This window comes from Bifidobacterium phasiani, assembly GCF_019331775.1.
GTDB classification, from domain to species: Bacteria; Actinomycetota; Actinomycetes; order Actinomycetales; family Bifidobacteriaceae; genus Bifidobacterium; species Bifidobacterium phasiani.
This window is the reverse complement of the sequence record NZ_JAHBBD010000008.1, coordinates 1-57,671: the sequence shown is the minus strand read 5'-3', so window position 1 is coordinate 57,671 and position 57,671 is coordinate 1. Positions and strand designations below refer to the sequence as shown.

Here is a 57,671-nt window from a genome sequence, read left to right as displayed (position 1 = left end):
GCCGAACGCCAGCAGGATCGGCTCCTTGAATATCTGCAGCAGCGTCGGCAGCACGACGGCGATCGCGATCAGCGCGGCGACGCTGGAGCCGAGGATGCGCTCGGCCTTGCGCACGTTGCCGCGCCCCAGCTCGATCGACGCCAGAGGCGCGCCGCCGGAGCCTACCAGCGAGGCGAACGACGAGACGGCCAGCAGGATCGGGAAGCACACGCCGACGCCGGTCATGGCCAGGTCGCCGACCTCGGGGATGTGCGCCAGGAACAGGCGGTCGACGATGGTGTACAGGGCGTTGCACGCCTGGGCGATGACCGCGGGGACGGCCAGGGACACGGCCAGCCGCCCCACCGGCCTCGTGGCCAGCGGATTGCCGGATCCGCCCGGAACGCCGTCTTCGCTCATGCCGCACCGCCTTTCTCCGCCACGCCCCGCCCGCCGCACGGCCACGACGCCGTGAGCGAAACACGGGCCGGGACTCGGATATCCTATACCGAAGCATGCGCCCGCACAACGCGGCTTATCTGAGGTGTGGCGGGCCACGCCGTCGCGACACGCTCGAACAACTGTTCGAATCCTCGTCGCAAATGCGGTATCCTTGGCATGGCACCGGTCATGCGATCATGATGGAGGAAGCAGTGGCTGCGAAACGAACGACGGCAAAGAACGGCTCGGTAACCGTGGAGCGCGTGCTCACCAGCGACGCGTTCCTCTCCAGGGCGCTCGCCAAGGCCCCGATGCGGCTGAGCGACCGGTCGCTGATCGCCGACATCGGCCACCTGCCCAACGACCTGAAGATCGTCATCCAGGGCGCGAGGGAGCACAACCTGAAGAACGTCGACCTCGAGGTGCCGCGCAACCGCATGGTGGTGTTCACCGGACTGTCCGGCTCCGGCAAGTCCTCGCTCGCGTTCGACACCCTGTTCGCCGAGGGCCAGCGCCGGTACGTCGAGTCGCTGTCCGCCTACGCCCGGCAGTTCCTCGGGCAGATGGACAAGCCGGACGTCGACTTCATCGAGGGCCTGAGCCCGGCGGTCTCGATCGACCAGAAGACCACCAACCGCAACCCGCGTTCGACGGTCGGCACGATCACCGAGATCTACGACTACCTGCGCCTGCTGTTCGCGCGCACCGGCGAGCCGCACTGCCCCGAGTGCGGGGCCCCGGTCAGCGCGCAGACGCCGCAGCAGATGGTGGACGCGCTGCTGCGGTATCCGGAGCGCACCAGGTTCCAGATCCTGGCCCCGGTGGTCCGCGGGCGCAAGGGCGAGTTCGAGGACCTGCTGGACATGCTGCGCGGCGACGGCTACGCCCGCGCGCTCATCGACGGCGAGATGCACCAGCTGTCCGACGAGATCAAGCTGGCCAAGCAGAAGAAGCACACCATCGAGGTGGTCATCGACCGTCTGGTGGTGCGCGACGGCATCCGCCAGCGCCTGACCGACTCCGTCGAGACGGCGCTGCGGCTCGCCAAGGGCATCATGGTCGCCGACTTCGTCGACCTGGACGAGAACGACCCGGACCGCCGCAAGCCGTTCTCGGAGAAGCGCGCCTGCCCGAACGGCCATCAGCTGGAGCTCGACGAGATCGAGCCGCGCACGTTCTCGTTCAACGCGCCGTACGGCGCCTGCCCGGCGTGCACCGGCATCGGCTACAGCCTGGAGATCGACCCCGAGCTGGTCATCCCCGATCCGGGCAAGACGCTGAACGAGGGCGCCATCGAGCCCTGGGGGCTGACCAAGGGCACCGGCGAATACTACCGCCACGTCCTGGAGGGGCTCGGCGACGAGATGGGCTTCGATCTGGACACCCCGTGGAGGGATCTTCCCGAAGACGTGCGCCATGCGATCATGTACGGCCACAACTTCGAGGTCAAGGTCTCGTACCGGAACCGGTGGGGGCGCATGCGCGAGTACACGACCGGATTCGAGGGCGTAGTGCGCACGCTGATGCGCCGCCACGACGAGACCGACTCCGACCAGATGAAGCAGTACTACGAGTCGTACATGCGCGAGATCCCGTGCAAGGCGTGCCAGGGCCGCCGCCTTCGCCCGGAGGTGCTGGCGGTCACCGTCGACGGCAAGTCCATCGCCGACGTGTGCGACATGGCCGCGGAGAAGAGCCTCACCTGGGTGAACGGGCTCAGGCTCGAGGGCGCCGCCGCGCAGATCGCCGGCGAGGTGCTCAAGGAGATCCGCGCCAGGCTCGGCTTCCTCAACGACGTCGGCCTGAACTACCTGACGCTGTCGCGCGCCGCGAAGACGCTGTCGGGCGGCGAGGCGCAGCGCATCCGCCTGGCCACGCAGATCGGCTCCGGCCTGGTCGGGGTCATGTACGTGCTCGACGAGCCGTCGATCGGCCTGCACCAGCGCGACAACGAACGGCTCATCGCCACGCTGCACCACCTGCGCGACCTGGGCAACACGCTGATCGTCGTCGAACACGACCAGGAGACCATCGAGAAGGCCGACTGGGTGGTCGACATCGGCCCGGGCGCCGGCGAGCACGGCGGCGACGTCGTCTACTCCGGCCCCGCGGCCAAGCTGGTCGAGGCCCCGCGCTCGATCACCGGCGACTACATCGCCGGCCGCCGCGCCATCGCGGTCCCGCAGACCCGCCGCAAGACCGACCGGACCAGGCAGCTCAAGGTGGTCGGCGCCAGGGAGAACAACCTGAAGAACCTGACGGTGTCGTTCCCGCTCGGCGTGATGACCTGCGTCACCGGGGTCTCCGGTTCGGGCAAGTCCACGCTGGTGAACTCCATCCTGTACCCGGTGCTGGCGGACAAGCTCAACGGCGCACGCATCGTGCCGGGCAAGCACACCCGCGTCGAGGGCGTCGACCAGTGCGACAAGGTCATCCACGTGGACCAGAACCCCATCGGGCGCACGCCGCGGTCCAACCCCGCGACGTACACCGGCGTGTGGGACAAGATCCGCACCCTGTTCGCCAAGACCCCCGAGGCGCAGGTGCGCGGCTACGGCCCGGGCCGGTTCTCGTTCAACGTCAAGGGCGGCCGCTGCGAGGCCTGCCACGGAGACGGCACGCTGAAGATCGAGATGAACTTCCTGCCGGACGTGTACGTGGAGTGCGAGGAGTGCCACGGCAAGCGCTACAACCGCGAGACGCTGGAGGTCAAGTACAACGGCAAGTCCGTGGCCGACGTGCTGGACATGCCGATCGAGGAGGCCGCGCGCTTCTTCAAGGCCTATCCGTCGATCTCCCGGTACCTGGACACGCTCGTCCAGGTCGGCCTGGGCTACATCCGTCTGGGCCAGCCGGCGCCGACGCTGTCGGGCGGCGAGTCCCAGCGCGTCAAGCTGGCCACCGAGCTGCAGCGGCGGTCCACCGGCAAGACCGTCTACATCCTCGACGAGCCGACCACCGGCCTGCACTTCGAGGATGTGCGCAAGCTGCTGCTGGTGCTGCAGGGGCTGGTCGACAAGGGCAACACCGTCATCGTCATCGAGCACAACCTCGACGTGGTCAAGTCGGCGGACTGGATCATCGACCTCGGCCCCGAGGGCGGCGACGGCGGCGGCACCATCGTCGCCGAAGGCACGCCGGAGCGGGTGGCGGAGAACCCGGACTCGTGGACCGGCCGCTTCCTCAAGCCGATGCTCGCGCCGAGGGCCTGAACGTCGCGGCCGGCAACGGAGACGAAAGGACCCCATGGCATCGGGAATGGTTGAAAGACACAGTCCGGACGAGTGGCGCAGAACCGCCCGGTCGCTGATGGACGCCGAACGCACCGCGGGCCTGATGGGTGGCGGGTTCGGCGCATCCGGCACGACCGGCTCCGCCGACGCCCGCCATGCGCCCGACGCGATCGACGCACCCGCCCGGATCGGCACCGCAGGCGCGCACCATGCGCCCGACGCGCCCGGCATCGCCGATCCGGCCGGTTTCGCCGGCCTTGCCGACACGTCCGCCCCGGCCGCCCCCGTCCGGGCGGCGACCGCCGCCGACGCGATCGGCGGCGCGTCCGACGCATCCGCCGACACCGCCGGTGCACCGCCGGCCTCCGACGGCGGCGGACCGACCGATCCCGCGGGCACCGTCGGCGCATCCGCCGACATCGGACCGTCCTCCGTCGATGCACTCGGCGGCACGACCTCCGCGTCCGTCGGCACCGGCCCGTCCGTCGCCGATGCGCTTGACGGCACGTCCAACGCATCCGGAGACGTCGACACGAGCGCCCCCGCATCGGGCGATGCCGCCAAGGCGCCGGTGAACGCCAACGGCGCGCCGCTGCTGGGCGACAGCCGCGACCTGTTCCGCCCGAAGACCGGGGACATCCCCGCCAAGCCGGGCGTGTACAAATGGCGCGACGGCGAGGGCCGGGTCATCTACGTCGGCAAGGCGAAGAACCTGCGCAACCGGCTGTCCAACTACTTCCAGCCGCTGTACCAGCTGCATCCGCGGACGCAGACGATGGTGCTGACCGCCCGCAGCCTGGAATGGACGGTCGTCGGCACCGAGCTCGAGGCCCTGACGCTGGAGTACACCTGGATCAAGGAGTTCGAGCCGCGGTTCAACATCAAGCTGCGCGACGACAAGACCTACCCGTATCTGGCCGTATCCGTCGGCGAACGGATCCCGCGCATCTGGGTGACGCGCAGCCGCAAGCGCCGCGACACCCGGTACTTCGGCCCCTACGCCAAGGTCTGGGACATGCGCAAAAGCCTGGACCGGCTGCTCAAGACGTTCCCGGTGCGCACCTGCTCCGACTCGGTGTTCCACAAGGCCCAGCTGACCAATCGTCCGTGCCTGCTGGCCTCGATCGGCAAGTGCTCGGCCCCGTGCGTGGGGCGGATCAGCACCAAGGAGCACCGGCGGATGTGCGAGCGGCTCGCCGGCGTCATGACCGGGCGCCTGGGACGTTCGTACATCGCGCGGCTGACGCGCGAGATGAAGCAGGCCAGCGCCGACCTCGAGTTCGAGAAGGCGGCGCGGCTGCGCGACGAGATCCAGATGCTCGCCTCCGTGGTGGAGCAGAACGCGGTGGCGTTCGACCAGGACGTCGACGCCGACTTCTTCGGCTTCGCCTCCGACGAGCTGGAGGCGTCGGTGCACGCGTTCTTCGTGCGGTCCGGCTCCATCCGCGGCGAACGCAACTGGAGCGTCGAGCGCGTCGAGGACATCGCCGACGCCGACCTGATGGCGGAGCTGCTCACCCAGGTGTACTCCGACCTCGTCCAGGAGGCCGACGCCGAGGCCGGCCGCCACATCGTCGTCGAGTCCCGGCGCGACGCCGTCGGTTCGACGCAGACCGTCACCGCCACCGACGCGCAGGCCCGCGCGCAGGCCACGCGGCAGCGCAACCAGCGCCAGGAGCAGACCGGCCGCGCCGACCTGCTCGCCCCGATCGCGCCCGTGCCCCGCGAGGTCATCGTGCCCATCGAGCCGTCGCGGCGCGAGGAGCTGGAACGCTGGCTGACCGGGCTGCGCGGGGGAGCGGTGTCGATCCGCGTGGCGAGCCGCGGCGAGAAGCGCGCCCTGCTGGACCGAGCCAACGACAACGCGTCGCAGGCGCTGCAGCGCAGCAAGATGAGCCGCATCAGCGACATGGCCACGCGCAGCCGCGCGATGAACGACGTCGCCGACGCGCTGGGGCTCGACCAGGCCCCGCTGCGCATCGAATGCTACGACATATCCAACACCGTCGGCGGCGCCTACCAGGTCGCCTCGATGGTCGTGTTCGAGGACGCGATCGCCAAGAAGTCCGAATACCGCCGCTTCGCCATCCGCGGCGCGGACGGCAGCGGCGCGCTCGACGACCTCAGCGCGCTCTACGAGACCCTGACCCGCCGCTTCCGGCACGGCAACATCGCCGGGGACTCCGGCGAGAGCCTCGACAACGAGCGACGCATCGCCCATGCCGGGGCCGCACGCGGCGGAGCCGACCAGGGCGTGGTCGCGCACGGCGGCGACGCGGACGGACACGCGGCCGACGGACGATCCGGGAGCACCGCGGAGGGCGAGGCCATCGTCCAGCAGAACACCGACCGGCGCCGGTTCGCCTACAAGCCGAACCTCGTCGTCGTCGACGGCGGCAAGCCGCAGGTCATGGCCGCCGCCAAGGCCCTGGAGGACTGCGGCGTCGACGACGTGGCCGTGTGCGGGCTGGCCAAGCGGCTCGAGGAGGTCTGGGTGCCGGACGACGACTACCCGATCATCATGAGCCGGCAGTCCGAGGGCATGTACCTGCTGCAGCGCGTGCGCGACGAGTCCCACCGGTTCGCGATCACCTACCACCGCCAGGCCCGCCGCAAGGGGGCGCTGCGTTCGGCGCTGGACGACATCCCCGGCATCGGGCCGGCTTACCAGAAACGCCTGCTCAACCACTTCGGCTCGGTGCGCGCGATGCGCGAGGCCAGTGTCGAACAGCTCGAGCAGGTCAAGGGCATCGGCCGCGCCAAGGCCGAGGCGATCCACGCCGCGCTGCACCAGGAGCAGCCCGCACGGCCCGCACCTCAGTCGTAGGGCCAACCGGTTCATACCGTTATCCGTCCCGCCGCACCGATCGGCCCGAAGCCCGGAGCCCGGAGCCCGGACCGATCAGGTTCGCGGGCGCAGGTCTCGAGGACGGCGGCGCGCATGGACCTGCGCGCCGCCACAGCCATGCGTGCCTCCGCGACCGCATGCCCGCATCCCGGGCGCAGGCCCTCCAAACCCCGCGCGACCGCCGCCACACGCAGCCGCCGCGACCACGCGGAATCCCGCAACCATATGCCCGCCCTTGCAGCCATGCGCGTCGCCATGACCACGTGAATCCCGCAGCTAGGCACACCTCACACCTCCACGACCGCGCCTGCCGCCGCAGCCGCGCATGCCCCGCATCCGAAATGTAAAGTTACTTGACGTATCAGCGCGTCCATCGGCTAGCATGGTACCGAAACGGCAAAGGAGGGGCCATGACGGTCGTGAACCATCGGTGCGCGGTGCTGGGAAGGCCGATCGCGCATTCGCTGTCGCCGGTGCTGCACAACGCGGCGTACCGCGCGCTCGGACTGGAGGACTGGTCGTACGGCCGGCATGAGGTCGGGGAGGGCGACCTGCACGGCTTCCTCGCCGGACTCGACCCGTCGTGGTCGGGCCTGAGCCTGACGATGCCGCTGAAACGAACGATCCAGTCGTACGGCACGCCCGACGATTCCTGGGCGCGTCGGCTCTCCGTGGCCAACACCGTGGTCTTCGACTGGGACGCCGTCTGCCCGGCGGACGCGGGCCTGCCCGCGATGCGGCTGTACAACACGGACGTCCCCGGCATCGTGCTGGCGTTCGAGCACGCCATAGGGGCCGACGCCAACCTTGATGCGATCGCCGGCGGGACCGCCCGAGCCGCAGACCCCGAGGGCGCGGCGCCGCGCGGCGCCCGGGGCGCGGACGCCGCCGATGCCGCCCCGGATCGGGACGGCGGCGTCGCGGTCGTGCTGGGCAACGGCAACACCGCCATGTCCGCGGTGGCGGCCTGCACGATGATGACGGCGCCGCGCGTCGGCCGCATCGTCGTCGCCGCCCGCCACCCCGAACGCAACGCCGACGCGTTCCACGCCCTCGCCGAAGCGGCCGGCAGGTCGCTTCGGATCGTCGCGCTCGACCGGGCGCCGGCCGAGCTGGCTCACGCCGACGTCGCCGTGAGCACGATGCCCGCGCATGCGGCCGACCCCATCGCGGCCGCCATCGCCGGCGGGGAGACGCCGGCGCCCCGCGGCACGCTGCTGGACGTCGTCTACGACCCGCGGCCCACCGCGCTGATGTCCGCGTGGGCGGAGCGGGGCGCGCGCGCCGTCGGCGGCCAGGAGATGCTGCTGTACCAGGCGGTCCTGCAGGTGTGGCGGATGACCGGAGGCGACGCGGCCGTCCTTGGTATCGTGGAGAAGCCGATGAGACAAGCGCTTGAGGAGGCGTTGTGATGTTCCGACAACCGATCGTGCAAGTCAACGCGGACCAGCCGGCCTCGGCGGGGGAGCCCTCGCCGGCCGACGGGTTCGAGGTCCTGCTCATCACCGGCATGTCCGGGGCGGGGCGCTCCTGCGCGGCGAACAGCATCGAGGACATGGGCTGGTACGTGGTCGACAACATGCCGCCGAAGCTGCTGGTGCCGCTGGTCGACATGATGACCAACTCGTCCTCGAAGATCCACCAGCTGGCGTGCGTCATCGACGTGCGATCCCGCAGCTACTTCGACGACCTGTCCCAGGTGCTCGGCCATCTGGACGACCTGGGCGTCAGGACGCGCATCCTGTTCCTGGACGCCAGCGACGAGGTGCTGATCAAGCGCTACGAGTCGGTCCGCCGCCCGCACCCGCTGCAGCAGGGCTCGCGTCTGATCGACGGCATCGACGAGGAGCGCACGCTGCTGGAGGGGCTCAAGGAGCGGGCCGACATCGTCATCGACACCTCCGCGCTCAACCTCCACCAGCTGAGCACCAAGCTGTACGAGGGGCTGCTGGGCGCGGGCCCCTCGACGGTGTCCGTGCACATCTTCAGCTTCGGGTTCAAGTACGGTATCCCGATCGACGCCGACTTCGTGGCGGACGTGCGCTTCCTGCCCAACCCCTTCTGGGTGCCCGAGCTGCGCGAGCTCAACGGCACCGACAAGCCCGTCAGCGACTACGTGCTCTCGAGCCCCGGGGCCGAGGACTTCCTGGACGCGTACGAGAAGGCCATCGCCGTGGCCATCGAGGGATACGCCCAGGAGGACAAGCACTTCGTGACGATCGCGGTCGGCTGCACCGGCGGCCAGCACCGCTCGGTCGCGATGAGCGAGGCGCTGGCGAGGCGTCTGCGCTCGCGCGGGCTGTCGGTCACGGTGTCGGCCCGCGAGCTGCCGAAGCGGCATAACTGAACGGACGACGGGACGCCTTCCGCCCAGCGACCATATAGCGAACGGATTTCATCCGCATGGCGGTAGGATGGTCGGAGGTTGTCCAAGTCGTTGGGTATCACTGAACCCCGGTACAATCGTGGGTTGGACGTCCGAAACATGTTGGAACACTGGAGAAGAACGGGATAGTAGGAGGTTGGCTCTTGGCGCTTCTGGATGATGTCAAAAGCGAGCTGGCTGCAATCGACAACGAGCTTCCTGCCGCCAAGAAGGCGCAGGCCACCGCGATGATCCGCTTCGGAGGCGGTCTGCGTCTGGTGCAGCGGCAGATCATCGTGCAGGCTCAGTTCGATTCGCTCGAGGCCGCGAAATGGCTTCAATCCACCATCAGAAACCTGTACGGCCACGAGGCCGGCCTGACCCAGGTGGCCCGCCAGACCCCGAACGGCGTGGTCCAGCGCTATCTGGTGCAGGTGGAGCGCGGAGGCGCGGCCCTCGCCCTGCAGACCGGCCTGCTCGACCGGCGCAAGCACCTCGTCCTCGGCCTGCCCGCCGACATCATCAGCGGCAACATCGCGCAGGTCAAGGCCGCGTGGCGCGGCGCGTTCCTGGCGCACGGCGGCCTGTCCGACCCGGGCAAGGCCAGCTACCTGGAGATCGTCTGCCCGACCAACGAGGCCGCGCTGGCCCTGGTCGGCGCCGCCCGCCGCCTCGGCGTGACCGCCAAGCCGCGCCAGCTGCGCAGCTCCGAGCGCGTGACGCTGAAGGACCCGGACGCCATCGAGCGCATGCTCATGCTGATGGGCGCGCCCCATTCGGCCCGCGAGTGGACCGGCAAGCGCTCCGACGGCGAGGCCCGCGGCAAGGCCAACCGCCTGGCGAACTTCGACGACGCGAACATGCGCCGCAGCGCCAAGGCCGCGGCCGAGGCCAGCGACAAGGTGCGCAAGGCCTTCGAGATCCTGGGCGACGATATCCCCGAGAACCTGCGCGCGGCGGGCCAGCTGCGCCTGGACCACGGCGACGCCAGCCTCGAGGAGCTCGGCCGCCTGGCGAATCCGCCGATCACCAAGGACGCGATCGCCGGCCGCATCCGCCGCCTGCTGCAGCTCGCCGACAAGACCGAGAAGGCCCGCGCCCAGAACCAGTGAGCGCCGCAGGCCGACCGGCATCGGGACCCGTGACGCCCCGGATGGCTCCGCGCCGTCCGGGGCGTCGTTCATTCCCAGCGTGTCACCGGACCGTGATGTATCATTCGTAAGTGGCATACCAACGCCATTCCACGCATTCTGCGGCTAGGAAAGGATCTGATACATGAAGACACTCAAGGATCTTGGAGATCTCAAGGGCAAGCGCGTCCTGGTTCGCGCCGATTTCAACGTCCCGCTGGACGGCACCACGATCACCGACGACGGTCGCATCAAGGCTGCCCTCCCGACGATCACGACGCTGCGCGACGAAGGCGCCAAGGTCATCCTGATGGCCCACCTGGGCCGCCCGAAGGGCAAGGTCGTCCCCGAGCTGAGCCTGGCCCCGGTCGCCGCCCGCCTCGGCGAGCTGCTCGGCATCGAGGTCCCGCTGGCCGAGGACACCTACGGCGAGGACGCCCAGGCCAAGGTCGCCGCGATGAACGACGGCGACGTCGTCCTGCTGCAGAACGTGCGCTTCAACCCGGAGGAGACCAGCAAGGATCCCGAGGAGCGCGCCGCCTACGCGAAGAAGATCGCCGCCCTCGGCGACGTCTTCGTCTCCGACGGCTTCGGCGTCGTGCACCGCGCCCAGGGCTCGAACTACGACGTGGCCACCGACTTGCCGGCCGCCGCGGGCCTGCTGGTCGAGAAGGAGGTCACCGCGCTGTCCAAGGCCACCGAGAACCCGGAGCGCCCGCTGACCGTCGTGCTCGGCGGCTCGAAGGTCTCCGACAAGCTCGGCGTCATCGAGAACCTGCTGGGCAAGGCCGACCGTCTGGTCATCGGCGGCGGCATGGTGTTCACCTTCCTCAAGGCCAAGGGCTATGAGGTCGGCACCTCGCTGCTCGAGGAGGACCAGCTCGACAAGGTCAAGGGCTACATCGAGACCGCCGAGAAGAACGGCGTCGAGCTCGTGCTGCCGACCGACATCGTCGTGAACCCGGGCTTCCCGGCCGGCGACACCCCGGTCGCCCCGGAGGTCGTGCCCGCCGACGCCATCCCGGCCGACAAGATGGGCCTGGACATCGGCCCGGATTCCCAGAAGCTGTTCCACGACAAGATCGTCGACTCGAAGACCGTCGTGTGGAACGGCCCGATGGGCGTGTTCGAGATCAAGGAGTTCGCGGCCGGCACCGCCGCCGTGGCCCAGGCGCTCGTCGACGCGACCGCGGCCGGCGCGTTCACCATCGTCGGCGGCGGCGACTCCGCCTCCGCGGTGCGCAACCTCGGCTTCCCGGAGGACGGCTTCTCGCACATCTCCACTGGCGGCGGCGCCTCCCTCGAGTTCCTCGAGGGCAAGGAGCTGCCGGGCCTGAAGGTGCTCGCCTGATATCCGCCCGGCTCCCGTCCGCGGCCGTTCGCCCCATGGGCGCGCGCCGCAGGCGGGAGCCTGCCATGTCATAAGGGAGGAACGCCATGCCATCGACCCGCACGCCGCTTGTGGCCGGCAACTGGAAGATGAACTTCGACCACCGCGAGGCCACGTATTTCGTCCAGAAGTTCGCCTGGCTGCTGCGCGACGCGAAATTCGACTTCAGGCGCTGCGAGGTCGCGCTGTTCCCCCCGTTCACCTCGATCCGCAGCGTGCAGGTGCTGGTCGAGGCCGACCGGCTGAGGATCCGCTACGGAGCGCAGGCGGTGTCCGTCACCTCGCAGGGCGCGTTCACCGGCGACGTCTCCGCCGACATGCTCGCCCACCTGGGCTGCTCGTACGTGATCGTCGGGCATTCGGAGCGCCGCAAGTACCACCCGGAGGACGACGCGAACATCGTCGACCAGGTGCGCGCGGTGCTCGCCGCGGGCATGCAGCCGATCCTGTGCGTCGGCGAGAGCTTCGAGGAGCGCCGTCAGGGCATCGAGCTCGACTTCGCCGTCAGCCAGGTGCACGACGTGACCCGCGACCTGTCCGTCGACGAGGCGGCCAAGCTGATCGTCGCCTACGAGCCGGTCTGGGCCATCGGCACCGGCATGGTCGCCACCCCGCAGTCCGCGCAGGACGCGGCCCGCGCCATCCGCGAGCACATGCGCACGCAGTTCGACGCGAAGACCGCCGACGCGGTGCGCATCCTGTACGGCGGGTCGGTCACCTCGCGCAACGCCGTCCAGCTCATCCAGGAGCCGGACGTCGACGGCTTCCTGATCGGCGGGGCGTCCCTGGACCCGGACGAGCTCGCTCTGATCGCGCGGCTGGCGCTCAAGACGGCCCGCTGAGCCGCGAACGCGCCCGGCGGCGTGGGGACATCGCATCGTCTTTTCTTCTTTTGCGCGACAATGCCGCCGTTGTTCACCGGGTTGCGCTATTCTAGATGGCAGTGTCTAACGAACTGGAGGTACACCCGTGGGTGTTTGGGATATCGTCGAGCTGGTCATGCAGATCTTCCTGGTGCTGTTCAGCGTGCTGCTCACGCTGCTCATCCTGATGCATAAGGGCAAGGGCGGCGGCCTGTCCGACATGTTCGGCGGCGGCCTGACGCAGAACGCCGGCACGTCCGGCGTGGCCGAGAAGAACCTGAACCGATGGACCGTCATCATCGCCCTGCTGTGGGTGGCGCTGATCATCGCGCTCGGTCTGATGACGAAGTTCGGCGTGATCTGATCCGTGATTCGGGCCGGCGCCCGTGTATGACGTTCGCGACCCACGGTGCCCGGCACCGCGGGTCGCTTTGCTATGGCATGATTGCCGGAGGCGGTGCGGCGCGCCGCCGCGGATCCGGCGCGGGGCACCGCATGAGGAAGGGAGCGTGGGGCGTATGGTCACCATGAACAGGAACAAGGTCGTCGTCATCGGGGCCGGCACCGTGGGCTCGACGGTGGCGTTCGGCCTGGTCAGCCACGGCCTGTGCAACGAGGTCGCGCTGATCGACCCGGACGCCGGCCGCGTGCTGGGGGAGAGCCACGACCTCGACGACGGCAGCGAGTTCTTCGAACGCCACGTCTACGTGCACGTCGGCGACTACGCCGACTGCGCGAACGCCGACATCGTCGTGGTCACCGCGGGCCGCCGCCCGCCGCAGGGCGCCACGCGCCTGGGCGAGCTGGGCTTCACGGTCGGCATCGTCGGCGGCATCGTCGACAGCGTGATGGCCAGCGGCTTCGACGGCGTGCTCATCATGGTCTCGAATCCGGTCGACGTCATGTCGTGGTACGCGTGGAAGCGCAGCGGGCTGCCGCGTTCGCAGGTGCTGGGCACCGGCACCGCGCTCGACACCTCGCGACTCAAGACGATCATCGGCGAGGAGACGGGGCTCGACCCGCGCAACGTCGGCGGGTTCGTGATGGGCGAGCACGGCGACTCGCAGTTCGTGCCCTGGTCGACCGTCTCGCTCGGCGGCAAGCCGTTCGCCCGGTTCCTGGCCGACAACCGCGACCGCTTCGCCTCGGTGTCCACCGAGGAGCTGGAACGCAAGACCCGCGACCGCGGCAACGAGATCAAGGACGCCAAGGGCGGCACGAACTACGGCATCGCCTCGACGGTGGCGGGCATCGTGCAGACGATCCTGTGGGACGAGCGGCGCATCGTGCCGGTCTCCACGCTGCTCGACGGCGAGTACGGCGAGCACGACGTGTTCCTCGGCGTGCCGACCGAGCTGCGCGCCAACGGCGCGAACGAGATCGTCGAGCTCGAGCTGCTGCCCGAGGAGCGCGAGCGGCTGCACCGGTCGGCCGAGATCGTCCGCTCGTACTGCGAGGGGCTGCTCTAGCGCCGCGCCGGGACGCGACCGCCCGCCGGCCGTATCCGTATCCGCCCCCCATGCCACGCATCGACCGCACCCGCCGACGGAAGGACCGCCCATGCACCACGAACCGCGACTGATCGTCGCCGACCTCGACGGCACGCTGCTGCACGACGCCGACGTGTTCGAGGACCGCTACATCACCCGGCGATCGATCGACGCCATCGACCGGATGCACGACCTGGGGTACCGCTTCGCCATCGCGACGGCCCGGCCGGTGAGCACCGGCTACGAGTTCGTGCGGCGGCTGCCGGTCGACGCCTGCGTCTACCTCAACGGCGCGCTCATCGACTTCGACCCGGCCGCCTCGGACTACGACATGCTGACCGCCGGCGCGCTCCCGGAGGACGGGCACCTGTGCAAGGTCGGATTCTCCTCGCAACGCGCCGCCGACGTCTGCCGCTTCCTGCTCGACGAGATCCCCGGACTGAAGGTCGGCATCGTGATGGACGACGTGCGGTACGTCAACTGGGACATCTCCGACATGTGGAAGACGCAGGCGTTCGTGCTCACCGACTTCTCCGACGTCCCGCCGGGGGTGGCGGACAAGATCATCGCCGTCCCCGAGCCGGGGCAGTGGGACGCGCTGCGCCGGCTGGTGCCGCCGGACTTCAGCCTGCACGTCAGCGAGAACACGCTGGCGATGCTGATGAACCCGCTGGCCAACAAGGAGCACGCGCTCGGCGAGCTGTGCGCGCGGATGGACGTGCCGCTGGAGGACACCGTCTCGTTCGGCGACGACGTCATCGACATCGCGATGCTCAGGCGCTCCGGCAGGGGCGTGGCGGTGGCCAACGCGAACCCGCGGGTGCTCGCCGTCGCCGACGACGTCTGCCCGTCCAACAACGAGGACGGCGTCGCGCAGTGGATCGAACGGATGCTGCTGCGCTGAGCGGGGGAGCGATGTGACCCGGGCATGGGCCCGGATCCCGTGGCGCCGCGGCGGGCGCCCCATCCGCCGCTTGGAGCGGTGGACACGCACGACGACAGGGGAAGGGAACCGACATCATGACCGCATTCGACAACGCCGCCGTCATGGCCGTCGCCAAGCGGCAGTCCGCCATCGACCTGGGCTGCGACCCCGGCGACTTCGACCGCGACGGGCCGGTGGTCGTCGAGTCGAGGGCCGACCCGCGCGCACGGCGCTATCTGCGGCTGCCGTTCGCCTGCGACCTGGTGTCGTACGGCTCCAACGTCGTCGCCTCCGTGGACGCGCGGCACCGCGGACTCGTCGCCGGCTATCTCGACGGCCGCGAGCCGTTCCGCTGCTTCGAGACGCCCGCCATCCACCGGCTGGACGACGCGCTGCGCCCGCACGGGCTGCGCGTGTGCTTCCAGGCCGAGTACTTCCTGCCCGATCCGGACCGGATGACGGCCGCGCCCTGCCGGTACGGCACCGCCGTGCTCGGGCCCGACGACTTCGCCGGGCTGTACGTGGACGCGTGGTCGAACGCGCTGTGCGCGGAGCGCCCCGAACTCGACGTGCTCGGCGTCGGCGCCTACGACCGCGGCGAGCTGATTGGTCTCGCGGCGTGCTCGGCGGACTGCGAGGACATGTGGCAGATCGGCGTCGACGTGCTGCCAGCGTACCGCCGGCAGGGCGTCGCCTCGGCGCTGACCGGCATGTTGGCCGCGGCGATCCTGGAGCGCGGCAAGGTGCCGTTCTACTGCTGCGCGTGGTCGAACATCCCCTCGGCGCGCAACGCGATCGCGTGCGGGTTCCGCCCGGCGTGGGCCGAGCTGACGCTGCGGCCCGAGGCCGAGTGCCGTTTCTAGCGCCGCATGGCGCGCCGGCCGGCGGGCCGGATCGCCGGAGCGGTCACGGGCGGGGCCCTGGGCGACGTCACGGGATACCGGCGTATTCCCACAGAAATACCGGCGTATTCCCGCACAGCCGCCACGAATTGAACTTTTTCGCACCCGCCGCAGTCCGCATATTGAACTCGACACACAAAGCGTTGAACTCATGTCACCGTCCGTCGCTACACTGTTGAACCAGCATCATGGAAATTGAACCAACTACGGCATCGGAGAGACGGATGGACCAATCGACGTTCGCGGCGCGACTCAGGGCGGCGATGCAGACCGCCGGCCTCAAGCAGGTCGACCTGGTCAACCGGGCGCAGGGCAGCGGCGTCAAGCTCGGCAAGAGCCACGTCAGCCAGTACGTCGGCGGCAAGACCGTCCCCCGTGCCGACGTCATGCGCTTTCTTGCGCGGACGCTGGGGGTCGACGAGGCCTGGCTGCGCGACGGCGCCCCGAACGCGTCCGCGCCGTCCACGGAGCCCACGACGCGCGGCAAGGCTGACGGCGCAACGGACACGACGCCGTCCGCCGCCTCCATGGCTCCCACCTCCGCGACCACCGCACCGACCACCACCCATCAGCCGAAAGGAACTCCCATGCGCCGGTTCTCGAAATCATCCAAGCTCGACAACGTGCTCTACGACGTGCGCGGTCCCGTCGTCGACGAGGCGATGCGCATGGAGGCCGACGGCACGAACGTGCTCAAGCTCAACATCGGCAACCCCGCGCCGTTCGGCTTCCGCACCCCCGACGAGGTGGTCTACGACATGCGCCAGCAGCTGACCGACTGCGAGGGGTACTCGCCGGCCAAGGGCCTGTTCTCCGCCCGCAAGGCGATCATGCAGTACGCGCAGCTCAAGGGCCTGCCGAACGTGTCGATCGAGGACATCTACACCGGCAACGGCGTCAGCGAGCTGATCAACCTGTCGATGTCGGCGCTGCTCGACACCGGCGACGAGGTGCTGGTCCCGTCGCCCGACTACCCGCTGTGGACCGCCTGTGTGAACCTCGCCGGCGGCACGGCCGTGCACTATGTGTGCGACGAGCAGTCCGAATGGTATCCGGACATGGACGACATCCGCGCCAAGATCACCGACCGCACCAAGGCGATCGTGATCATCAACCCGAACAACCCCACGGGCGCGCTCTACCCGCGCGAGGTGCTGCAGCAGATCGTCGACATCGCGCGCGAGCACCAGCTCATCATCTTCTCCGACGAGATCTACGACCGCCTGGTCATGGACGGCCTGGAGCACATCTCGATCGCCTCGATGGCGCCCGACCTGTTCTGCGTCACGTTCTCCGGCCTGTCCAAGTCGCATATGATCGCCGGCTACCGCATCGGCTGGATGGTGCTCAGCGGCAACAAGCGCGTCGCGACGGACTACATCGAGGGCCTGAACATGCTGTCGAACATGCGCCTGTGCTCGAACGTGCCGGCGCAGTCGATCGTGCAGACCGCGCTCGGCGGGCACCAGAGCGTCAACGACTACATCGTGCCCGGCGGCCGCATCTACGAGCAACGCGAGTACATCTACGAGGCGTTGAACTCGATCCCCGGCATCACCGCGGTCAAGCCGAAGGCGGCGTTCTACATCTTCCCGAAGATCGACGTGAAGAAGTTCAACATCTCCAACGACGAGCAGTTCGCCCTCGACCTGCTGCGCGACGAGAAGCTGCTCATCGTGCAGGGCAGCGGCTTCAACTGGCGGCAGCCCGACCACTTCCGCATCGTCTACCTGCCGCGCGTCGAGGTCCTCAAGGACGCCACCAACCGCCTCACCGACTTCCTCTCCTACTACCGCCAGTAGCAGTTCCCACCTTTCCTGAAAAAACGTACATCTCAGCGTGCTGAGATGTACGTTTTTCAGGGAAATGGAATCAGGAGCGAGGGGAGGACGCGCGGGCGGTGAGCACGGCGTCGAGGTGGAACAGCCCGTCCTCGGCGCCGACGGTGAGCACCCCGCCGTGCCCCTCGACGATCGAACGGATCGAACGCATGCCGAAGCCGTGGTATCCGGGGGAGTCCGTCTTCGTCGTCACCGGCAGCCCGTCGCGGAACCGCGGGGCCTGCGCGCAGCGGTTCTCCTCGTGGATCGAGACCATCGACCCCTGCCGGCGCACGACCAGCGTGATGTCCCTGCCGGCCTGGGCGGGCATCCGGTCCACGGCCTCGATGGCGTTATCGAGGATGTTGCCGAACAGCGCGTAGATCTCCGAGGAATCCAGGAACGACAGCGCCCCGCCGTCCGCCATGCAGGTCAGCTCGATGCCGCGCTGGTCGCACAGCAGCCGCTTCTCGGTCAGGATGACGTCCAGCGCCCGGTTGCCGCTGTCCACGCTCGAATCGTAGATGTCGACGGCGTCCGCCAGCTCGTCCAGCGCCTTGCGGTCCGCGCGCGCCCCGCCGTCGCCCAGCCGCCGGATCTGGTACTTCAGGTCGTGGCACTTGCGGTTGATCAGGTCGATCGTGCGCGACGACATCTCGAACTGGCGCCGCTGCTCGGCCAGCATGCGCTCCATCACGCGCATCTCCAGCTCGAAGCCGCGGTTCGTCACCAGCGTGAACAGCACGTACAGCAGGAACAGGCACACCAGCACGTTGTACATCGACAGCAGCAGCAGATAGCCGGCGTTGTGGTCCGTCCGGTCCAGCTCCATGATGAACAGCCCGATGACGATGTCCACCAGTATCGCGATCGTCGACACCGCCAGCATCGCCCGGCTGTCGATCGCGATGCGCCCCTGCCGGCGGATGCGCGGCGAGAGCACCAGGTAGCAGCACGCGTACAGCGCCGCCGCCATGGCCAGGTGCAGCATCGTCGCCAGCGGCGGCCACGGCATCGCGTCGTAGACGCCGGTGCACTGCAGCATGTCGTTGAACCCGGAGACGCCGTGCTGCAGCGTGTAGCCGACCACGGCGTTGAACAGCGTCACCCACCCGGACTCCCGGTAGCAGCACGCCAGCCCCGTCCAGGCCAGGATGAAGAACGACCCGTACACCAGGCTGCCGTACAGCACGAACCGGTCGGGCAGGTACTCCATCGGCACGATGACGGCCCACAGCAGGCAGCAGCACACCGACAGCGCCACCCTCCAGCCGAAGTGGCCGCGGCGCTCGTTCCACCCGGCGAACAGGTGGCCGCCCGCCACGACCTCGACCATCGTCAGCAGGTTGATCAGGTGGACGTTGTCCGTCATCAGCGCATGCCTCCCATGTATCTGGCGATCGCCTCCATCGTGGCGCGGCGGCGGGCGCGGCTCACGGCGAGCGCGGTGCCGTCGTCCAGGACGAGCCCCTCGTCGCCGAAGCCCGCGACATGCCGCATGTTCACCAGATAGCACACGTTGCAGCGCACGAAACCGGCGTCCTTGAGCTCGCGCTCGCGTTCGGCCACCGACCCGCGGGAGCGCAGCTCGCCGTCGGTCAGATGGTAGGTGAGCTCGTGGTTGCGCACCTCGATGTAGCGGATGTCGCGGGTCTCGACCACGTGCAGGCCGTCGTCGGCGCGCACGGAGATCCCGGCGCCGCGCTCGCGTCGGACGGCGCGCAGCGCCCGGGTCATCTTGAACTCGAAGTTGGAGTACGACACCGGCTTGACGACGAAGTCGAGCGCGTGCACCCGGTACCCCTCGATGGCGTACTGCGCCAGGCTCGTGATGAACACCACCGGCACGTCCGCGCGCCGCCGCCGGATGCGCCGCACGGCCTCCATGCCGTCGATGCCGGGCAGCTGGATGTCCATGAACACCAGGTCGGCCGCCTTCGCCCGGCCGTCCAACAGGTCCTCGGCGGTGCGGTGCACGCTCACGTCGAAGCCCACCCCGTGGTCGGCGGCGTACCGATCCACGTATCGGCGCAGCAGCCACGCCTGCGCCTCGTCATCCTCGACTATGGCAAGTTCGATCATATTCCACCAGCTTTCGACGCGAACAATCTACCACGCGCCGCGCGGGGGCGGGAAATCGCGGCGCCGGCGCCGACCGACCACGACGGGAAAACGACAGGTGGTGCCCGGGGCCCGGCGCGTCGCCGCGCGCACGCCTACGATGCCAGGTACGCATGCATGCGATCTCGTGCATGAGAGAAACAAAGGAGTTGTCATATGATCGACATCAACATGAGCGATGTCGTCAGCGTCATCCAGTCATGCCGCTGGTACCTCGTCGCTCTGGCAGTGATCCTCGTCGTCGCGATCGTCACCGCCGTGGCGTGCCGCAAGGCGAACGTCGCGCTGCGCGGGCTGATCCGCAAGGAGTCGGCGATCGTCGCCATCGCGGCGATCGTGGCCGTCGCCAACCTCATCTGCCTCGGGCCGATGTCCACGCTGCTGACGCTGGCCCTCGGCGGCAGCGGCACCATCAGCGCCGAGGCCACCGACCGCAGCAACCAGGACACGCGCACCATCGCCGGCGAGGGCACGGTGCTGCTGAAGAACGACGGCGGTCTGCCGCTGGAGCCCGGCTCGGCCATCAACACCTTCGGATGGACCGTCGCGAACCCGGTGTACGGCGGCAGCGGCGCCGGCGCGCTGAACGACCTGTACGACCGCGTCACGCTGGTCGAGGGGCTCGAGGACGCCGGGTTCTCCGTCAACCAGGACCTGATCGATTTCTATAACAGCTACGGCCTGACCCGCAGCGACTACGGCACCGACTGGACGCTGCCCGAGCCGCCCGTCGCCGAGTACGGCGACGACCTGCTGGAGTCGGCGCGCGAGTTCTCCGACACCGCGCTGTTCGTGATCGGCCGCGTCGGCGGCGAGGGCAACGACCTGCCCACCGACATGGCTTCCGCGACGCACCAGGACAATTCGACCGAGTACGCCGACTTCGAGCAGGGTGAGCACTACCTGCAGCTGAGCCGGACGGAGCGCGACCTGCTCGACATGGTCTGCGACGACTACGAGAACGTCATCGTGGTGTACGACGGCCTGTCGCCGATGGAGCTGGGCTTCGTCGACGAGTACCCGCAGATCAAGGCCGCGCTGTGGTGCGCCGGCCCCGGCCAGACCGGCTTCGACGCGCTCGGCGACATCCTCAGCGGCGAGACGAACCCCTCCGGCAAGACCCCGGACACCTTCGTGTACGACCTGACCGCGACGCCGACGTTCAACAACATCGGCAACTTCCCGTACGACAACATGGACGAGTTCATGGTCGATGACAGCGACCCGTACATGAGCGGCTCCGTGCCGACGTTCGTGAACTACGTCGAGGGCATCTACGCCGGATACCGCTTCTATGAGACCGCGGCCGCCGAGGGCGCGATCGACTACGACAGCGTGGTGCAGTACCCGTTCGGCTACGGCCTGAGCTACACGACCTTCGAGCAGACGCTGGGAGAGCCGGTCGACAACGGCGACGGCACCATCGGCTTCGACGTCACGGTGACGAACACCGGCGACGTGGCCGGCAAGGGCGTGGCTGAGATCTACTACAACCCGCCCTACACCGACGGCGGCATCGAGAAGGCCAGCGCGAACCTCATCGACTTCGCCAAGACCAACCTGCTCGAGCCGGGCGACTCGCAGACGCTGTCCTTCACCATCAATGAGGAGGACATGGCGTCGTACGACCAGAGCGGCGACGGCCACTACGTCCTCGAGGCCGGCGACTACGTCATCTCGCTGAACTCCGACTCGCACACCGTCATCGACTCCTTCACCCACCACGTGGACGAGGACATCGTGTACGGCGAGGACAACCCGCGCTCCACCGACCAGGTCGCGGCGGTCAACCGCTTCGGCTTCGCCGCGGGCGACGTGACCTACCTGTCGCGTGCGGACGGCTTCGCCAACATGGACGAGGCGCTCGCCGCGCCGGAGAGCATGACGATGTCCGACGAGCTCAAGGCCGGCTTCATCAACACCTCCACCTACCAGGAGGAGACCGACGCCGACGCCGAGATGCCGACGACGGGCGCCGACAACGGCCTGACGCTGGCCGACCTGCGCGGCGCCGACTACGACGACCCGCAGTGGGACGACCTGCTCGACCAGCTGACCATCGACGACATGCAGGACATGATCGCCCACGGCGGCTTCCAGACCGCGGCCGCGGCGAGCGTGGACAAGGCCAGCACCGTGGACGTCGACGGCCCGTCGGCGCTGAGCAACAACTTCACCGGCGCCGGTTCGGTGGGCTTCCCCTCCGCGGTGATGATCGCGGCGACCTGGAACCCGGAGATGGCCTCCGCCTACGGCTCCGACATGGGCGAGATGGCCGACCAGCTCGGCGCCTCCGGCTGGTATGCCCCGTCGATGAACCTGCACCGCTCGGCTTTCGAGGGCCGCAGCTACGAGTACTTCTCGGAGGACAGCCTGCTGTCCGGCGTCATGGCCTCGAAGGCGGTGGCCGGCGCGGCCGAGCACGGCGTGTACGCCTACCTCAAGCACTTCGTGCTCAACGAGCAGGAGACGAACCGCTGGTCGATGCTGTGCTCGTGGATCCAGGAGCAGCCGCTGCGCGAGCTGTACCTGAAGCCGTTCGAGATGTGCGTGAAGGAGGGCGGCGCCACCGCGGTGATGTCCTCGTTCAACTACATCGGCAACGTGTGGGCCGGCGGCTGCCCGGAGCTGCTCACCGGCGTGCTGCGCGACGAGTGGGGCTTCCGCGGCTTCGTGGACACCGACTACTTCGCGGGCGCCTACTACATGAACGCCGACCAGATGATCGCCGCCGGCGGCGACACCTGCCTGTCCACGTTCGATATCGGCACGAACTTCGTGTCCTACACGGATAACCCGGTGTACGTGAACTACATGCGCGACGCCTGCCACGACATCATGTACACCGTGGTCAACAGCCGCGCCTACGCCCCGGAGAACCTGAAGACCGGACTGGAGACCTGGATGAAGGTGGCCATCGCCATCGACGTCGTCGTCGCCGTCCTGCTGATCGGCTGGGAGGTCCTCGCCATCCGCGCCTACCTGCGCAAGCGCAGCGAGCCCACCATCACCGTCGGCTGATAGCCCGCTCCGGTACTGAATACTGAAAAACGTACATCTCAGCACGCTGAGATGTACGTTTTTCAGGATCGATTGCTTATTGCTTCAGTTCAGCCGTTGACGCGGTCGATGCCGGCCTGCACGTCGGCGATGACCGAATCCCAGGAGTTGATGAACTGGGAGACGCCATCGGCCTCGAGCTTGTCGGTCACGGCCTTGAAGTCGATGCCGAGCTCGGCGAGCTTGTCCATGACGGCGTGGCTCTCCTCGTAGGTGCCCTGGATGGTCGGGGCGCCGTTGCCGTGGTCGGCGAGGGCGTTCAGGGTCTTCTCCGGCATGGTGTTGACCACGAACGGGGCGACCAGCTCGTCGACGTAGACGCAGTCGGAGTAGTTCGGGTTCTTGGTGCCGGTGGAGGCCCACAACGGGCGCTGCTTCTTGGCGCCCTTGGCCTCGAGGGCGGCCCAGCGCGGATCCTCCGCGAACTTCTTCTCGAACAGCTCGTACGCGATGCGGGCGTTGGCGATGGCGGCCTTGCCCTCGAGGGCCTTGGCCTCGTCGGTGCCGATCTCCTCGAGCTGCTTGTCGACCGCGGTGTCCACGCGGGAGACGAAGAAGGAGGCGACGGAGCCGATGTGCTTGAGGTCGTGGCCGTTGGCGTCGGCCTGGGCGATGCCCTCGATGAAGGCGTCAATGACCTGCTCGTAGCGCTCGAGCGAGAAGATCAGGGTGACGTTCACGGAGATGCCCTTGGCCAGGGTGGCGGTGATCGCCGGCAGGCCCTCGAGGGTCGCCGGGATCTTGATCATCGCGTTCGGGCGGTTGACCTTCTCCCACAGCTCGACGGCCTGCTTCTCGGTGCCCTCGGTGTCGTGGGCCAGACGCGGGTCGACCTCGATGGAGACGCGGCCGTCGACGAAGTCGGTCTTCTCGGCGATCTCGCGGAAGATGTCGGTGGCGTTGCGCACGTCGGTCGTGGTCAGCTCGCGGATGGCGGTGTCCACGTCGACCTTGCCGAGCTCCTTGAGCTGGGCGTCGTACGGGCCGACCTGGCTCAGGGCCTTCTGGAAGATGGACGGGTTGGTGGTGACGCCGACCACGTTCTTCTCGGCGATGAGCTCCTGCAGGTTGCCGGACTCGATGCGGGTGCGGGACAGGTCGTCCAGCCAGATCGAGACGCCGGAGTCGGACGTGCGCTGCGTTGCTTCAGTCATTTGTTTTTCTCCTTTGTTTCCGTTAGGGAACACATCTGGTGTTCCGGTCCGGGCGGCGGGGGAGCGTCGTGGCTCCCGCCGCCCGGACCGGTCGATTCCGCCGTGCGGAATCATGCGATCGTCGCCTTGCGGCGGCCGGTCACTTGGCCTCGTCGATGGAGGCCTTGGCGGCCTCGACCACATGCTCGGCGGTGATGCCGAGGTCGATCATGTTCTGGCCGCCGTCGCCCTGCAGGCCGAACTGCTCGATCGACACCGGCTTGCCGTAGGCGCCGAGGTACTTGTACCACGGCATGGCCAGGCCGGCCTCGACGGAGACGCGGGCCTTGACGGAGGCCGGAAGCACGGCCTCCTTGTACTCGGCGTCCTGCTCCTCGAACCACTCCATCGAGACCATGGACACGACGCGGGCCTTGATGCCCTCCTCGGCCAGGGTCTTGGCGGCGGCCACGGCCCACTGGACCTCGGAGCCGGAGGCCATGATGATGACGTCCGGGGTGCCCTCGGTGTCGACGAGCACGTAGGCGCCCTTCTTCACGCCGTCCTTGGCCTTCTCGGCGGTCTCGGCGAGCGTCGGCACGCCCTGGCGGGTCAGGATCATCGCGGTCGGGTAGGTGTTCTCCTTCTCGAAGAACGCGCGGTAGGCCTCGGCGGTCTCCCACTGGTCGGCCGGGCGGACGACCTCGAACTGCGGGATCGCGCGGAAGGAGGCCAGGTGCTCGATCGGCTGGTGGGTCGGGCCGTCCTCGCCGAGGGCCACGGAGTCGTGGGTCCACACGTAGAGGTTCGGGATCTCCATCAGCGCGGCCAGACGGCAGGCGGCGCGTTCGTAGTCGGCGAACTGGAAGAAGGTGCCGTTGAACGGGCGGGTGTCGGAGCCGAGCAGGATGCCGTTGGTGATGGCGCCCATCGCGAACTCGCGCACGCCGAAGTGCAGCTGGCGGCCGTAGATCGAGGCGTTCGGCCACTGGGTGGTCGCGTACTCCTCGGGCACGAACGACGCGGCGCCCTTGATGTTGGTGTTGTTGGAGCCGCCGAGGTCGGCGGAGCCGCCCCACAGCTCGGGCATGACGGCGGCGATCGCGTTGATCACGGCGCCGGAGGCCTTGCGGGTGGCGACCTTGGCACCGGTCTCGAAGCCGGCCTCGAGCTCGTCGATGGCCTTGTCGAAGTCCTCGGGCAGCTTGCCAGCGTGGATGCGCTCGTACAGGGCGGCCTTGTCCGGGTTGGCCTCGGCCCACTTGGCGAAGGCCTCGTCCCACTCGGCGTGGGCCTTCAGGCCGCGCTCGGCGACCTTGCGGGCGTGGGCCAGGGCCTCCTCGTCGACCGGGAAGTCGACGTCCGGGTCGAAGCCCAGGGTCTCCTTGAGGCCGCGGACGGCGTCGACGCCCAGGGCGGAGCCGTGCGAGGACGGATCGTTGGTCTTGCCCGGGGTCGGCCAGGCGATCAGGGTGTCAACCTTGATGAACTTCGGGCGGTCGGTGACCTGCTCGGCCTTCTCGAGCACCTTGGTCAGGCCCTCGATGTCCTCCTTGTAGGAGCCGTCGGGCTGGATGAAGCTGATCTCGTCGGTGTACCAGCCGTAGGCCTCGTAGCGCTTGAGGATGTCCTCGGCGAAGGCGATCTTGGTCTCGCCCTCGATCTGGATGTGGTTCGCGTCGAAGATCACGGTCAGGTTGCCGAGCTTCTGGTTGCCCGCGAGCGAGCAGGCCTCGGAGGAGACGCCCTCCTCGACGTCGCCCTCGCCGCAGATGACCCACACCTTGTGGTCGAACGGCGAGGTGCCGGCCGGGGCGTCCGGGTCGAGCAGGCCGCGCTCGTAGCGCTGGCCGTAGGCGAAGCCGACGGCGGAGGCCAGGCCCTGGCCCAGCGGGCCGGTGGTCATCTCGATGCCGGGGGTCAGGCCGACCTCGGGATGGCCCGGGGTGCGGGTGTCCTTGCCGCCGCGGAAGTACTTGAGGTCGTCGAGGGTCACGCCGTAGCCGGAGAAGTAGAGCTGCACGTACTGGGTCAGCGAGGCGTGGCCGCCGGAGAGGATGAAGCGATCGCGGCCGGCCCAGTTCGGGTCGTTCGGATCGTGCTTGATGAAGCGCTGGTACAGGGTGTAGGCGATCGGGGCCAGCGACACCGGGGAGCCGGGGTGGCCGTGGCCAGCCTTCTGAACGGCGTCCGCAGAGAGCACCTTCGCCATCTTGATGGCGCGCTCGTCCAATTCAGACCAGGTGTTATCGGTCATAGGTTCTACTTTCCTTCCAATACTTCGGACGCCACGCTTCACGGCTTGTGCCGGGCCATGAACGTCCTCACATTGCTCTTACATCCTAGCTTCGGCAGCCGACCTGAACCCGTATTTTCCGCGATTTTTCGCCGTGTCCGTTCCGTTAGCGCTCACATTTCACTCCGCGTTCACCGGGGACGAACGAATTAGCACTCAAATATGCGGAGTGCTAATACAATGGGCACGGAACAAGACACGCATCGCGACACGCAGGACACGCCGAACCCGTTCGACACACCATATCGCGACAGGAGCCAAGGAGGCACGCATGACGCAGTCACGACGCATGCTGGTGCTGCGCGCCGTGGTGGAGGACTACATCCGCTCGCAGGAGCCCGTCGGTTCGACGACCCTCGCCCGCGACCACGACCTCGGCGTCAGCTCCGCCACGATCCGCAACGACATGGCGGCGCTCGAGGACGAGGGCTATCTCATCCAGCCGCACACCTCCGCGGGGCGCGTCCCCACGGAGAAGGGCTACCGGTACTTCGTGGACCGGCTGGCCACCGTCGTGCCGCTGTCCGAGGCGCAGCGCCGCGGCATCAACAGCTTCCTGTCCGGCTCGGCCAGCCTCGAGGACACGCTGCAGCGCGCGGCCCGGCTGCTGGCGCAGATCACCGGCCAGGTCGCCGTCGTGGCCTCGCCCTCGCTGGCCAAGTCCACGCTGCGGCACGTCGAGATCGTCCCGGTCTCGATGACGACGCTGCTGGCCGTCGTCATCACCGACACCGGCCGCGTGGCCCAGCACCTGCTCGTCATCGGCTCGCTGCCGGAGACGGCGACGCTGTCGGCGTTCTCGTCCGCCGTGAACGCCCAGTGCGGCGCGCTGCCGCTGTCCAAGGCGGCGGACGCCGTGCGCGCCATGGCCGCGGATCCGCGGTGGCGGGCCATCGCGCCGCTGGTCGACGCCCTGGCCCGGGCCTTCGACGCGATGGCGGACGACGAGAGGACCAGCGAGCTGTACATGGCCGGCACCTCGCGGCTCGCCCACCAGCGCACCGTAGCCGACCTGGCGCCGCTGTTCGACGCGCTCGAGGAGCAGGTGGTCCTGATGAAGCTGATGAGCTCGCTGAGCGAGGAGGCGCAGGCCGACGGGGTCAGCGTCGCCATCGGTTCGGAGACGCACACGCCCGGGCTGATGCACGCCTCGGTGGTCACCAGCGGCTACGGGCACACCGGCGCCGCGCGCCCGTCCGGGGAGAGCGGGGCCGATGCGGGGCCGGCCGCGCAGGCCGGGGGAGACCCGGTGGCCTTCGTCGGCTCGATCGGCCCGACCCATATGGACTACGCCAACACGATGGCCGCGGTGCGCGCGGTGGCGCGGTACCTGACGTCATTCCTCGCCCACGACGAGGACGGTCCGCGGTCCTGACCCAGCCTTGTGGCACAATGGCTCGCGGACATCCGAACATGAAGGAACGAAACCAGTGGCAGATTACTACGAAGTGCTGGGCGTCGACCGCTCGGCAAGCGACGAGGAGATCAAGAAGGCCTATCGCAAGATGAGCCGCAAGTACCATCCCGACATCGCCGGACCCGAGTACGAGGACAAGTATAAAGAGGTCAACAACGCCTACGAGGTGCTGTCGAACCCGGACAAGCGCCGCATGTACGACGCGGGCGTCGACCCGAACAACCCGAACGCCGGCGGCTTCGGCGCGGACGGCTTCGGCATGGGGGACATGGGCGACATCTTCGGCCAGTTCTTCGGCGGCGCGTTCGGCGCCGGCGGCGGGCAGCGGCCCGTGCCGCGCACCCAGCCCGGCCGCGACTCGCTGGCCTCGGCGTCGGTGGACCTGCGCACCGTCGTCTTCGGCGGCACCGAGCACGTGCGCATCAACACCTTCGGCGTGTGCCCGGACTGCGGCGGCTCGGGCTCCGTCGGCGGCGCGCAGCCGACCACCTGCCCGGACTGCCACGGCCAGGGCTACATGCAGAAGGTCGTGCGCACGATGCTCGGCCAGATGATGACCACCGCGCCCTGCGAGCGCTGCGAGGGCCACGGCACGATCATCGCCAATCCGTGCGCCTCGTGCATGGGCCACGGCCGCGTGCGCACCACGCGCACCGTCGGGGTCAACATCCCCGCGGGCATCAACGACAACTCGCGCCTGCGCCTGGCCAACCAGGGCGAGGTCGGCGAGTGCGGCGGCGCCGCCGGCGACCTGTACGTCGACATCCACATCAGGCCCGACAAGCAGTACACCCGCAACGGCGACGATCTGCACTGCTGGATCCAGGTGCCGATGAGCTGGGCCGTGCTCGGCCACGACCTCGAGATCGACACCTTCGACGGCCCGCAGACCGTGGAGGTCCCCGCCGGCTGCCAGCCCGAGGACACCGTCACGCTCAAGGGCCTGGGCGTCACCAGGCTGCGCTCCAACGGCGAACGCGGCGACCTCGTGGCGCATGTGACCGTGCAGATCCCCACCAGGCTCAGCGACGACGAACGCGAGCTGATCGAACGCTTCGCCGCCAGCCACGACGAGGGCGCCACGCATGTCGCGCAGAGCTCGCGGCCCACGTCCGGCGCCAAGAAGGGCTTCTTCTCGAAGCTCAAGGACGCGCTGAGCTGAAGCCGGCGCCGCCGCACGCCGGCGGCCATACGACGACGCCGTGCGTCCCGAATTCCCGGGCGCACGGCGTCGTCGTATTCGCGCATCCCCGCAGCCCCGCGTCCTCGGCGCGGCGGCGTGCGGCCCGATTCAGCGCAGCAGCGAGCGGCACATCGCGCGGTACTCGCTGACGTACCCGCCGCCGAAGAACACGCAGTGGCCGGCGATGGGGTAGAGCTGCCAGAGCGTGCGGCGCTCCGGATACCCCGCCTTGAGCGGGTGCACCGACTGGTAGCCCTCGATGATCTCGGTCAGGTTCGACATGCCGAACAGGTGCAGCATCGCCAGGTCCTCCTCGCGGTGCCCGCCGTGCGCGGCCGGGTCGATCAGCACGGCCTCGCACGAGCCCGAGTCGTCGGTCCACATCACGTTGCCGCTCCACAGGTCGCCGTGCACGCGCGCCGGCTTGTCGTCGGCGGCGCGGCCGAGCAGTTCGGGCAGCGCCTCGATCACCCGCTCGGTCAGCTCCATGTCCGACCGGCGCAGCTCGCCGCGGTCGATGCCCAGCTGCACCATCGGGCGCAGCCGCCCTTCGGCCAGGTAGGTGGCCGCATCGGTCCATTCGCCGGTGTCCATCGGCACCGGGTCCTGCAGCGGGCCGAAGTAGCAGGTGCCCTCGTAGCCGTCGGGCGCGGAGCCGAAGTACGCGGCGCCCGCGTCGTGCATGCGGGCGAGCGCGGCGCCGAACGCGAACGCCGCCTCGCGGGTCGGCGCGCACGGCGACACCCGCTCGATGTCCAGATGGTTCTCGCCCCAGCCGTACACCTCCACGACGCGCGGGCCGCCCTGCGCATGCGCCGCGCCCAGCCACTGCAGGCCGCGGCCCTCGCATTCGAAGAATCCCTTCGGGCAGAACGCCCTGCTTTTGTGATATGTCGCCATGTTCCGTACCTTTCCGACGCCCGGCGCACTGCCGTCGGCGGCGCCGCGTGCGCCGCGTCCGGTCTCATTGTGTGCGTGCTGTGCGACAATTCGCGGCCATGCGGACCCGTGGTTGCCGCCTGGCGGTAGTCTGGGGTGTCGGTACTGCAAGCCACAAGAGAAACATGAGGGGTCATGAACTTCTTCGAAGCCATCATTCTGGGATTGGTGCAGGCGCTGACCGAGTACCTTCCCGTCTCGTCGAGCGCCCACATCCGCATCATCGGGGACCTGATGCTCGGATCCGATCCCGGCGCCGCGTTCACCGCGATCATCCAGCTGGGCACGGAGCTGGCGGTGCTGCTGTATTTCCGCCGCGACATCTACAACATCCTCACCGGCTGGTTCGGCTGCCTGTTCGGCCGCGAGGGCAGGGACTGGCGCTCCCGCATGGGCGCGCACAACCGCGACGCCCGCCTCGGCTGGTACGTCATCATCGGCACGCTGCCGATCCTGGTCTGCGGCCTGCTGTTCAAGGACGCGATCGAGACCACGCTGCGCAACCTGTGGATCACGGTCGCCGTCCTCATCGTGTTCGGCGTCCTGCTGTGGATCGTCGACGCCCGCTCGAAGCAGGTCAAGACGATCAAGGAGATGTCCGCCAAGGACGCGCTGCTGTTCGGCGTCGGCCAGATGCTCGCCCTGATCCCGGGCGTCTCGCGCTCCGGCGGCACCATCACCTTCGGCCGCGCCATGGGCTACACGCGCGAGGCGGCGGTGCGCGTGAGCTTCATCATGGCCATCCCGGCCGTCTTCGGCGCCGGCATCCTGGAGACGATCAGCGCCGTGCGCGACCTGGGGTCGGGCGACGCCGGCATGTTCCCGGGCTGGGGTCCGACCATCGCGGCCACGATCGTGGCCTTCGTCGTGGGCTACGTCGTGATCATCGGATTCCTGAAGTTCGTGTCGACGTTCTCCTACAAGGCGTTCGCGATCTACCGCATCGGGCTCGCCGTGGTGGTGGCCATCCTGCTCATCGCCGGCGTGCTGCCGCCGATCGAGGCCGCGGTGGCGGCCTAGCGGAACCGGTCGCCGTATCGCGACGATCGGATGATATGCGCGGGCGGGCCGCGACCCTCGTGTGGGTCGCGGCCCGCCCGCGCATATCCGGTCGTCCGCACGCCCCCGTTGTCGGTACGCCGTCCACGCCCCGCATTCGTGCGTCCGGGGCCGCCGGCGACCGACCGGACGCGCGAGGCCACGCAAAGCGCGCACCGTCAGGAGCTGCCGAAGTCCCGCAGGTACTGCTCGGCCTCGCGCACCAGCTGTTCGGCCTGCGGGGCGCCGAGCGAGGCCACCTCGCGGGCCTTGGCCTCCAGGTCGTAGTCGCGTTCGAGACGGCGCACGTAGTCGGCGAGCTCGTCGTTGCAGCGCACCAGCACCGACGCCTGCGCGGCCCACCGCTCGGCCTTCTTCGGCAGGTCGCCGGCGTCCAGCGCGACGCCCAGGCAACCGGACAGCGCCTCCAGCATGCGCAGCGTGGCCTGCGCGCACTGGTCGGAGCCGAGATACTGGGGGATCGAGACCCAGATGGACGTGGCGTCATAGCCGTTCTCGCGGGCCTTGGCGTCCAGCACGGTGGGGATGCCCACCGGGCCGTTGTACTCGCGGTCCATGTCGCACTGGCAGGCGCCGTCGGAGACGTCCAGCGGCAGGGGGCGGGTGTGCGGGCAGTCGGCGAACATGGCCCCCAGCGTGATGACACGGTCGACCTCGAACTCCTCGGCGATGTGCAGGCTCTGCCGGCAGTACTCCAGCCACCGGTAGTTCGGTTCGGGCGCGATCTGCGCGAGGATGTGCGTGTCCGGCGTGACCGCGATGTCGTAGAACGTCGTCTGCGGCCACAGGATGCGCCGGCGGCCCTGCACGTGGCAGGACATCGGGCGTGCGACCTGGTAGTCGTAGTAGCCGTCGCACCGGATGTGCCGCACCTCACGCGACTCGTAGGCCGAGATCAGGTGGTGCACCACGTCGGTGGCCGCCTGGCAGGCATCGTTCCACCCCTCGAATGCCGCGAGCATGACGGTCGTTCGTGTTTTTCCGCTCATGCCTCCAATGTAACCGGAGCGCCGGGAAACCGCGAGCTTATGCCATTGGTGAATCTTCCGCGAGGCCGCGGGACGGCGGGCGCGGCGGCCACGTCCGATGCCCCCGAGCCGCGATGCGCCCCGGCGTACCGCGCGGCCGGTCGGAGCGGCCCGCGGGCCGGCGGCGCAGACGAGACCACCGGGCCTCCCGCGGGCGCCCACGGGCCTCCGCGGGCGCATCGGCGCGGCCGGCGACCGTGGCGGCGAGACGGCGCCGGAGGAGCGTCCGACATGCCCTTCCGGGCGGCGGCGGGCGCGCGGGCCGACCTCCCCGTCGGCGCGGCCCGCCCGACGGCCCCGTTGTCGCCGCCAGGCCGTCATTGTCGTCTCCGCAGCGGCGCCGGACGGTATGCGGGGGATGCTTCATCCGCCGTCCCGCCGGCGTTCCCGCCGTCGTCCGCACCGGCGCCCCGCGACATGAACCGCGCACGGCCGGCGCGGACGGACCGACCGCGCGCCCGATTCCGTCGACACGGAACGTGCCGGCGCACGCCGCACCGGCAGGACCGTCCGTTCCGTCTCCATCGGCCGACTCCATCGACCGGCCGAACGATCGGGATGGGTCGACCGGCCCAATCCGATGTCGATGCGGATATTTTTGGCGCCATTGCCGCCCACATGGCGTACAACGCCGAAAACCGTTGCGGGACAAGGGTTTACGGGGTATCACCACCCCCGTGACACACCGCGCGACACGCGGATTTGCCAAACTCCACCGGCGTCGTTATAGTAGTTACTCGTGCTCAGGCAGCGGGAACGCTGCGGAAGACACACGCGGACATAGCTTAGTTGGTAAAGCGCAACCTTGCCAAGGTTGAGACCGCGGGTTCGAGTCCCGTTGTCCGCTCTAAGGTCCGAAGAGTTGACGACCTTTACGGTGGGTTAGCCAAGCGGTTAGGCAGCGGCCTGCAAAGCCGTATAGACGAGTTCGACTCTCGTACCCACCTCTCCGGAGCGGATGCGAATCCGCCGAGGAGACGCAGACCCGGGCGGTTGGCGCAGTGGTAGCGCACTTCCCTGACACGGAAGGGGTCACAAGTTCGAATCTTGTATCGCCCACTACGGAGTTCGCTCCGTTATATATAAATGAATATGGGTGATTGGCGCAGCGGCTAGCGCACTTCCTTCACACGGAAGGGGTCGTAGGTTCGATTCCTACATCACCCACGGAGTCCTGCTTCTCACGGTGGGATTCTTTGCGGACATAGCTTAGTTGGTAAAGCGCAACCTTGCCAAGGTTGAGACCGCGGGTTCGAGTCCCGTTGTCCGCTCCATGATTGGCCGTCATGCCAGGTGGCGTGGCGGTTTTTTCATGCGACCGGGCGGTTGGCGCAGTGGTAGCGCACTTCCCTGACACGGAAGGGGTCACAAGTTCGAATCTTGTATCGCCCACCAGTCGATGAGGGCGCCGGAGACGGCGCCCTCATCGCGTATTCCGGCACGATCCGCCGGTCCGTCCCGAAATGACGGGGATGCGAGCCCGGCCCACTGGCGTCGATGCCGGCCTGGGCGGCTCGGCATACGCGCCCAGGACGTCTCTTCATCCGAGTGTCGGTTCGGTAGCACTTGGGGCGATACGTGTGCTACCGAACCGACACTGAGGATCGCCCAGCGTCCGCTAAAACGCAGTCGCCCCGTTGTTTACCAACCACAACCGACGCCGACGGCAACCGGCCCCCGGCAACCGGCCCATGACAACCGGACCGCGATAGCCACCGGCACGACGAGCGATACCCCACGACGACCGAGACCACCGGTCGCGCCAGTGATGGCTCGGTGGTCTTCTCCGACACCCAGGCGCTTGACACTCCACGTCGGGCACGACGCCACGACGCACAAGACATCGGCAGAACCCGCAGGGAACCCAGGCACCACGTTCCCGCGCCCGGTCCCATCTCGACTATCTGCCGTCGATTCGGAGCCCGGCAGCCATCCATATGCGTTACGTGAGGCACTATTCCGCGGCGACCGCGGGTACGGGCGTTGCCGTGCCACGGCTCATACCCGCGACATCGCCCCCGGGATGCCTCACGTAACGCATATGGATGGCTGCAATGCCCGAAATCCGCCACAGCTAACGCGACAACACGCGAACCGGGGCGGCCCACGCCGGATGTCTCGCGCATTTCATATCGTGTCAACCGTCAACTGCACACGTCCAGGCCTGCACATTGGTACCGCGGGCCCCGATAGTAAAGGACATCCCATGGCTGAACAGACCATCTCCATCATCATCGACGACGAACGGAAGGAGGTGGATGCAAGCCTCACCGGAGTCGAGCTCTTCGCCGACGACAAGAACATCATCGCCGTCCGGCTGAACGGCGAGCCGCGCGACCTGTACACGCCGCTGCACGACGGCGACGTCGTCGAGCCGATCGCGCTGGACAGCGAGGACGGCCTGGCCATCATGCGCCATTCCGCGACGCACGTCATGGCGCAGGCGGTCCAGGAGATCCGCCCGGACGCCAAGCTCGGCATCGGTCCGGTGATCAAGGACGGCTTCTACTACGACTTCGACGTCAAGGAGCCGTTCACCCCGGAGGACCTCAAGGAGATCGAGAAGCGCATGCAGCGCATCATCAAGTCCTCCCAGTCGTTCCGCCGCCGCACGGTGACCGAGGACGAGGCGCGCGCCGAGGAGGCCGACCAGCCGTACAAGCTGGAGCTGATCGGCGACAAGGAGGCCGCGCTCGACCCCGAGGCCGCCACCGAGGTCAGCCAGGCCGAGCTGAGCATGTACGACAACGTCGACCGCGAGGGCAACACGGTCTGGAAGGACCTGTGCCGCGGCCCGCACCTGCCGAACACCCGCTACATCAAGGCGTTCAAGCTCGAGCGCACGGCCGCCGCCTACTGGCGCGGCTCCGAGAAGAACCCGATGCTGCAGCGCATCTACGGCACCGCCTGGGCGAGCAAGGACGACCTCAAGGCCTACACGCAGCGCATGGAGGAGGCCGCCAAGCGCGACCACCGCAAGCTCGGCCAGGAGATGGACCTGTTCTCCTTCCCGGAGGAGCTGGGCCCCGGCCTGGCGGTGTTCCACCCGAAGGGCGCGGCGATCATCAACGCGATGCAGGACTACTCGCGCGAGATGCACCGCAAGCACCACTACAGCTTCGTGCAGACCCCGCACATCACCAAGGGCCACCTCTATGAGATCTCCGGCCACCTGCAGTGGTACAAGGACGGCATGTACCCGCCGATGCGCATCGACGAGGAGCGCGACGAGGACGGCAACATCGTCAAGCAGGGCGTCGACTACTACCTCAAGCCGATGAACTGCCCGATGCACAACCTGATCTTCCGCTCGCGCCAGCGCTCCTACCGCGAGCTGCCGCTGCGCCTGTTCGAGTTCGGCACCGTGTACCGCTACGAGAAGTCGGGCGTCGTGCACGGCCTGACCCGCGTGCGCGGCCTGACGCAGGACGACTCGCACATCTACTGCACCCGCGAGCAGATGCGCGACGAGCTGAAGAACCTGCTGACCTTCGTGCTCAACCTGCTCAAGGACTTCGGCCTGAACGACTTCTATCTGGAGCTGTCCACCAAGGACGAGCACAAGTTCGTCGGATCGGACGAGATCTGGGAGGAGGCGACCACCACGCTGGCCGAGGTCGCCAGGGAGTCCGGCCTCGAGCTCGTGGACGATCCGGGCGGCGCCGCGTTCTACGGCCCGAAGATCTCGGTGCAGGCGCGCGACGCGATCGGCCGCACCTGGCAGGTCTCGACGATCCAGCTCGACTTCAACCTGCCGGAGCGCTTCGGCCTCGAGTACATCGCGGCCGACGGCACGCACCAGCGTCCGGTGATGATCCACCGCGCGCTGTTCGGCTCGATCGAGCGGTTCTTCGCGATCCTGCTGGAGCACTACGCGGGCGCGTTCCCGGCGTGGCTGGCCCCGGTGCAGGTGCTCGGCATCCCGGTGGCCGACGAGTTCGCCCCGCATCTGGCCGGCTTCGTCAAGTCCCTGGAGGACGAGATGGTCCGCTGCGAGATCGACTACTCGGACGACCGCTTCGGCAAGAAGATCCGCAACGCCTCGAAGTCGAAGGTGCCGTTCATCCTCATCGTCGGCGAGGACGACATGTCGAAGAACGCGGTGAGCTTCCGCTTCCGCGACGGCAGCCAGCTCAACGGCGTGCCGGTCGACCAGGCCCGCGCCTGGATCCTCGAGGTCATCGGCAAGCGCGTCCAGGTGAACTCCGCGGACGACTTCAAGGCCGCGGTCGGCATCGCCGAAGCCGTAGAGGACGCCGAATAATCGCGGTCGGATTCCGCAATCGCCACAGCGGGTCGGAGCATGCGCGCTCCGGCCCGCTGTGTCATGACGGGCGGATCGTGCATGGACGGCGCCGGAGGGGAACAAGCCCCGGACGCCTGCTTCCGAGGGCATCGCGCCGTGCGGTGTGTTCTCGGCTGCTCGCAAGCAGCGGATGACACACTGTACGGCATCGCATCGGGCAGGCTGCCCGGGCAGCATCGGCCGGTTCCTCGGGGGGGCGGCAGGCGGACGCCGATATCATTGAGGATGGCGGATGCCAGCGAATACGAACGGACGATGGTCGACGAAGGAGGCAGCGATGACTGACGAACGAACCCGGGACGGGCAGATGGAATCCGGGCGCGCGGCGGGGGAGCCGCGGGTGGACGATCCGGAGGCCTTCCCGCCGCCGGAGGACACGGTGGAGCGGCTGTGGACGCCACAGCGCATGACCTACGTGCTGCGCAACGACGAGGGCAGGGTCACCAAGCCGAAGAGCAAGGAGTGCCCGTTCTGCGCGGGGCCGAAGAAGTCCGACGAGGACGGGCTGATCGCGTGGCGCGGCACGCACGTGTTCGCGATCATGAATCTGTACCCGTACAACGTCGGGCATCTGATGATCTGCCCGTACCGCCACGTCGGCCTGATCACCGACCTGGACGACGACGAGCTGTTCGAGTTCGAGAAGGCCACGACGCTGGCGATGACGGTGATGAAGGAGGTCTCGCGCCCGGACGGCTGGAACATCGGCATCAACCAGGGCGAGGTCGCCGGCGCCGGGGTCGCCGCGCATCTGCACCAGCACGTCGTGCCGCGCTGGAACGGCGACGCGAACTTCATGCCGATCGTCGCGCAGACCCGCACGATGCCGATTCTGCTGTCGGACCAGCGCGCCGCCTATGCCGAGGCCTTCGAGCGCCTGGCCCCCGACTTCCGCCTGCCGGCGGCCTGAGCGCCGCTCCGAAGGGCCGTATGCCCCGATTCCCGCGGGGCATACGGTTTTCCGGCGCGCGCCGGGGCGGATGGTAGGGTGGTGGAGTCTTGACGACCGTATGAGGAGGAGAACCGTGCTGGAACGATTCCGCGGGGGATGGAAGCGCATTATCGAGCCGATCGCCAGGCTGTGCGTCCGGCTGGGCATCTCCGCGAACGCCGTGACCGTCGTCGGTTCCGTGCTTTCGATCGTGGTGGCGCTGCTGACCGGCGTGACCGGCTGGCTGTTCGCCGGCGCGTTCATGCTGACGATCCTCGTGCTGTTCGACTCGCTCGACGGCTCGGTGGCGGCGCTGACCGACGGCGGCACCAGGTTCGGCGCGTTCCTCGACTCCACGCTCGACCGCATCGCCGACTGGGCGACGCTGGCCGGCGTCATCCTGTACGTCAACCTGCACAACGACCTGTGGTACGACCCGGCGGAGACCTCGGCCCCCGACTATATGACCCCGTACATCACCGCGGTCGCGCTGTACGCGATCATGACCTCGTTCGTGACCTCCTACGCCCGCGCCCGTGCCGAATCGGTGGGCTGCGAGGCGAAGAACGGCGTCGCCACCCGGGCCGACCGCCTGGCGATCATCCTGATCGGCATGGCCGCCACCGGGCTGTCCGGCCGGATCGAGGTGCTCGCCGCGGCGATGACGCTGCTGGCCGTGCTCGGCACGATCACCGTCGTCCAGCGCATCCTCGAGGTGCGCCGGCAGATGCGCGCGGAATGACGGCGAGCATCGTCCACACGCCGTCGCTCCGGTCGACCCGGAACGTTCCGCCGACCGATTCGATCCGCCGGCGGTACCGTTCCAGACCGAACCCGTGACGGTGCGGTTTCCCGTCGCCGCGGCGGCCTTCGCCGGCTCCGTCACGCCGCGCCGCCTCGTCCGATACGCACACCCGATACAAAGCCGGGCCGCATGCCAGCGATACCGCATACCCGCCCTTCGGATCGGCGTGCCCGGCTATGTTCCCATACAGCTCGCGTAGGAACGGCACCAGGAACGCGGCATCCCGGTCATCGGGACAATCCCCGTCATCGCAGAGCAGCACGGACTGCCCGATGAACCCCAGGCCCGAAAGCCTTTCGTCGCCGACGGCCATGACGGTGCGAATGGAACCGGCCCCGTCACGCCGCCCGGACACGCCCCGGGTCGCGGTCCCGTCATCGCCGTCGTCGGACCGCCCATCCTCCGCCGTCTGCAGCCATTCGATGGCGTCGCGGGTCCGCTCCAGTGCGTGGTGCACGGCCGATCCGGCATCGGTCATCGCATCGTTCACCTCCCCGTCCGAGGTCTGCGCCCGCTGCAGCAACGCGGCGGCGTAGGACAGGTCGTTGGCTACCGAGTCGTGCAACCGGATCATGATCTCCTCCCGCATGGCCTGGGTTTTGCGACGCCGCTCCGCCCGCAGCAGCGCACGGTACCGGGCGAGCAGCATGCCGACGCCCGCCGCGGCACCGTACCATGCGGCGTTCTGCAGCAACGTGGACACCGTCCAGATGAGCGAAGCCCCCTGTCCCGCGGTCAGCAGCGTCGCGGAAACCGTGGGAACGCATGCCGCGAGCGCACCGCACCATGCGCGCCGATAGGCGAGCCGGCCGGCCGCGAGTGCGACGGCGGTCATGCAGGTCGACGGAACCCACTGCACGACCCCGCTGTGGACCACGGTGGCGATGTCGGCGAGCGACCACAGCAGCACCACGCCCCAGGGCGCGACCGTCGACGAGAACGACATGGCCATGACGATCAGACAGAACGCGACGCTGGTCGCCGTGGGAAGCGTCTCCACCGCCACGCTGCCCGTCGCGATGGTCATGACCTGCGCGAGACCCAGCAGACCGACGACCACCGCCGCGCAGCCGAACCATCGTGCCGCCGGCAGCAGGCCGACGATCCCCCTCATAGCAGCCCCTTTTTGGCGAGCATGCACACCGCCTGCGGAAGCGTGCGGGCGTGCAGCTTGTTCAGTGCTCGTTTCTGATACGAATACACGGTGGTAGCGTTCACCCCAAGATTCGCGGCGACCTCGTCCGTGGAGCAGCCTTGGGCGTAGCACCTCATGGTCTGCATCTCCCGCGAGGACAGCCGCTGCGGGATATCCTCCGCCTCGAATCCGGCGGTCCGAACATCCTGGCCGACACACCCGTCCACATCCGGGAAGCGGATTCCGTATCCTTCCGCCGCATCGGTCTGCATGGCCCTGCCTTGCGCGGCGAGTCTGATCGCCTGCGGCAACCGCTCGAACACGTGCCTTTTCTCGATCAGCGTCTGCATGCCGCAGGCCGCGGCATCGGAGAGGAACCGCTCCGGGGAGTACGCCGTGACCCCGACCAGCCCGATGCCGGGGCATCGCCGCCTGACCCGCCTGCATACCTCGATGCCGGAGATGTCGTCCAACGACATGTCGACGATCATCACGTCCAACGAAGCAGTTTTCGGGTCCATGCACCGGCGCAGCGCATCGGTACCCAGCTCGGTCCGCCACAGCACCGTGCATTCCCTCATGCGGCCGATGACCGCCGTCAGGCCACGCAACGAGTACGGATCGTTGTCCACGACGGCGAGGCGTATGGTTCCCCCTGCTGCTTCTCCCATGGCATCACTCTACCGGACCCGTCGCATGCGCGGGAAGCGTTGCCGTGGCTCCCACGGCACGGTCTTGACCGGCTCCGCGGCCAAGCCCGATGATGGCATCGTCCCAATACACCTCCGGAAGAAACAATGATGATCTCCGCAAGAAAGAGTACAATCGCCATGCTGGCGACCACCTCATTGCTCATGGGTCTAGCAATGACAACACCTACGGCATCAGCCGAGGAAGAGCCATCTCCGCGCGCCTGCGCGTTGGTGGCCAACGTATGGAAAGATGGTAACTATGCCATCTTCCAAGGTGGCAGGCAAGGATGCTCTACAGCAAAAAATGTCACAGTTCAAGCTCGGCGACATATTGCCATGTGGCCAGATCAGGAACTATCCAGAATTTCGTTCTCAGCAGCCAATGAAACAAGGGAACTCAGCATATGGGGAACAACCGGCCATGTCTATTTCACTCAGACACAAACCGATGACGGCGCGGTCTTTCATTCGGATAGGCTGACGTTTTGATTGACGGCAAGCCATCCCGTCCGTCTCGCCCTCCGTGCGTCGAGTGCGGGAACCTGACGGTCCGCTGCCGGAACGGCGCCACGGCGCTGTCGCGGGTGTCGTTCCGGCTCGGCCGTGGATCGGCCGCCCTATTGGGCGTCAACGGGGCCGGCAAGACGACGTTGATGCAGGTGCTGGCCACGCTGCGGCTCCCCGACGCGGGATCCGTGTCGCTCGACGGTCACGACGCGTTGTCGCCCGCGGGGCGTGACGCCGTCCTGGGATCGCTTGGGTATCTGCCGCAGCGGTTCACGTTGCTGGAATCCGCCACCGTGTTCGACAACGTCCGCTACGCCGCCTGGGCGCACGGCGTGCCGTCCGGGGACGTCGACGGCGCGGCGACGCGAGCCATCGACGTGGTGGGCCTGTCCCGGGAACGCACGCGCAGGGCGCGGTCGCTGTCGGGAGGGCAGCGCCACCGCCTTGCGCTCGCCTGCGCAACGGCCCACCGGCCTTCGATCCTGCTGCTGGATGAGCCGATGGCGGGGCTCGACCCGCTGCATCGTGCGCGGATCCGTGAGGGTCTGCGACGGATCGCGACCTCGGCGGCAGTGCTGTTCAGCACCCATGTCATCGACGAATCCGTCACGCACGCCGATCATCTGCTCATCCTGTCCGCCGGACGGCTGGTCTTCGACGAGACGCCCGACCGGTTGTCGAGTGTTCCGGGATCCGCACCCGCCGTCGCCGACATCGAACGATTTCTCAAGGAGCACCTATGACGACGGCATCCCTCGCAGCCCCGGGACATACGCCGCAAGACGCCGTCTGGCCTTCCGTCACAGGCAGACTGCTCGCCGCCGTCGCCGTCATGTTCGCGACCCTGGCGCAGACGTTCGGCTACCTGACCGCGTCGGTGCCGCGATGGTCGTCGTTCGCCGTCGCCTGCAGGGAATCCGTCGTTCTGCCATCGCTGCTTATCGCCGCATCCGCGACGGTGTGGGCTTGGGCGCTCCGTCCGGATAACGTCGTCATCGGCAGACTCCCGGCGCGCGGCATCGTCCGGATGGTCGGCCATGTCATGCGCGTCACCGCCGTCGTTGCGGTCTTGGGATATCTGGCCGGGCTGATGCCGTTGTGCATATGCACGGCGGCGCGGGCCACGTTCGGTTTCATCGATCTGCTGACCCTCTGCGCTGCGGTCGCCGGACTGGTGATGGTCGGCGCGGTCTCGGTGTGGTTCGGCGTCATCATGCCGAAGCGCCGGGTCACGCTTGTGGCGGTCGGTGTGGTGTTGGCCGCCGCATGGCTCCCGTTGGCGCTCAATTACACCGTGCTGGCGAACCGTTCCTCGATCCTCGCGCCCGCCCTGGTATGGTTCAACGAGTTTCCGGAACCCGGCTGGCTCGTCACGTGGCAGGCGAACGTACTGCGCATCGCGCTGTATCTGATCGTCGCGTCCGTCGCGTACGAGGCGGCGCGAGCGCACGTGGCCGGGCGCCGGATCCGGAACGTCCCCGGCATATGGTGCGGATCGACCATCGCCGCGATCGCGGTCATCGCGGTGGTCATTCATCCGGTCACCCTGGTGGAACCCGACCAGGCGAACGCACGATGCACCACGGACGTCGACGGAACCATCACCGTATGCCTCCACCCCGCGGACGAGTCAATCCGGCGGCGGGCATTCGAACTATCCGGCCGGTTCGTGGAACTGACCGGCTGGGACGAACCGATCCGGCTGGTCGAATCCCCGGTGGCCGCGGCGAACGACACCGGCGCCGTCATCGTCGGAGCCCCGTCCGGACGGGCGGATGCGGAGAGCGTCGACGAGTCGGTACGCGAGGGCCTGTTGGCGAGGTTCGCCGGGTACGATGCCTGCCCCCGGTATGACGGCCCCGTCGGCGATGACGCCCCCACCGCGGTCATTCGGCTGGTGCGCGACGAGCTGAGCACCCGGTCGGGAGGGGAGGCGACCCCGTTCGGCATCGACGAGACGACGGGCGACGTGGTTCCGGATCCGCGGCGGAGCCGGCTGGCGGCCTTGGACGACGAGCGTTTTGCAGATTGGTATATGCGGAACCGTCAGGCCATACTGAGTTGCACGGTCACGCCGGAGGCGTTGCCATGACGGGCGTGTGCGCCGCGATGACGGACATCCGGCTGTTCCTGCTCGGACGTCGCGCCGGGGCCGCCGCGCTGGCGCTGGCGATTGCGGCCGTCGCCTGCTATCTGGGGTGGGACGTCGCCTTCGACACGTACCTGCTGGGAGGGCATGCCAGCCTGCCGTTGGGGACGGGCACCGTGGTGCCGCCGCTGACGGCCATCGGCGTCGTCGCCCTGTGCTCGCCGGCCAACCCCGATGCCGACGACATGGCCGTACGGCGTCCACGCGCCTTCGACGCGGTCTTCGTCGCGCTGATGGGAGGGTGCGCGGCGTCGACGGCCGCGCTCACGCATCTGGCGTTGGCGCTGGCGCCCGGCCATGTCGTGCCGAGGTTCGACCTGTATTGTGTCCGCCCGGGATGTCTGGCGGAATCGCTCGACGGGCGGACGATCATGGGGGAGTGGGGAATCGGCCTGCTGTACGCGGCGATCGCCATCGCCTCCACGACCATCTTCGGCGGGCTGTCGGGCACGGTAATCGCCTGTGTCATGTATGCGGCCGCCGTGCTGGCGGGATCATGGCCGCAGATCGCCGCGATATCCCCGCTGACCGTGATCGTCGCGCCCGAGCGCGCGCCACTGTGGACGGCCGTTGCCGCGACGGCCTTCGCGGGCGCCGTCACGATCCGCTGGCGGCGGCGGGACCTGCGCCCGGCATTCGTCCGCATGGCCGCGCGCACGGGGGCGCCCGACGGTTTCTTCTGATGCGAAATCCGCGCTTTGTCAGCGAACCGCCTTACAATCGTTTCGTTTGCATACCATCCGTCTACTGCGAGGAGCATTATGTCAGGTCATTCCAAGTGGGCGACCACCAAGCACAAGAAGGCCGCCATCGACGCCAAGCGCGGCAAGCTGTTCGCCAAGCTCATCAAGAACATCGAGATCGCGGCCCGCCTTGGCGGCGGCGACCCGGACGGCAACCCGACGCTGTACGACGCGATCGTCAAGGCCAAGAAGGCCTCGATGCCGGCCGACAACATCAAGCGCGCCGTCAAGCGCGGCTCCGGCGAGGAGGCGGGCGGCGCCAACTACGAGGAGATCGTCTACGAGGGCTACGCCCCGGCGGGCGTCGGCCTGATCATCCAGTGCCTGACCGACAACCGCAACCGCGCGGCCGCCGACGTGCGCTCCACGCTGACCAAGGGCGGCGGGTCGCTCGCCACCACCGGCTCGGTGAGCTTCAACTTCGAGCGCAAGGGCCAGATCGTGGTGCCCGCCGAGGGCGTGGACTACGACAACCTGTTCGAGATCGCGGCCGAGGCCGGCGCCGACGACGTCTCCGACGACGGCGAGGTCTACACCGTCATCACCGAGCCGAGCGACATGGTGGCCGTGCGCAAGGCCCTGCAGGACGCCGGCATCGACTACGACTCCGCCGACCTGGTGCAGAGCCCCAAGAACGAGGTCGAGCTGAGCCTCGAGGACGCCCAGAAGGTCTCCAAGCTCATCGACAACCTCGACGACCTCGACGACGTGCAGAACATCTACAGCAACTGGACCGCCTCCGACGAGGTCATGGCCCAGCTGGACGAGGAGTAATCCCCAGTGATCATCATGGGCGTCGACCCCGGGCTCACCCGCTGCGGGGTCGGCGTGATAGAAGCCGGCGCACCCCGCCGGCTTTCCTTTATCCACGTCGACATCGTGCGCTCGGACCCGAAGCTGTCGCAGGACCTGCGGCTGCTGGCGATCTACGACGGCCTGGTCGGCAAGATCGAGCGGTTCGTGCCCGACGTGGTCTCCATCGAACGCGTGTTCGCGCAGGAGAACCGCAACACCGTGCTCGGCACCGCGCAGGCGGCCGGCCTGGCGATGCTCGCCGCGGCGCAGCGCGGCATCCCGGTCGCGTTGCACACCCCGACGGAGTCCAAGCTCGCCATCACCGGCAACGGCAAGGCCGAGAAGCCGCAGATGGAGCGCATGGTGGCCCGCATCCTGGGACTGAACGCCCCGCCGAAGCCGGCGGACGCGGCCGACGCGCTGGCCGTCGCGATCTGCCACGCCCTGCGCCCGCAGGGGGCGCTGCAGGGCGGCGAACGCGAGCAGCACCTCACCGCCGCGCAGCGCCGGTGGGCGGAGGCGACGCAACAGGCCGCGCGTCGGCGTGGCGTCCGGCGGGACATGTAGACTGTCGAACAGATGTTCGAATCGGATGATCGGAGGTGAACGATGATCGGGATGCTCACCGGGCGCGTCGAGGCGGTGGACGCCGCCACGGCGCTGATCGACGTCGGAGGGGTCGGCTACGAGGCGCGCATGCCGGCGGCCGATCTGTCGTCGCTGCACGCGGGGCAGGACGTGCGCGTGTACACGTCGCTGAACGTCTCGCAGGACGCCGTCACGCTGTACGGCTTCCTGACCCCCGCGTCGAAGCGCATGTTCCTGCAGCTGCAGAAGGTCAGCGGCATCGGCCCCAAGGTGGCGCTGTCGCTGCTTTCGACGCTGCCGCCGGACCGGCTGGCGCGCGCCGTCGCGGACGGCGACGCCGCGGCGCTGTCGAAGGCCCCCGGACTGGGCCGGAAGGGCGCGCAGAAGATCATCCTCGAGCTCAAGGGCTCGATCGACCTCTCGCAGATCGAGGGCGCGGCCCAGGCGGCCGCGCCGCGCCCCGACACGGGCTCCCTGCAGGTCGTCGAAGGCCTGGTCTCGCTCGGCTGGCGGCAGCAGGACGCCGAGCACGCCGTGCGCGAGGTGTGCCGGGACGCGGACATCGCGACGCCGCTTGCGGACCAGGACGTCCCGCGCGTGCTCAAGCTCGCGCTGGCCTCGCTCGATCGCGGAAGGTAGGTGAACGGCGACGATGACGGACAACGACGTGCAGCCCCAGGACAACACCGGGGCGAACGAGGAGTCGCTGCGCATGGTGTCGGCCACGCCGATCGGCAACGAGCCGGTGAGCGACGAGGAGCTGCGCCCCCATGTGCTGGACGGCTTCATCGGCCAGCCCCGGCTCAAGGCCCAGCTGCAGCTGTTCCTGGACGCGGCGCGCAAGCGCGACGTGCCGCCCGACCACATCCTGCTCGCGGGCCCTCCGGGCCTGGGCAAGACCACGCTGGCGATGATCGTGGCGAACGAGCTCGGCGTGCCGATCCGCGTCACCTCGGGCCCGGCCATCCAGCACGCCGGCGACCTGGCCTCGATCCTGAGCTCGCTGGACGCCGGCGAGGTGCTGTTCATCGACGAGATCCACCGCTTGCCGCGCCCCGCGGAGGAGCTGCTCTACATCGCGATGGAGGACTTCCGCGTGGACGTGATGGTGGGCAAGGGCCCGGGCGCCACATCGATCCCGCTGACCCTGCCGCGGTTCACCGTAATCGGCGCCACGACCCGCGAGGGCATGCTGCCCTCGCCGCTGCGCGCCCGCTTCGGGTTCACCGCGCATCTCGACTTCTACCCGCACGAGGAGCTGGAGAAGCTGATCGAGCGTTCGTCGGCCGTGCTCGGCGTGGCGCTGGCCGAGGGCGCGTCGGCGCAGCTCGCCCGCAGGTCCCGCGGCACGCCGCGCATCGCGAACCGGCTGCTCCGCCGCGTCCGCGACTGGGCGGTCGTCCACGATCTGGACGTCGTCGGCCCCGACGACGTATGCGAGGCGCTGGCGCTGTACCAGATCGACACGGAGGGGCTGGACCGGCTCGACATCGCCGTGCTCAACGCCATCGTCAGGAACTTCAACGGCGGTCCGGTCGGGCTGAACAACCTCGCGGCCATGGTCGGCGAGGAGTCCGAGACCGTCGAGACGGTCTGCGAGCCGTACCTGGTCCGCGAGGGATTCCTGATGCGCACGCCCAAGGGGCGTGTGGCGACGGCCAAGGCGTGGGAACATCTCGGCCTGCGGCCCCAGGATGATGTCAGCAAGCTATTCTAAAATCTGAGTTTTGGACATTGCACGGAGCGCTTCGCGGCGCCTACCCACGTAAGGAGTTCATACCGTGGATATTGTGATCATGATCGTCGTTCTCGTTGCCCTGATCGCCATGATGTGGTGGCAGTCGCGCAAGGCGAAGCAGCAGCAGCAGGAGCGCAAGGACTTCCGGGAGAACCTGCAGCCGGGCACCGAGATCATCACGATCGGCGGCGTCATCGGCAAGGTCGTGTCCGTCGATGCCGAGTACGAGGAGATCGTCATCGACTCCGAGGGCTCGCTGATGCGCTTCGGATTCAACGCCATCAGCCGCGAGTACACCCGTCCGGCCTACGTGCACGACGACGAGGTGGACGAGGACGGCAACCCGCTGCCGCAGGACGAGGACGACGAGGCGCAGGTTCCCGTCGACCAGGCGGTCATCGAGTCGTCCCAGATCGTCGAGACCGGGGACGTCGAGACCGAGACCGTCGTCGAGGCCGCAGCCGTGGACGCGGCCGAGGCCGACGACCAGCGGAAGTAACGGCGGACCGGCGGGACCCACGGCGGCACGAGAGAAAGGCACAGGCGCAGCGTATGACGGCACAGTCCGATATTCGTATCAGCAAATTGGATCTGGTGGGGGATGAGGACGCCGCGCATGTGGTGTCCCTGATCCGTTCGATTCCGGGGTTCCCCAAGGAGGGGATCATCTTCCGCGACTTCATGCCGGTGCTGGCCGACGCGCGGGGGCTGGACATCCTGATCCGTGCGCTCGAGGCCGCGCTTCCGGTCCCCGCCGACCGGTTCGACCTGGTGGCGGGGCTGGAGGCCCGCGGCTTCCTGTTCGGCCCGGCGCTGGCGGCCCGCCTCGGCAAGGGCTTCGTCGCGGTGCGCAAGGCCGGCAAGCTGCCGCCGCAGACCGTGGGGGAGAGCTACACGCTCGAATACGGGCAGGCCACGATCGAGATCGAGACCGACGCCGTCGCGCCGGGCCAGCGCGTGCTGGTCGTCGACGACCTGATCGCCACCGGCGGCACGGCCAAGGCCGCGGCGGACCTGATCGAGAAGTGCGGCGGCGAGGTGGCCGGATTCAGCTTCGTCATGGAGCTCGAGGGCCTGCAGGGCACGGCCCTGCTGTCCGACTACCCGCTGAGCACGCTGGTCACCATGCCGGCCTGACCGGCCGGGCCATCGGCGCAGCATCGGCACAACAACCATCGCAATTCAGGGGGTAAGGCCAATGGACCTATACGAATACCAGGCCAGGGAGCTGCTCGCCGAGCAGGGCATTCCCACGCCGGACGCCATATTCGCTCAGAATTCGCATGAGGTGGCGCAGGCCGCCGACCGCATCGGCTACCCCTGCGTCATCAAGGCGCAGGTGAAGATCGGCCACCGCGGCCAGGCGGGCGGCGTCAAGCTGGTACACGACCGCGACGAGGCGATCCTCGAGGCCGAGCGCATCCTGCCGATGACCATCCACGGCCACAAGGTCAGCGGCGTGCTGGTGGCCGAGGCCAAGAACATCCTGCACGAATACTACGTCTCGATCTCCGTGGACCGCTCCTCGCGCGACTTCGACGTGCTGGCCACGGCCAACGGCGGCACCGAGGTCGAGCAGATCGCCCGGGAGCATCCCGAGGCCGTCAAGCGCCTGCACATCGGGGCGCTGGGGGAGTTCGACATCGACGCCGCCCGCCGCATGGCCGAAAGCATCGGCTTCTACCACGCGGACGTCGAGCAGGCCGCGCAGATCCTGCTCAAAATGTGGCATTGCTTCCGAGACAACGACGCCACGCTGGTGGAGATCAACCCGCTGGCCAAGATCGGCGACCCCGACGACGAGTCCTCGAAGTCGCTGTGCGCGCTGGACGCGAAGATCTCCCTGGACGGCAACGCCGCGTTCCGCCACGACGGTTGGGCGCGCTTCGACGACCCGGTCCAGGCAGACCCGTTCGAGCGGCAGGCCAGCGAGCACGGCCTGCACTACGTGCATCTGCACGGCGAGGTCGGCGTCATCGGCAACGGCGCGGGCCTGGTCATGAGCTCGCTCGACGCGGTCTCCGGCGCCGGCGAGGAGCAGGGCACCGGCGTCAGGCCGGCGAACTTCCTCGACATCGGCGGCGGCGCCTCGGTCGAGGTCATGCGCCACAGCCTGGAGATCGTGCTCTCCGACCCGCAGGTCGAGTCGGTGTTCATCAACGTCTACGGCGGCATCACCTCCTGCGAGCAGGTGGCCCGCGGCATCCTCGAGGCCCTCGACGAGCTCGGCGGCGCCAAGCCGCTCGTCGTGCGCTTCGACGGCAACGCCGCCGCCGAGGGTCTGCGGATCCTGGCCGCATCCAGCAATCCCAACGTCCATGTGTGCGAGACGATGGAGCAGGCCGCGCAGCTGGCCGCCCGCCTCGCCGCCGAAGCCAAGGAGGCCCGTGCATGACGGCATTCATCGAGGAGGGCGCCCCGGTCATCGTCCAGGGCATGACCGGGCACCAGGGCATGACCCACACCGCGCGCATGCTCAGGGCCGGCACCAACATCGTCGGCGGCGTCAACCCGCGCAAGGCCGGTACCAGCGTCGTGTTCGAGGGGGCACGCGAGGGCGCCGACGCACCGATCCCGGTCTACGCGACCTGCGGCGACGCCAAGGCGGCCACCGGAGCCAAGGCCAGCGTCGTGTTCGTCCCGCCGAGGTTCGCCAAGGACGCGGTCGTCGAGGCGGTCGAGGCCGGCATCGAGCTGATCGTCGTCATCACCGAGGGCATCCCGGTCGCCGACACGGCGTACTTCGTCGAGCTGGCGATGCGGCGTGGCGTGCGCATCGTCGGCCCGAACTGCCCGGGCCTGCTGACGCTGCCGGCCGAGCCCGGCGGGCACGGCGTCAACCTGGGCATCATCCCCGACGGCATCGTGCGCCGGGGCCCGCTCGGCCTGGTCTCCAAGTCCGGAACCCTGACCTACCAGCTCATGGGGGAGCTGTCCGACATCGGCTTCACCGCGTGCCTGGGCGCCGGCGGCGATCCCATCGTCGGCACGACGCTGCAGGAGGCGCTTGAGGCCTTCGAGGCCGACGACGACACCAAGGCCGTCGTCATGATCGGCGAGATCGGCGGTTCCGCCGAGCAGGAGGCCGCCCGCTGGGCGTCCGAGCACATGACCAAGCCGGTCGTCGCGTACATCGCCGGCTTCACCGCGCCGGAGGGCAAGCAGATGGGGCACGCGGGCGCCATCGTGTCCGGAGGCAAGGGCACCGCCCAGGACAAGAAGGACGCCCTGGAGGCGGTCGGCATCCGCGTGGGCCGCACGCCCGGCCAGACCGCGGCCATCATGAGGGACGTACTGTCCGGACTCGCCGCGTCATGACCCCGCATCTCAAGGACTGGCTCAAGGGGCCGCTGCTGTCGGCGGTGGCCCTCGTGCTGTACTCGGTCGCCCTCGGGCTGTTCATCTCCCTGATGCTGCTGGTCATCGCGATGGAGGAGGGCGGCGACAACATCTCCGAGCTGTCCGTGCCGGTCACCGAGGCCGTCGTGCTGCTCAGCCAGGGCGCCGGATTCGAGATCGGATCCGTGCGACTGACCATCGTTCCGCTGCTGCTGACCGTGCTGCTGATCGGCGTCGTCCGGTCACTGGCGCTGCGCCTGGGCTGCGGCTGGCGCGCCTATCTGACCGGCCTGGCCTCGTGGCTGGTGCTCAACCTGCTGCTCAGGCAGGGCGTCGCGTTCGCGTTCGTCGACGATCTGTGGCTGATCCTGGCCAAATGCGCGCTCGTGTTCAGCGTCGGATTCGCCCTGGCGGCGCTGGGCCGCTCGCCGCTGACGAGCCTCGCCCTGGACTGGTACCGAGGCCACGTCGGCGCCGAGGCGCGGCGCACCGTGCGCATCGGCGTGCTGACGGCGGCCGTCGTCGCGCTCGTCTATCTGGTCTGCGGCCTGGTCACGGTCGTCGTCTGGGCCGTGCTGGACTGGAGGGCCGTGGCCGAGGTGTTCGCGATGTCCGGCATGCAGACCGGGTCACGCGTCCTGACCACGGTGTTCTGCGCCATCTGGCTGCCCAACGTCTGCATCTGGGCGGTCTCCTGGCTGTTCGGCGGCGGCTTCGCCATCGGCGAGCTCGCCGACTTCAGCCTGTGGGTCGGGCAGTCCGCCGATCTGCCGCCGGTGCCGGTGTTCGGGCTGTTCCCGGCGCCCGTGGGCAACGACGCCATCCGCATCGCGCTGATGATCGCCCCGATCGCGCTCGGACTGGCGTGCGGGCTGGCGGCGATGCTCGCCGGGCGGGGTTTCGGCATCCGCGCCGGCTCGCCCGACGACGGGCCGGATGCGCTCCGTCGCATCCTCGAATTCGTCCGGCCCGCGCTGGCGTTCTGCCTGTCCGGCGCGCTGCTGTCGGTGGCGTTCACGCTGCTGTTCACCGTGTCGAACGGCTCGCTCGGCTTCGACCGGCTCGCCCATGTCGGCGTCGACGTGATGGTTTCGACGCGCACGGTCATCCGTCCGATCGTGCTGGGACTGTTCATGGCCTGGCTGCTCGTCGCCGTCGCGGCCGCGACGGTGTACGGCGTGCGCTGGCTGATGCGCCGCCGCGCCGCCGCGCAGGCCGGCCCCGCACAGGCCGGCGACGACACCGTCGTCATAAGCGCCGTCCATGACGCCGCGCCCCACGATGCCGGGGTCCGCGGCGACGCCCACGGCGATACCGAGTCCCGCGATACCGAGTCCCGCAACGTCAAGTCCCGCGACACCGAACCACGCAGCGGCGACGCCCACGACGCCGTCTCCCGAAAGCGTTCGCGCCGCGTGGATTCACGCCGCGTCGAGCCACGGGACGCGGGAGCCGGCGATCCGGCCCAGCGCCGTGACGATGGTTCCCGCGGCGACGCCCCGCACGACGGCGGCGCGCGCCGCACCCCGCGCCGCGTCGATTCCCGGCATGCCGGCACGGAGCGCGCCGACGCCCCGAAGAGGGAACCCGCCGACGCCGGCGCCCCGGCGCGCCGGCCCCGCGTGGCCAAATCGTCCCCTGAAGCCACCACGATCCCGCGCGTGGTGAATCCGCAACCAACCAACAAGGAGGAATAAGGTGACAACTACGAACCGACCGATCCGACGGGCACTGGTCTCCGTCTTCCACAAGGAAGGCATCGAGGTGCTCGCGCAGGCCTTCGTCGCCGCCGGCACCGAAGTGGTGTCCACCGGGTCGACCGCGAAGCGTCTGGCCGACCTCGGGGTGAACGTCACCGAGGTCTCCGAGGTCACGGGCTTCCCGGAGAGCCTGGACGGGCGCGTCAAGACCCTCGACCCGCACATCCACGCCGGCATCCTCGCCGACATGACCAACCCCGACCACGCCGCGCAGCTCGAGCGCCTGGGCATCAAGCCCTTCGACCTGGTCGTCGTGAACCTGTACCCGTTCGCCGACACCGTGCGCTCCGGCGCCGACGAGGCCGCCACCATCGAGAAGATCGACATCGGCGGGCCGTCCATGGTGCGCGGCGCGGCCAAGAACAGCGCGACCGTCGCGATCGTCACCGACCCGGCCGACTATGCGCTCGTGGCGCGCCGCATCGCCGACGGCACCGGATTCTCGCTGGAGGAGCGCCGCTGGCTGGCCGCCAAGGCCTTCGCGCACACCGCCGCCTACGACGCGACGATCACCGAGTGGACCTCGAAGCACTGGCCGAAGCCCGCCACCGTCGAGGACGCCGAGCCCGCCGACGCGCAGCCGGTCGACGAGGCGAAGTTCCCGGCCGCGTACACGCGCACCTGGGACCGCGCGCATGTGCTGCGCTACGGCGAGAACCCGCACCAGCAGGCCGCGCTGTACCTCGACCCGCTGAGCCGCGGCGGCTTCGCGCACGCCGAGCAGCTCGGCGGCAAGCCGATGAGCTACAACAACTACGTCGACGCCGACGCCGCGTGGCGCGCCGTGTGGGACTTCGCCCCGCAGATCGCCGTCGCCGTGGTCAAGCACAACAACCCGTGCGGCCTGGCCGTCGGCGCGACCGCGGCCGAGGCGCACCGCAAGGCCCACGCCTGCGACCCGATGAGCGCCTACGGCGGCGTCATCGCCGCCAACACCACGGTCACGCTGGAAATGGCCGAGAGCGTGCGCCCGATCTTCACCGAGGTCATCGTCGCGCCGGACTACGAGCCCGCCGCGCTGGAGCTGCTGCAGACCAAGAAGAAGAACCTGCGCATCCTCAAGGTGGCCGAGCCGCCGAGGGCCAGGACGCAGTTCCGCGCCATCGACGGCGGCCTGCTCGTGCAGTCGACCGACCTGATCGACGCGCCGGGCGACGCCCCCGACGCCTGGAAGCTCGTCTCCGGCGAGCCGGCGGACGCCGAGACCCTCAAGGAGCTCGAGTTCGCGTGGCGCGCGGTGCGCTGCGTCAAGTCGAACGCGATCCTGCTGGCGCACGACGGCGCCACGGTCGGCATCGGCATGGGCCAGGTCAACCGCGTCGACTCCTGCAACCTGGCGGTCGAGCGCGCGAACACGCTGGCCGACGGCGCGGACCGCGCCACCGGCTCGGTCGCCGCGTCCGACGCGTTCTTCCCGTTCGCCGACGGCGCCGAGATCCTCATCAAGGCCGGCGTCAAGGCCATCGTCCAGCCGGGCGGATCGATCCGCGACGAGGAGGTCATCGAGGCGGCGCGCAAGGCCGGTGTGACGATGTACCTGACCGGCACCCGCCACTTCTTCCACTGATCGGCGGAGGCGCGGCGGATCGCGCGTCCCCGCGCTTGGTATTGTTGGATGGTGGTCCGCTCCCCATGGACGGGCCACCATCGCATATCGCGTTTCGCATGTTCACCTAAGGAGCCACGCGCATGGACGACAAGCACCCCTTCGTTTCGGAGGCCCATGAGGGCAGGCCGGCGTTCGAGTGGGCCGTGGCCATCGTCGTGGTCGTGGCGGCCGTCGTGGCCTTCCTTGGATACACGATGGCCGCCACGGTCATCATCGCCGTGGCGGCCATCGTCACCGGGGTCATCCGTCTGGCGCTGCGCGACCGCAGCCCGTGGAAGGTCCGGTCAGTGGGCTTCGACGCCTTCATCGGGATCGCGCTGGGCGTCGGCCTGATCGTCACCTACGTGAGCATCCTCATGCTCGTCTGAGGCGTCGGCCCCGTTCCCCGTCGCGGCCGGCACGTCCGCGTCCGTGGCCTCGTCGGCCTCGTCGCCCTCGGCGGCGCACTGCCCATCGGACACGACGGACGCATCGGCGCCATCTGCCGCGGCCGCGACGGGCTTCGGCGCGGCGGCCGAGCTCGCCATCATCTGGGCGATCACCATCGGAAGCGCCACCAGCGCGGCGGCCAGCACCGGGCAGACCCAGAACACCCACAGCTGGTCCAGCGGCTCCTGGCTCAGCCCCTGGTTCTGCGCGAAGACGGCGATGCCGGTCGCGCGGGCGGGGTTCAGCGCGGCGCCCGTCACCGGGTAGGCGACGGCGGCGCCCACGCCGTAGGCCAGGCCCATGGCGACGGCGTGCCCGGCGGAGGACTCGCCGTGCTCGCCGGTGGTGCGCATCGCGGCGCCGACGATCACGATGCCGGCGACGATCTCGACGGCGATGGCGGCCGTGACGCCGAACGACGACAGGCCGACCTGGCTCAGGCCCGAGTACGACACCGAACCGCCGTCGAAGCCGTTGACGGCGGGAGTCAGCCAGATGGACAGCGGAGCGCTGTCCGAGGTGGGCAGCAGGTGGCAGACCAGCGCGGCGGCCGGCAGCGCGCCCAGCACCTGCGCGACGATGTACAGCACGCCGTCCAGCACACGCGTCTTGGACGCCAGCATCGAGGCCACCGTCACGGCCGGGTTGAACTGGGCCCCGGAGACCCCGCCGAACACCACGGTCGCCGCCGCGTACAGCAGGCCGGTGCCCACGGCGAGGTACGCGAGATTCGTGACGTACAGCGCCGAACCGATCGTGCTGATGACATAGATGCCGAAGCAGATCAGGAAGCTGCCGACGAACTCGGCCCCGACGCGGACCGCGAGCGCGCCCGCCCGCATCCCTCTGCTTGTCGTCTGTGATTGCTCTGCAGCAGACATATTCAATCCTTCGTATGGTCATGGTCGCGGGTCGCCCCGCCGAACGACTGCCATGGTAGCAGCAGCCCTCGCGGTAGGATAATATGGAAAGGTTGCGTTTTGCTGGATTCGTCCCGCACAACGACCGACAACCCTATAACGACATATCGAACGAAGACAACCACAGGCCACGTTGGGAGAACGATGCCACACGCATATGCCCGCGCCGCCAAGGCGCACGACGACAACGAGGGAATCCGCCTGCAGAAGCTGCTGGCCCAGGCGGGATTCGGCTCCAGAAGAAAATGTGAAGAGATCATCCAGGAAGGACGCGTGGAGGTCGACGGCGAGCTGGTCACCGAGCTCGGCACGCGCGTCGATCCGCACCGCCAGCAGATCCGCGTGGACGGTTCCCGGGTGCGCATCAACCCGAACCATGTCACGCTCGCGCTGAACAAGCCCCGCCGCGTGCTGAGCACGATGGACGACCCGAAGGGCCGGTTCACGCTGCGCGACATCGTCGGAGACAAGTACGAGCGCATCTTCCACATGGGTCGCCTCGACTACGACTCCGAGGGTCTGATCCTGATGACGAACGACGGCGAGCTCAGCCAGCACGTCATGCACCCGCGCTACGAGGTCGCCAAGACGTACATCGCCACGCTGCAGGGCCGGATCAGCGGCACGGTGTGCCGCCGCCTGGTCACGCAGGGCGTGCAGCTCGACGACGGCTGGATCAAGCTGGACCACTGCGCGATCATCGACGCCACCCGCGACACCACGCTGGTCAAGGTCGTGCTGCATTCGGGCAAGAACCGCATCGTGCGCCGCATCTTCGGCGCGGTCGGCTTCCCGGTCAAGCGCCTGGTGCGCACGCAGATCGGTCCGATCAAGCTCGGCGACCTCAAGCCCGGTTCGTACCGCGTGCTCTCGCAGACCGAGGTGCGCTCCCTGTCCAAGGAGGTCGGACTGTGATTCGCGTGGCGATTGACGGACCCGCGGGCGTCGGCAAGTCGACGACCTCCAAGGAGCTGGCGAGGCGCTTCGGGCTGGCGTACCTCGACACGGGCGCGATGTACCGCGCCTGCGCCTGGTGGTGCATGCGGCAGGGCATCGACCTGGACGCCGAGCCGGTGAACGAGCGCCGCATCACCGAGACGGTGGGGGAGTTCTTCACCGGGGGGCACTTCGACATCGGCGTCGACCCGGACGACCCGAAGGTGCTGGCCGACGGCGAGGACATCGGCGCCGCGATCCGCTCCTCCGAGGTCTCCACGCACGTCTCGAAGGTCTCGAACATCATCCCGGTGCGCAACGTGCTGATCGCGGCGCAGCGCGCCTACATCGCCCGCGAGGCGGCCGAGGACTCGTTCTCCGGCGGCCGGGGCATCGTGGCCGAGGGCCGCGACATCACCACCGTGGTGGCGCCGGACGCCGAGGTGCGCGTGCTGCTGACCGCGCGCGAGGAGGTCCGCCAGGCGCGCCGCGCGGGCCAGGCGTCCAAGGGCGTCGGCGGCGAGGACGTGGCGGCGCGCGACCGGGCCGACTCCAAGGTGACGAGCTTCATGGAGGCCGCCGACGGGGTGACCACGATCGACAACTCCGACCTGGGATTCGAGGACACGATGCAGCTGCTCGGCTCGCTGGTCGAGCAGGCTGTCGAGGAGCAGGAGTACGAGCGCTACGCCGCGAACCTCGCCGAGTACGAGCTCGACGAGGGCGACGCCGCGCTGATCGACGGCTCGTCGTTCGACGTGGGCGACGCCGGCTACACGCCGAAGGCCGTGGGCGTGCTGGCCATCGTAGGCCGGCCGAACGTCGGCAAGTCGACGCTGGTCAACCGCATCCTCGGCCGTCGCGCCGCCGTCGTGGAGGACACGCCCGGCGTGACCCGCGACCGCGTCAGCTACGACGCCGAGTGGGCGGGCACCGACTTCAAGCTGGTCGACACCGGCGGCTGGGAGACCGACGTCGAGGGCATCGACTCGGCGATCGCCGACCAGGCGCAGATCGCCGTGCAGCTGGCGGACGCCGTGGTGCTCGTCGTCGACGGGCAGGTCGGCCTGACCGCCACCGACGAGCGCATCGTCAGGATGCTGCGCGCCTCCGGCAAGCCGGTGACGCTGGCGGTGAACAAGGTCGACGACCGCGAAAGCGAGTACATGGCGGCCGAGTTCTGGAAGCTGGGCCTGGGCGAGCCGTACCCGGTCTCCGCGATGCACGGCCGCGGCGTGGGCGATCTGCTCGACGTCGCGCTCGACAAGCTGCGCAAGGCCGAGAAGACCTCGGGCTTCCTGACCCCGTCGCATCTGCGCCGCGTGGCGCTGGTGGGCCGGCCGAACGTCGGCAAGTCGTCGCTGCTCAACCAGCTGGCGCACGAGCAGCGCGCGGTGGTCAACGACCTGGCGGGCACCACGCGCGACCCGGTCGACGAGATCGTGAACGTCGACGGCGAGGACTGGCTGTTCATCGACACGGCCGGCATCAAGCGCCGTCTGCACAAGGTCTCCGGCGCCGACTACTACTCGTCGCTGCGCACGCAGGCCGCCATCGAGCGCGCCGAGCTGGCGCTGGTGCTGTTCGACGCCTCCCAGCCGATCTCCGACCAGGACCTCAAGGTCATGAGCCAGGCCGTGGACGCCGGGCGCGCGATCGTGCTCGTGTTCAACAAGTGGGACGCGATGGACGAGTTCGACAAGCAGCGCCTGGAGCGCCTGTGGATCACCGAATTCGACCGCGTGACCTGGGCGCAGCGCGTGAACCTGTCGGCCAAGACCGGCTGGCACACCAACCGCCTGGCCAACGCGATGCGCAAGGCGCTGGAGTCCTGGGACCAGCGCGTGCCCACAGGCAAGCTCAACGCCTTCCTCGGCCGCGTGCAGGCCGCGCATCCGCATCCGCTGCGCGGCGGCAAGCAGCCGCGCATCCTGTTCGCGACGCAGGCCTCCAGCCGTCCGCCGCGGTTCGTGATCTTCGCCACCGGGTTCCTGGAGCACGGCTACCGCCGGTTCCTCGAGCGGTCGCTGCGCGAGGAGTTCGGATTCGAGGGCACGCCGATCCAGATCTCGGTGAACATCCGCGAGAAGAAGCGCCGCAAGTAGCCGTCGGGCGTCGGGCGCCCCGCATGCGCGACCGCGTGTGCGGGGCGCCTACGCGTACCCGGCGCGCCGCGGGGCCGGATGCGGACGGGCCGTCGCGGGGCTCCGGCTCATCATCCGCCGCCCCGCGGTCCGGACATGGACGGACCGTCGCGCGACCCGCCGCATCGGTTCCGCCGACCGCGCGTCCAGTGCGGGGAGGATCGTCCCAGAAGTGCGACGCGCCATGATTTGGCACTCGGCGACAGTGTGGTAAAGTATCCACTTGTGCGTAAAGCACAGTTCGGGCCGTAGCGCAGCTTGGTAGCGCACTTGACTGGGGGTCAAGGGGTCGCGGGTTCAAGTCCCGCCGGCCCGACGAGAAAAGGGCGGAGTTTCAACGATTCCGCCCTTTTTGTTTTCCGTGTCGAAACGGCTCCGGTCAACATTGGTCAACATTGCCGGCTCTTCCGGTTTTCGTGTGTGTCGGGTTCATGGTTGTGAGATTCGTTCCCGTATGGTTTGTCTGAATCCTCCGGCGTGCAGGAGGCTTCTGGTGATGTAGTTGCCGAGGTTGGTGAAGCCG

46 protein-coding genes and 7 tRNA genes (1 of these 53 running past the window's edge) are annotated in these 57,671 nt (G+C 68.7%); 43 read left to right on the top strand and 10 right to left on the bottom strand.

The window, feature by feature from the left end; all coding sequences use genetic code 11:
• A protein-coding gene (locus tag KIH73_RS04865; RefSeq protein ID WP_219081136.1) for an MATE family efflux transporter crosses the window boundary here: on the bottom strand, window positions 1-399 show its beginning. Its footprint begins 969 nt before the window's first position; only the first 399 of its 1,368 coding nucleotides appear in the window; its start codon is at window positions 397-399; its stop codon lies beyond the left edge, outside the window.
• A 233-nt stretch (window positions 400-632) separates the two neighbouring features.
• Between KIH73_RS04865 and uvrA the strand changes: the two genes are divergently transcribed.
• The 12 genes from uvrA (at window position 633) to KIH73_RS04805 (ending at window position 17,368) form a co-directional block, all read left to right on the top strand.
• A complete protein-coding gene (uvrA, locus tag KIH73_RS04860; RefSeq protein WP_338023958.1) occupies window positions 633-3,632 on the top strand; it encodes an excinuclease ABC subunit UvrA in 3,000 nt (999 codons plus the stop codon).
• A gap of 592 nt (window positions 3,633-4,224) precedes the next feature.
• Complete coding sequence (gene uvrC, locus KIH73_RS04855; RefSeq protein WP_420830218.1) at window positions 4,225-6,480, top strand: excinuclease ABC subunit UvrC; 2,256 nt, start codon at window positions 4,225-4,227, stop codon at window positions 6,478-6,480.
• A 431-nt stretch (window positions 6,481-6,911) separates the two neighbouring features.
• On the top strand, window positions 6,912-7,913 hold the full coding sequence (locus KIH73_RS04850) for a shikimate dehydrogenase family protein (RefSeq protein ID WP_219081134.1): 1,002 nt from the start codon (window positions 6,912-6,914) through the stop codon (window positions 7,911-7,913).
• Window positions 7,913-8,848, top strand: a complete 936-nt coding sequence (gene rapZ, locus KIH73_RS04845) for an RNase adapter RapZ (RefSeq protein ID WP_219081210.1) — start codon at window positions 7,913-7,915, stop codon at window positions 8,846-8,848. Before KIH73_RS04850 ends, rapZ begins: the two co-directional genes overlap by 1 nt.
• 182 nt (window positions 8,849-9,030) lie before the next feature.
• Window positions 9,031-9,978: a DNA-binding protein WhiA gene (whiA, locus tag KIH73_RS04840; RefSeq protein WP_219081132.1), complete on the top strand. Its 948-nt coding sequence runs from the start codon at window positions 9,031-9,033 to the stop codon at window positions 9,976-9,978.
• Window positions 9,979-10,141: 163 nt separating this feature from the next.
• Entirely contained in the window at window positions 10,142-11,347 is a 1,206-nt protein-coding gene (locus KIH73_RS04835; RefSeq protein WP_219081129.1) for a phosphoglycerate kinase, read from the top strand.
• Window positions 11,348-11,433: 86 nt separating this feature from the next.
• Window positions 11,434-12,228 (top strand): triose-phosphate isomerase, encoded by a 795-nt coding sequence (gene tpiA, locus KIH73_RS04830; RefSeq protein ID WP_219081127.1) that lies wholly within the window; start codon window positions 11,434-11,436, stop codon window positions 12,226-12,228.
• A 157-nt stretch (window positions 12,229-12,385) separates the two neighbouring features.
• A complete protein-coding gene (secG, locus tag KIH73_RS04825) occupies window positions 12,386-12,613 on the top strand; it encodes a preprotein translocase subunit SecG (protein WP_219081207.1) in 228 nt (75 codons plus the stop codon).
• A gap of 154 nt (window positions 12,614-12,767) precedes the next feature.
• Window positions 12,768-13,718 (top strand): L-lactate dehydrogenase, encoded by a 951-nt coding sequence (locus KIH73_RS04820; protein ID WP_219081125.1) that lies wholly within the window; start codon window positions 12,768-12,770, stop codon window positions 13,716-13,718.
• A 91-nt stretch (window positions 13,719-13,809) separates the two neighbouring features.
• Window positions 13,810-14,643, top strand: a complete 834-nt coding sequence (locus KIH73_RS04815) for an HAD family hydrolase (RefSeq protein WP_219081123.1) — start codon at window positions 13,810-13,812, stop codon at window positions 14,641-14,643.
• A gap of 116 nt (window positions 14,644-14,759) precedes the next feature.
• Window positions 14,760-15,527 carry a GNAT family N-acetyltransferase gene (locus KIH73_RS04810; protein WP_219081121.1) on the top strand — a complete coding sequence of 256 codons (768 nt, stop codon included), beginning with the start codon at window positions 14,760-14,762 and terminating at the stop codon, window positions 15,525-15,527.
• Window positions 15,528-15,790: 263 nt separating this feature from the next.
• Window positions 15,791-17,368 (top strand): aminotransferase class I/II-fold pyridoxal phosphate-dependent enzyme, encoded by a 1,578-nt coding sequence (locus KIH73_RS04805; protein WP_236022592.1) that lies wholly within the window; start codon window positions 15,791-15,793, stop codon window positions 17,366-17,368.
• 70 nt (window positions 17,369-17,438) lie between these two features.
• Here the strand turns inward: KIH73_RS04805 and KIH73_RS04800 are convergent, their stop codons facing one another.
• Together KIH73_RS04800 and KIH73_RS04795 are read right to left on the bottom strand one after the other, a co-directional pair.
• On the bottom strand, window positions 17,439-18,758 hold the full coding sequence (locus tag KIH73_RS04800; RefSeq protein WP_219081119.1) for an ATP-binding protein: 1,320 nt from the start codon (window positions 18,756-18,758) through the stop codon (window positions 17,439-17,441).
• A complete protein-coding gene (locus tag KIH73_RS04795) occupies window positions 18,758-19,468 on the bottom strand; it encodes a LytR/AlgR family response regulator transcription factor (RefSeq protein ID WP_219081116.1) in 711 nt (236 codons plus the stop codon). Before KIH73_RS04795 ends, KIH73_RS04800 begins: the two co-directional genes overlap by 1 nt.
• A 195-nt stretch (window positions 19,469-19,663) precedes the next feature.
• On the opposite strand from KIH73_RS04795, the gene KIH73_RS04790 reads away from it, so the two are divergent.
• Window positions 19,664-22,528, top strand: a complete 2,865-nt coding sequence (locus KIH73_RS04790) for a glycoside hydrolase family 3 N-terminal domain-containing protein (RefSeq protein WP_219081114.1) — start codon at window positions 19,664-19,666, stop codon at window positions 22,526-22,528.
• An 89-nt stretch (window positions 22,529-22,617) separates the two neighbouring features.
• Here the strand turns inward: KIH73_RS04790 and tal are convergent, their stop codons facing one another.
• Entirely contained in the window at window positions 22,618-23,721 is a 1,104-nt protein-coding gene (tal, locus tag KIH73_RS04785) for a transaldolase (RefSeq protein WP_219081112.1), read from the bottom strand.
• Window positions 23,722-23,860: 139 nt separating this feature from the next.
• Window positions 23,861-25,957 carry a transketolase gene (gene tkt / locus KIH73_RS04780; RefSeq protein ID WP_219081110.1) on the bottom strand — a complete coding sequence of 699 codons (2,097 nt, stop codon included), beginning with the start codon at window positions 25,955-25,957 and terminating at the stop codon, window positions 23,861-23,863.
• A 310-nt stretch (window positions 25,958-26,267) separates the two neighbouring features.
• Here tkt and hrcA point away from each other — a divergent pair, with 310 nt between their 5' ends.
• Both hrcA and dnaJ read left to right on the top strand, forming a co-directional pair.
• Entirely contained in the window at window positions 26,268-27,371 is a 1,104-nt protein-coding gene (gene hrcA, locus KIH73_RS04775) for a heat-inducible transcriptional repressor HrcA (protein ID WP_219081108.1), read from the top strand.
• A 55-nt stretch (window positions 27,372-27,426) separates the two neighbouring features.
• A complete protein-coding gene (gene dnaJ, locus KIH73_RS04770; RefSeq protein ID WP_219081106.1) occupies window positions 27,427-28,575 on the top strand; it encodes a molecular chaperone DnaJ in 1,149 nt (382 codons plus the stop codon).
• 129 nt (window positions 28,576-28,704) lie between these two features.
• On the opposite strand, the gene KIH73_RS04765 is transcribed toward dnaJ, so the two are convergent.
• Window positions 28,705-29,496, bottom strand: coding sequence for a fructosamine kinase family protein (locus tag KIH73_RS04765; protein WP_219081104.1), 792 nt, complete (start codon window positions 29,494-29,496; stop codon window positions 28,705-28,707).
• 174 nt (window positions 29,497-29,670) lie between these two features.
• On the opposite strand from KIH73_RS04765, the gene KIH73_RS04760 reads away from it, so the two are divergent.
• The gene (locus KIH73_RS04760) at window positions 29,671-30,555 is read left to right on the top strand and encodes an undecaprenyl-diphosphate phosphatase (RefSeq protein ID WP_219081102.1); all 885 of its coding nucleotides are present in this window, start codon (window positions 29,671-29,673) and stop codon (window positions 30,553-30,555) included.
• Window positions 30,556-30,752: 197 nt separating this feature from the next.
• Here KIH73_RS04760 and KIH73_RS04755 read toward each other — a convergent pair whose 3' ends face one another.
• Window positions 30,753-31,556 carry a PAC2 family protein gene (locus KIH73_RS04755; RefSeq protein ID WP_219081203.1) on the bottom strand — a complete coding sequence of 268 codons (804 nt, stop codon included), beginning with the start codon at window positions 31,554-31,556 and terminating at the stop codon, window positions 30,753-30,755.
• A gap of 840 nt (window positions 31,557-32,396) precedes the next feature.
• Between KIH73_RS04755 and KIH73_RS04750 the strand changes: the two genes are divergently transcribed.
• The 9 genes from KIH73_RS04750 (at window position 32,397) to pgsA (ending at window position 37,601) form a co-directional block, all read left to right on the top strand.
• Window positions 32,397-32,469, top strand: a tRNA-Gly gene (locus KIH73_RS04750).
• 29 nt (window positions 32,470-32,498) lie between these two features.
• Window positions 32,499-32,569: transfer RNA gene (locus KIH73_RS04745), tRNA-Cys, on the top strand.
• Between the two features lie 40 nt (window positions 32,570-32,609).
• Window positions 32,610-32,681 (top strand) — tRNA-Val (locus tag KIH73_RS04740).
• 35 nt (window positions 32,682-32,716) lie between these two features.
• A tRNA-Val gene (locus KIH73_RS04735) sits at window positions 32,717-32,789 on the top strand.
• Window positions 32,790-32,820: 31 nt separating this feature from the next.
• Window positions 32,821-32,896: transfer RNA gene (locus KIH73_RS04730), tRNA-Gly, on the top strand.
• Between the two features lie 46 nt (window positions 32,897-32,942).
• Window positions 32,943-33,017: transfer RNA gene (locus KIH73_RS04725), tRNA-Val, on the top strand.
• An 811-nt stretch (window positions 33,018-33,828) separates the two neighbouring features.
• Complete coding sequence (gene thrS, locus KIH73_RS04720; RefSeq protein WP_219081100.1) at window positions 33,829-35,886, top strand: threonine--tRNA ligase; 2,058 nt, start codon at window positions 33,829-33,831, stop codon at window positions 35,884-35,886.
• A gap of 319 nt (window positions 35,887-36,205) precedes the next feature.
• Window positions 36,206-36,838 carry an HIT family protein gene (locus tag KIH73_RS04715; protein WP_236022590.1) on the top strand — a complete coding sequence of 211 codons (633 nt, stop codon included), beginning with the start codon at window positions 36,206-36,208 and terminating at the stop codon, window positions 36,836-36,838.
• Between the two features lie 115 nt (window positions 36,839-36,953).
• Entirely contained in the window at window positions 36,954-37,601 is a 648-nt protein-coding gene (pgsA, locus tag KIH73_RS04710; RefSeq protein WP_219081098.1) for a phosphatidylinositol phosphate synthase, read from the top strand.
• Here pgsA and KIH73_RS04705 read toward each other — a convergent pair.
• Together KIH73_RS04705 and KIH73_RS04700 are read right to left on the bottom strand one after the other, a co-directional pair.
• Window positions 37,549-38,778, bottom strand: a complete 1,230-nt coding sequence (locus KIH73_RS04705) for a sensor histidine kinase (RefSeq protein ID WP_219081096.1) — start codon at window positions 38,776-38,778, stop codon at window positions 37,549-37,551. The genes pgsA and KIH73_RS04705 overlap by 53 nt on opposite strands.
• A complete protein-coding gene (locus KIH73_RS04700; protein WP_219081094.1) occupies window positions 38,775-39,470 on the bottom strand; it encodes a response regulator transcription factor in 696 nt (231 codons plus the stop codon). Before KIH73_RS04700 ends, KIH73_RS04705 begins: the two co-directional genes overlap by 4 nt.
• Window positions 39,471-39,629: 159 nt before the next feature.
• Between KIH73_RS04700 and KIH73_RS04695 the strand changes: the two genes are divergently transcribed.
• The 15 genes from KIH73_RS04695 (at window position 39,630) to KIH73_RS04625 (ending at window position 53,087) form a co-directional block, all read left to right on the top strand.
• Window positions 39,630-39,980, top strand: a complete 351-nt coding sequence (locus KIH73_RS04695; RefSeq protein ID WP_219081092.1) for a hypothetical protein — start codon at window positions 39,630-39,632, stop codon at window positions 39,978-39,980.
• A complete protein-coding gene (locus KIH73_RS04690; RefSeq protein WP_219081090.1) occupies window positions 39,977-40,741 on the top strand; it encodes an ABC transporter ATP-binding protein in 765 nt (254 codons plus the stop codon). The genes KIH73_RS04695 and KIH73_RS04690 overlap by 4 nt, the downstream gene beginning before the upstream one ends.
• On the top strand, window positions 40,738-42,090 hold the full coding sequence (locus KIH73_RS04685) for a hypothetical protein (protein WP_219081088.1): 1,353 nt from the start codon (window positions 40,738-40,740) through the stop codon (window positions 42,088-42,090). The genes KIH73_RS04690 and KIH73_RS04685 overlap by 4 nt, the downstream gene beginning before the upstream one ends.
• On the top strand, window positions 42,087-42,830 hold the full coding sequence (locus tag KIH73_RS04680; protein ID WP_219081086.1) for a hypothetical protein: 744 nt from the start codon (window positions 42,087-42,089) through the stop codon (window positions 42,828-42,830). The genes KIH73_RS04685 and KIH73_RS04680 overlap by 4 nt, the downstream gene beginning before the upstream one ends.
• A 78-nt stretch (window positions 42,831-42,908) precedes the next feature.
• A complete protein-coding gene (locus KIH73_RS04675) occupies window positions 42,909-43,664 on the top strand; it encodes a YebC/PmpR family DNA-binding transcriptional regulator (RefSeq protein ID WP_219081084.1) in 756 nt (251 codons plus the stop codon).
• A 6-nt stretch (window positions 43,665-43,670) separates the two neighbouring features.
• Window positions 43,671-44,252 carry a crossover junction endodeoxyribonuclease RuvC gene (gene ruvC, locus KIH73_RS04670; RefSeq protein WP_219081083.1) on the top strand — a complete coding sequence of 194 codons (582 nt, stop codon included), beginning with the start codon at window positions 43,671-43,673 and terminating at the stop codon, window positions 44,250-44,252.
• A 42-nt stretch (window positions 44,253-44,294) separates the two neighbouring features.
• The gene (ruvA, locus tag KIH73_RS04665) at window positions 44,295-44,912 is read left to right on the top strand and encodes a Holliday junction branch migration protein RuvA (RefSeq protein ID WP_219081081.1); all 618 of its coding nucleotides are present in this window, start codon (window positions 44,295-44,297) and stop codon (window positions 44,910-44,912) included.
• A 13-nt stretch (window positions 44,913-44,925) separates the two neighbouring features.
• Window positions 44,926-45,990 (top strand): Holliday junction branch migration DNA helicase RuvB, encoded by a 1,065-nt coding sequence (gene ruvB, locus KIH73_RS04660; RefSeq protein WP_219081079.1) that lies wholly within the window; start codon window positions 44,926-44,928, stop codon window positions 45,988-45,990.
• A gap of 79 nt (window positions 45,991-46,069) precedes the next feature.
• Window positions 46,070-46,510: a preprotein translocase subunit YajC gene (gene yajC / locus KIH73_RS04655; protein WP_219081199.1), complete on the top strand. Its 441-nt coding sequence runs from the start codon at window positions 46,070-46,072 to the stop codon at window positions 46,508-46,510.
• A 53-nt stretch (window positions 46,511-46,563) separates the two neighbouring features.
• The gene (locus KIH73_RS04650; protein WP_219081077.1) at window positions 46,564-47,148 is read left to right on the top strand and encodes an adenine phosphoribosyltransferase; all 585 of its coding nucleotides are present in this window, start codon (window positions 46,564-46,566) and stop codon (window positions 47,146-47,148) included.
• A 61-nt stretch (window positions 47,149-47,209) separates the two neighbouring features.
• Window positions 47,210-48,406 carry an ADP-forming succinate--CoA ligase subunit beta gene (gene sucC, locus KIH73_RS04645; RefSeq protein ID WP_219081075.1) on the top strand — a complete coding sequence of 399 codons (1,197 nt, stop codon included), beginning with the start codon at window positions 47,210-47,212 and terminating at the stop codon, window positions 48,404-48,406.
• Window positions 48,403-49,329, top strand: a complete 927-nt coding sequence (gene sucD / locus KIH73_RS04640) for a succinate--CoA ligase subunit alpha (protein ID WP_219081073.1) — start codon at window positions 48,403-48,405, stop codon at window positions 49,327-49,329. Before sucC ends, sucD begins: the two co-directional genes overlap by 4 nt.
• Window positions 49,326-51,047, top strand: a complete 1,722-nt coding sequence (locus KIH73_RS04635) for a cell division protein PerM (protein WP_219081071.1) — start codon at window positions 49,326-49,328, stop codon at window positions 51,045-51,047. The genes sucD and KIH73_RS04635 overlap by 4 nt, the downstream gene beginning before the upstream one ends.
• 1 nt (window position 51,048) lies before the next feature.
• Window positions 51,049-52,677: a bifunctional phosphoribosylaminoimidazolecarboxamide formyltransferase/IMP cyclohydrolase gene (purH, locus tag KIH73_RS04630; protein WP_219081069.1), complete on the top strand. Its 1,629-nt coding sequence runs from the start codon at window positions 51,049-51,051 to the stop codon at window positions 52,675-52,677.
• 122 nt (window positions 52,678-52,799) lie between these two features.
• Window positions 52,800-53,087 carry a DUF3017 domain-containing protein gene (locus tag KIH73_RS04625; RefSeq protein WP_219081067.1) on the top strand — a complete coding sequence of 96 codons (288 nt, stop codon included), beginning with the start codon at window positions 52,800-52,802 and terminating at the stop codon, window positions 53,085-53,087.
• On the opposite strand, the gene KIH73_RS04620 is transcribed toward KIH73_RS04625, so the two are convergent.
• Window positions 53,004-54,029, bottom strand: coding sequence for an MIP/aquaporin family protein (locus KIH73_RS04620; protein ID WP_219081065.1), 1,026 nt, complete (start codon window positions 54,027-54,029; stop codon window positions 53,004-53,006). The genes KIH73_RS04625 and KIH73_RS04620 overlap by 84 nt on opposite strands.
• Before the next feature lie 183 nt (window positions 54,030-54,212).
• Here KIH73_RS04620 and KIH73_RS04615 point away from each other — a divergent pair, with 183 nt between their 5' ends.
• The 3 genes from KIH73_RS04615 to KIH73_RS04605 all read left to right on the top strand — a co-directional run bounded on the left by KIH73_RS04615 (window position 54,213) and on the right by KIH73_RS04605 (window position 57,464).
• Entirely contained in the window at window positions 54,213-54,983 is a 771-nt protein-coding gene (locus KIH73_RS04615; RefSeq protein WP_219081063.1) for a pseudouridine synthase, read from the top strand.
• Window positions 54,980-57,109 (top strand): bifunctional cytidylate kinase/GTPase Der, encoded by a 2,130-nt coding sequence (gene der / locus KIH73_RS04610; RefSeq protein ID WP_219081061.1) that lies wholly within the window; start codon window positions 54,980-54,982, stop codon window positions 57,107-57,109. The genes KIH73_RS04615 and der overlap by 4 nt, the downstream gene beginning before the upstream one ends.
• 281 nt (window positions 57,110-57,390) lie before the next feature.
• Window positions 57,391-57,464: transfer RNA gene (locus KIH73_RS04605), tRNA-Pro, on the top strand.
• The last annotated feature ends 207 nt before the right edge of the window (window positions 57,465-57,671 follow it).

Bases quoted from the DNA above. Each gene is read 5' to 3' on its own strand.
- KIH73_RS04850 (WP_219081134.1), top strand. From the start codon at position 6,912: ATGACGGTCGTGAACCATCGGTGCGCGGTGCTGGGAAGGCCGATCGCG.
- rapZ (WP_219081210.1), top strand. From the start codon at position 7,913: ATGTTCCGACAACCGATCGTGCAAGTCAACGCGGACCAGCCGGCCTCG.
- KIH73_RS04835 (WP_219081129.1), top strand. From the start codon at position 10,142: ATGAAGACACTCAAGGATCTTGGAGATCTCAAGGGCAAGCGCGTCCTG.
- tpiA (WP_219081127.1), top strand. From the start codon at position 11,434: ATGCCATCGACCCGCACGCCGCTTGTGGCCGGCAACTGGAAGATGAAC.
- secG (WP_219081207.1), top strand. From the start codon at position 12,386: ATGCAGATCTTCCTGGTGCTGTTCAGCGTGCTGCTCACGCTGCTCATC.
- KIH73_RS04820 (WP_219081125.1), top strand. From the start codon at position 12,768: ATGGTCACCATGAACAGGAACAAGGTCGTCGTCATCGGGGCCGGCACC.
- KIH73_RS04815 (WP_219081123.1), top strand. From the start codon at position 13,810: ATGCACCACGAACCGCGACTGATCGTCGCCGACCTCGACGGCACGCTG.
- KIH73_RS04810 (WP_219081121.1), top strand. From the start codon at position 14,760: ATGACCGCATTCGACAACGCCGCCGTCATGGCCGTCGCCAAGCGGCAG.
- KIH73_RS04805 (WP_236022592.1), top strand. From the start codon at position 15,791: ATGGACCAATCGACGTTCGCGGCGCGACTCAGGGCGGCGATGCAGACC.
- KIH73_RS04800 (WP_219081119.1), bottom strand. From the start codon at position 18,758: ATGACGGACAACGTCCACCTGATCAACCTGCTGACGATGGTCGAGGTC.
- KIH73_RS04795 (WP_219081116.1), bottom strand. From the start codon at position 19,468: ATGATCGAACTTGCCATAGTCGAGGATGACGAGGCGCAGGCGTGGCTG.
- KIH73_RS04790 (WP_219081114.1), top strand. From the start codon at position 19,664: ATGATCGACATCAACATGAGCGATGTCGTCAGCGTCATCCAGTCATGC.
- tal (WP_219081112.1), bottom strand. From the start codon at position 23,721: ATGACTGAAGCAACGCAGCGCACGTCCGACTCCGGCGTCTCGATCTGG.
- tkt (WP_219081110.1), bottom strand. From the start codon at position 25,957: ATGACCGATAACACCTGGTCTGAATTGGACGAGCGCGCCATCAAGATG.
- hrcA (WP_219081108.1), top strand. From the start codon at position 26,268: ATGACGCAGTCACGACGCATGCTGGTGCTGCGCGCCGTGGTGGAGGAC.
- KIH73_RS04765 (WP_219081104.1), bottom strand. From the start codon at position 29,496: ATGGCGACATATCACAAAAGCAGGGCGTTCTGCCCGAAGGGATTCTTC.
- KIH73_RS04760 (WP_219081102.1), top strand. From the start codon at position 29,671: ATGAACTTCTTCGAAGCCATCATTCTGGGATTGGTGCAGGCGCTGACC.
- KIH73_RS04755 (WP_219081203.1), bottom strand. From the start codon at position 31,556: ATGCTCGCGGCATTCGAGGGGTGGAACGATGCCTGCCAGGCGGCCACC.
- thrS (WP_219081100.1), top strand. From the start codon at position 33,829: ATGGCTGAACAGACCATCTCCATCATCATCGACGACGAACGGAAGGAG.
- KIH73_RS04715 (WP_236022590.1), top strand. From the start codon at position 36,206: ATGACTGACGAACGAACCCGGGACGGGCAGATGGAATCCGGGCGCGCG.
- KIH73_RS04705 (WP_219081096.1), bottom strand. From the start codon at position 38,778: ATGAGGGGGATCGTCGGCCTGCTGCCGGCGGCACGATGGTTCGGCTGC.
- KIH73_RS04700 (WP_219081094.1), bottom strand. From the start codon at position 39,470: ATGGGAGAAGCAGCAGGGGGAACCATACGCCTCGCCGTCGTGGACAAC.
- KIH73_RS04695 (WP_219081092.1), top strand. From the start codon at position 39,630: ATGCTGGCGACCACCTCATTGCTCATGGGTCTAGCAATGACAACACCT.
- KIH73_RS04685 (WP_219081088.1), top strand. From the start codon at position 40,738: ATGACGACGGCATCCCTCGCAGCCCCGGGACATACGCCGCAAGACGCC.
- KIH73_RS04680 (WP_219081086.1), top strand. From the start codon at position 42,087: ATGACGGGCGTGTGCGCCGCGATGACGGACATCCGGCTGTTCCTGCTC.
- KIH73_RS04675 (WP_219081084.1), top strand. From the start codon at position 42,909: ATGTCAGGTCATTCCAAGTGGGCGACCACCAAGCACAAGAAGGCCGCC.
- ruvA (WP_219081081.1), top strand. From the start codon at position 44,295: ATGATCGGGATGCTCACCGGGCGCGTCGAGGCGGTGGACGCCGCCACG.
- ruvB (WP_219081079.1), top strand. From the start codon at position 44,926: ATGACGGACAACGACGTGCAGCCCCAGGACAACACCGGGGCGAACGAG.
- yajC (WP_219081199.1), top strand. From the start codon at position 46,070: ATGATCGTCGTTCTCGTTGCCCTGATCGCCATGATGTGGTGGCAGTCG.
- KIH73_RS04650 (WP_219081077.1), top strand. From the start codon at position 46,564: ATGACGGCACAGTCCGATATTCGTATCAGCAAATTGGATCTGGTGGGG.
- sucC (WP_219081075.1), top strand. From the start codon at position 47,210: ATGGACCTATACGAATACCAGGCCAGGGAGCTGCTCGCCGAGCAGGGC.
- sucD (WP_219081073.1), top strand. From the start codon at position 48,403: ATGACGGCATTCATCGAGGAGGGCGCCCCGGTCATCGTCCAGGGCATG.
- KIH73_RS04635 (WP_219081071.1), top strand. From the start codon at position 49,326: ATGACCCCGCATCTCAAGGACTGGCTCAAGGGGCCGCTGCTGTCGGCG.
- KIH73_RS04625 (WP_219081067.1), top strand. From the start codon at position 52,800: ATGGACGACAAGCACCCCTTCGTTTCGGAGGCCCATGAGGGCAGGCCG.
- KIH73_RS04620 (WP_219081065.1), bottom strand. From the start codon at position 54,029: ATGTCTGCTGCAGAGCAATCACAGACGACAAGCAGAGGGATGCGGGCG.
- KIH73_RS04615 (WP_219081063.1), top strand. From the start codon at position 54,213: ATGCCACACGCATATGCCCGCGCCGCCAAGGCGCACGACGACAACGAG.